We start from the raw sequence: 54192 nt of genomic DNA, 5'->3' as shown, positions 1-54192 counted from the left end.
CACGGTGTCGACGATGTCGCGGCCCAGCTCGCCCTTGTAGACGGCGCCGACGCCCTTCTTGGCCAGCAGCTCGTAGGTACGGGCGAGGTCGGGGTTGCGGAACGTCGAGCCGACCGCCGGGGGCTCGCCACCGGGGAGGAAGAGCTTGGCGGTGGCCGGGAAGTCCTTGAAGCGGGCCTGGTTGTCGGCGGTCTGCTGGCGGAAGGTGGAGTCGACGGTGAACCCGTCGCGGGCCAGCCGCTCGGCGGGCCTCAGCACCTGCCCCAGCGATCGGGTGCCCCAGTCCTCGAGGGCGTCGTTCCAGGTGGCGGGGGTGCCGGGGGTGCCGACGCTCAGCCCGCTGGTGACGGCGTCGGCGAACGGCAGCGGTTTGCCGTTTTTGTCGAGGAAGAGCTTCTGGTCGGCGCTGCGGGGCGCGGTCTCGCGGCCGTCGAGCGTGGAGACCTGGTGCCGCTTGGCGTTGTAGTAGACGAAGTATCCGCCGCCGCCGACACCCGCCGAGTACGGCTCGGTGACCCCGAGCGCGGCGGCGGTCGCCACCGCCGCGTCCACCGCGTTGCCCCCGTGCCGCAGTACGTCGATCCCGGCCGCCGAGGCGTCGGGGTCCACGCTGGAGACCGCGCCGCCGTAGCCGACGGCCACGGGCGTCTTGGCCGGAGCGCCCTTGTCGGCGCTCTCGTGGCCGGCGGCACCGGCCGGGACGACGCCCAGTACGGCGACCATTCCGGCGGCGGCCGCGAGCGCGGGCAGCCGCCGCCGGACGGCCGCCGTGGCGGACCCGGCCGCCGTGACGGACCCGGCGGATGTGGTGGACCTGGTTGACGTTGCGGCTGGTCGTGCGGCGTGCCCCATCCGTGACCTCCAAACGAAACGACAGGGGCCGGAGCCTACCCGCGCGCCACGCACCCCCAACAGGGGTGCATCGGTCCCCCATCCGTTCATGTGTCCGTTCCGGCGTTCGTTCATCCGTACGCTCGAACGTGTACCCGGTCGGGGGCTACGATGCGCGGCCATGACAGACACCCTGCAAGACCTGATCGCCTCCGCGGCCGCCCTGATCGTGGGCCTGGCCGCCGGCTGGGCCGTGCACTCCGCGTTCGCGCGCCGCAAGCGCGCCCGCGAGCAGCGCTTCTTCGGTCTGCCGGACGGTTCGGAGTGTGTGATGGTCACCCACCGGGACAGCACCTCGGCCCACTGGAGCATCCCCCGCCATGACGCGCTGGCGCTGCTGGGGCTCGCGTCGGTCGTGGAGAACTGCGGGGCGCACGCCGAGGTGGCCCCGCATGACACGGGGTTGCAGGGCTTCGGGGCGCGCACCGAGTTCTGCGTCGGCGATCCGACCGCGCACCGCAGGCTCGCCGCCCATATGGCCAATCTGCTGCCGGGCGTCACCGTGCACGCGGGGGACGACTCCGGCACGGACCGGGGGATGTTCACCATCGCCGGTACCCACTACCGCCCGGATCCGGGCGCGGTCGAGCATGTGCTGCTGGCCCGGCTGACGGCGGGTGACGACAGCCGCCCGGTCTTCCTGGCCGCGGGTCAGCGGCCGGTCACCCATCGCGCCGCCGTCCGCCACCTCGTCCGCAACCGCGCCCGGCTGGCCCGGAAGTACGGCGCGCAGGGCTCCTTCTGCCTGCTGCTGAAGGTGGTCAACTCGCAGGCGTACGGCCCGGACCTGGTGGAGGTGGTCGCGGATGTGACCAAGCCCGCGACCACCGCGGTGGGACCGCGCACCGCCGCGAAGGCGGCCACGAAGGACGACTGAGGCGGCCACGGAGGAAGACTGAGGCGGCCAGGACCACTCCGGTCAGCCGCGGACCCGGCCGAACAGCCGCGCCCCGCCCATCAGGCACAGCGCCGCCAGGGCCAGGGTGACGGCCGCTCCGACGGCGACCGTGGCGTTGGCGTAGTGCCCCAGGAACACCTGGCGCACCGCGTCGACGGTGTAGCGGAACGGCACGGCGCGCGAGGCGCCCGCGAGCCATCCGGGGGCCAGGGTCATCGGCAGCAGCAGCCCGGAGAGCAGCATCAGCGGCATGCCCGCCGTATTGGCGATGGCGGCGAACTCCGGGGGCGTACGGACGTTCATGGCCAGCCCGTAGGAGAGCGCGGACAGGGCCGCCGCGAGCACGGCCACGAACAGCAGCCCGAACAGCACGCCGAGGAGCGGCGCACGCAGCCCGAAGGCCAGCCCGAGCAGCACCAGCAGCACCGACTGTGCCACCAGCTGGACGACATCGCGCAGGGTGCGTCCGAGCAGCAGCGCCAACGGGCTGACCGGGGTGACCCGCATCCGGTCCAGCACCCCGAGGTTGCGGTCCATCAACAGACCGAGCCCAACATACGACCCGCCGAGCAACGCGAGCTGAACGAGCACCCCGGGGACCAGCGTCTGCCAGGACGACCCGCTGACGCCCATGTCGAGTTCGGTCAGCAGCGGGCCGAAGAGGGCGAGGAAGAGCAGCGGCTGAAGCATTCCGAAGAAGAGATTGGTCTTCGAGCGAAGCGTTGACCGCAGACAGCGGCCGAAGACGATGCCGGTGTGGGCGAGAAGAGTCATAGGAGGCCCTTGGGTGGGTCGGGTGTGGTGGCTGGGACTAGGGGTGTCCGGCGCAGAGCCCCGCCCGGGGGCCGGGCCCATGGGCCCGGTACGGGGCCTGGGGCGGAGCCCCGGTTTCGGGAAGGGGCGGGGAGGGGGCAGCCCGCCGCAGGCGCCACGGCCCGCCGGACACGCCTAGATGGCGAGGGGTTGCTCAGCCGCACCCCTCCCCGTAATGGCCAGGAACGCGTCCTGGAGGCTAGCCCCCGCACCCCCCGCATACCGCCCCTTGAGCTCAGCGGAAGTACCCTCGGCCACGACCCGCCCGGCATCCACGACCACGATCCGGTCGGCAAGCGCGTCGGCCTCATCCAGGTAATGCGTGGTGAGGAAAACCGTGGTGCCGTGCTCGGCACGGACGCGCCGCACCAAATCCCACAACTCGGCCCGGCTCCCCGGATCGAGACCGGTCGTGGGCTCGTCGAGGAAGAGCACCTCGGGCCGGTTGACCAGACCCAGCGCGATCTCCACCCGGCGGCGCTGACCGCCCGACAGCGCGGCGGTCGGCCGGTCCATGAGCCCCGACAGCCCGAGCTCACCGGCGAGTTCCCCGGCACGCCCGGCCGCCGCGCCCTTGGTCATCAGATGCAGCCGCCCCTGGGTGACCAGCTCCTCGCGTACGGAGCACCCGGGGTCCAGGCCGCCCGACTGGGCCACATAGCCGATCCGCCGGCGCACGCCCGCCGGATCGCGGAGCAGATCGCGCCCGGCGATCTCGGCCTCGCCCCCGCTGGGCGGCAACAGGGTGGTGAGCATGCGCAGGGTCGTGGTCTTACCGGCCCCGTTAGGGCCCAGGAAGCCGAGGATCTCGCCGCGGCCGACGGTCAGATCGATCCCGCGGACGGCGTGCACAGGGCCGCTGCCCAGCGAGAACGTCCGGGTGAGGCCGCGAACGCGGATGACGGATGAGGACATGCCCCGATCAGAGCACAACGCCCACCAAACTTGCAATCGACTTAAAGCTTTAAGGCGAGTGCAAGTTTGCAACGGGCTACACTGACGGCCATGAGCGAAGGACTGCGGGAGAAGCACAAGCGCCGCACGCGCCGGCGGATCGCGGACGTGGCCACCGGGCTGTTCCTGGAGCGCGGCTTCGACCACGTCACGGTCGCCGAGGTCGCCGAGGCCGCGGAGGTGTCCGTCAACACGGTCTACAACTACTTCCCGGCCAAGGAGGACCTGGTCCTGCCGCCCGACCAGGCGTCCCCGCGACGGCTCGCCGACATCGTGCGCGAGCGCCCGCCCGGCCGGTCCGCCGCCCAGGCGGTGCTGGACCGGCTGCGCGAGGAAGTGGAGCGGCGCGACCGCTCGCTGGGGCTGACCGAGGGCTTCGGCCCGTTCTTCGCGATGATGCGGGCCGCCCCCACCCTGCTGGCCCGGCTGGAGGAGCTGGGCCACCGGATGAACGACGAACTGGCCGCCGTACTCGCCGAGGAGACCGGCGCGGCGCCGGAGGATCCGCTGCCGCGCGTGGTGGCCGCCCAGATCAGCGGCTATCACTCACTGATCTTCGGCGAGATCGGACGGCGCGTCACGGCGGGCGAGCGCCCCGACGCCATCGCCAAGGCCGTGACCGAACTCCTCGACGCGACCGAGGAGATGCTGGGCGCTCCGATGCTCGGCTACGCCGTACGAGAGGGACGGGAGGAGCGAGCGTGTTCCGAGTGACGATCCGGGGCGCCTTCGAGGAGTTGGGCGAGGACGATCGCGAGGCGCTGCGCGGTGTGGTCGACTCTCTCCAGGTCGCCTTCACCGAGGCGGGGACCTTCACCTGCGACCGGAGCCTTTCGGCGTTCACCTTCCGCTGCGAGGTTCCGGCGGAGCCGGATGACGGCGAGCAGGAGGCGGCCGAGCGGGCCATCGCGGCGCTGACCGCGCATGGTTACCCGCACCGGATCCTGCGGATCGGCGTGACGGACATGCGGAACATCAAGATCCGCCGTAAGGGCCCACGACGCTGAACGCCCGCAAAGCGGGCGGCACCAAGCGCCGAGGGGGCTCGACCCCGGGTCAGGCTCGTCCCGGGCTCGGCCCGGACGTAAGGCTCAGCGGTCGGCGGACCTTCCGCACCAGCGGAATCGAGCGGGGCCGGACCCTGGCGAGCCCGGCCCCCGGATAGCGCCCCGGGCCGGGCCGGCCCCGGCAGCCGACCTCAGCCCTTTATCGTTACCCATGCGTAACTTACCGCGCTATTACCGCCGGTAAACACCCGAGTTACCGTCAGGTCACAAGCACCGGTGCTCCCCTGCCCCCACGGCATCCCCCACCAGGAGCCATCCCAGGAGCCATCGTGACCCCTGTCCGAAAAGCCCTTCGCCCGACGACCGCCGCCACCCTCTCCGTCACCTTCATGGCCGGTACGGCCTTCGGCCTCGCGCCCGCCAACGCCGCCGCGGCACCGGCACCGGTACCGACGGCCACCACAGCCGCCACCACTACAGCCGCCACCGCCACCTCCTCCGGCGTCTCCATCCGCTTCGTCGACATCCCCGGCGACGGCGGCGTCAACCTGGCCGCCAACGTCGTGGCCCCCGCGAACGCCGACGCCTCCCGCCGCCTCCCCCTCGTCGTCCTGCCCACCAGCTGGTCCCTGCCCCAGGTCGAATATCTCGCCCAGGCCAAGAAGCTCGCCGAAACCGGCTATGTGGTGCTGACCTACAACACCCGCGGCTTCTGGCAGTCCGGCGGGCGGATCGAGACGGCCGGGCCGCCCGATATCGCCGACGCGTCCAAGGCCATCGACTGGGCGCTCGCCCACACCCCCGCCGACCCCGACCACATCGGCATGGCCGGGCTCTCCTACGGCGCCGGGATCAGCCTGCTCGCGGCCGGTGCCGACCCGCGGATCAAGGCCGTGGTGGCCATGAGCGGCTGGGCGGACCTGGTCGGCTCGATCTACAGCGGCCGCACCCAGCACTCCCAGGCCGCCGGGCTGCTCGCTGGGGCCGGGACGCTGACCGGGCGGCCCAGCGAGGAGTTCCAGCAGATCCTCGACGACTTCTTCTCCTCCAACCTCGCCAAGGAGAAGGATCTGATCGCCTGGGGCAAGAAGCGCTCCGCCGCCGCCTACCTCGACCGGATCAACGCCAATGGCGCGGCCATCATGCTGGGCAACTCCTGGGGCGACTCGATCTTCCCGCCCAACAGCTACGCCGACTTCTTCGAGAAGCTGACCGGCCCCAAGCGGCTGGAGCTGCGGCCCGGCGACCACGCCACCGCCGAGCTCACCGGGCTGCTCGGACTGCCCAACGCCACCTGGACCCACGCCCGGCAGTGGCTCGACCGCTACCTCAAGGGCGAGCGGAACGGCATCGACAGCGAGCAGCCGGTGCAGCTGACGTCCCGTACGGCGGACGGTGACGGTGACGGCTACGAGGGCTACCCCAGCTGGTCGGCCGTCCCCTCCGAGCAGCGCCGCGTCCCGCTCGCCGCCACCGAGAAGGTCACCGCCAACCACGACTCCGGCGCAAACGCCGGAACGGTGCTGCTCGGCGGCGCCCTCGACCAGTTCCTGAAGCTCCCGCCGCTCGCCTCGATCCCGCTGCTGCCCCGGTCCTACGCGGCCGTCTGGCAGACCGGGGCCTACGCCAGCGAGCAGCGCGTCCGCGGCACGGTGAAGCTCCACACCACCGTGGCCAGCGACCGCTCGGACGGTACGGCGGTGGCGTATCTGTACGACGTGGGCCCGCTGGGCGTCGGCAAGCTCATCACGCATGCCCCGTTCACCTTCCACGACCGCACCCCGGGCACGCCGTTCGGGGTGGACCTGGAGCTGTTCTCCACCGCGTACGACGTCCCGGCAGGTCACCGGCTGGCGCTGGTCGTGGACACCGTCGATCCGCTCTACATCGAGCACAACCCCGACGGCGCCCACCTCACGTTCTCGTCGCCGGACGGCGACCCGTCCCACCTCACGATCCCGGTCCGCGACTGAATCAGCCGAGACACCCTCCGGCCGCCCCGGCTCAGTCGCGGGTGTCCCCCGGCATCGGGGCGGCCGGTTCGGCGGCGGCGACCTCGACCTGACGGGTCTTCACACTGCGCCGCTCCCGCTTGGCCACCCAGTTGGCGAACCACGACAGCAGCATGCACATCCCGATGTAGATCGGTGAGATCACCATGACCACCGGGATGAACGGCAGGTCGTAGTCGAGATTGGACGCGATCAGCTTTCCGGCGTGCAGAAACTCCTCATAGGTGATGAGGAAGCCAAGCGAGGTGTCCTTCAGGGCCACCACCAGCTGGCTGATGATGGCCGGGAGCATCGCCCGCACCCCCTGCGGCACCAGCACGGACATCATGACCTGGGTCTTCCGCAGGCCGAGCGAGTACGCCGCCTCGCGCTGGCCGCGGTCCACCGAGTTCACCCCGGCCCGGAACACCTCGGCCAGCACCGAGCCGTTGTATAGCGTCAGCCCGGCGACCAGGGCGGGCAGCGGCTGGACCCGCAGCGCCACGAAGACGAAGAAGATCATCACCAGTACGGGCATCGCCCGGAAGAACTCGACCACCAGCGTGGCCGTCCAGCGCAGCGGGCGGTGCTCGGAGAGCCGTCCGGCGGCGAGCACCCCGCCGAGGGCGAGCGAGAGGACCGCGGCCATGCCGAACGCCTTGAGGGTGCCCGCGAGCCCGTTCAGCAGCAGCTCCTGGATGCCCTTGTACTCGAACGGCATCCACTTGCGGTAGGCGAACTGGCCGGTGTGGACGAGGAGGTAGACGATCCAGCCGAGCAGGGCCAGCAGCACGGCCGTCCCGGCCAGCGCGTACATCCGGTGCCGGCGCCGGGTGTGGGGGCCGGGGACGTCGTAGAGGGCGCTGGTGGTCGAGGGGGCGGTCATCGCGGCACTCCCCAGCGCCGCTCCAGCACGGCGAAGATCGCGCTGATGGCGAGGGTGATGATCAGATACCCGACGGCGATCCAGACGAAGGACCAGATGATGCTGTAGCCCCGCTCGTTGAGCGGCTTGTAGGTGCCGAGCAGTTCGGTGACGCTGAACGACCCGGCGATGGCCGAGTTCTTGGCGAGCGCGATCAGGGTCGAGCCGATGGGCGGGATGACCGTACGGAACGCCTGCGGCAGCACCACCGCGCTCAGCGTCTGGTCGAACGTCATGCCCAGGCTGCGGGCCGCCTCGCCCTGCCCCACCGGCACCGTGTTGATGCCCGCCCGCACCGCCTCGCAGATGAAGGCCGAGGTGTAGCAGCCGAGCGCGATCACCGCGAAGACGGTGAACGGCAGCACGAGACCGAAGCGCGGCAGCCCCAGCATCACCGCGAAGAACAGCAGCGTCAGCGGAGTGTTGCGGAGCACCGTCACCCAGACGGTGCCGAACGCGCGCAGCGAGGCGACCGGCGCCACCCGGAACGCGGCCATGAGGATGCCGAGCGCGAGGGCGAGCAGCGAGGCGTAGACGGTCAGCTGCACGGTGCCGAGGAAGCCCTTGCCGTAGAGCGAGAAGTTCTGGGTGAGCACGTCCATGGGATGGCCTTCGCCTTCAGCCGGTGCGGTAGCGGTCGATGGGCGGCGGCTTGGGGGCGGGCACACCCGAGAGGCCGAGGGTCGCGTCGTACGCCTTCTTCCAGTCGCCGTTGCGCTCGTGGAAGAGGAGCGCGTCGTCCAGCGCGAAGCGCAGCGCGCTGTCCCGCTTGGGCACGCCGATGCCGTACGGCTCCTTGGAGAAGGGCCGGCCCACGACCTTCAGCTCCTCGGGGGCCTTGGCCGCGTAGCCGAGCAGGATGGTGTTGTCGGTGGTCACCGCGTCCACCTGGAAGCTGAGCAGGTTGTCCACGCACACGGAGTACGTGTCGTACGCGACCGCGTGGGCCTTGGGATAGTCGGCCTGGATGCGCTGGAGCGGGGTGGAGCCGGCCACCGAGCAGACGGTCCTGCCCGCGAGGTCCTGGGGGCCGTGGATGTCGTCCTCGTCGGTGCGCACCAGCAGCGACTGACCGGCCATGAAGTACGGCCCGGCGAAGCCGACCAGCCGCCTGCGCAGCGGATTGATGGTGTAGGTGCCGACGTAGTAGTCGATCTGGCCGCTCTGGAGGGCGGTCTCGCGGTTGGCGGAGGCGATGGTCTGGTAGCGGATGGTGCCCGGCGCGAAGCCGAGGGAGGCGGACATCATGCGGGCGATCTCGATGTCGAAGCCCGAGTAGCGGCCGGTGGCCGGGTCCCGCTCGCCCAGATAGGGCTGGTCCTCCTTGACCCCGACGGTGAGATGGCCGCGGCGCTCGGCCCGGCGCCAGGTGGGCGAGGCGGGCAGCCGGAACTCGGTGTCCGCCTTGTAGGTGGGCAGCTTCTCGGTCCGGGGGCCCTTGGCGGGCGGGCTGCCCTCCTTGCCGCAGCCGGGCATGAGCAGCAGGACCAGGGCCGTGGTGAGGGCGGCGGTCGCGCGGCGCAGACGCCTCATGTCCGTCATCACCCGGCTCAGTGCTTGAGGATCTTGGACAGGAAGTCCCGGGCGCGCGCGCTCTCGGGGGCGCGGAAGAACTCCTCCGGCGTACGGTCCTCGACGATCGCGCCGTCGGCCATGAAGACCAACCGGTTCGCGGCGGAGCGGGCGAAGCCCATCTCATGGGTGACCACGACCATGGTCATCCCTTCCTGGGCGAGCTGACGCATCACCTCGAGGACCTCGTTGATCATCTCGGGGTCGAGGGCGGAGGTCGGCTCGTCGAAGAGCATCACCTGAGGGTCCATCGCCAGTGCGCGGGCGATGGCCACCCGCTGCTGCTGGCCGCCGGAGAGCTGGGCGGGGAACTTCCCGGCCTGGTCGGCGAGTCCGACCCGGTCCAGCAGCTCGTGGGCGCGCCGCTCGGCGTCCTGCTTGGGGCGGCGGCGGACCTTGGTCTGACCGAGCATCACATTGGCCAGTACGGTGCGGTGGGCGAAGAGGTTGAACGACTGGAAGACCATGCCGACCTCGGCGCGCAGCCGCGCCAGCTCCTTGCCCTCCTCGGGCAGCGGACGGCCGTCGACGACGATGGAGCCGGACTGGACGGTCTCCAGCCGGTTGATGGTCCGGATCAGGGTGGACTTGCCGCCGCCGGAGGGGCCGATGACCACGACGACTTCGCCGCGGCCGACGGTGAGCTCGATGTCCCGCAGAACGTGCAGCGCGCCGAAGTGCTTGTTGACGCCGCGCAGCTCGATCAACGGCTCCCCGACGGCCATACCCGGCCCCACCCACCTTCCGCTGTGTCCCGGTCAGCGCAAGCTATCCGGACAACTGCGGAGCGTTGGGTACGGACACGCCCCGATGGGCGGATACCGCCCGACAGGGCCTACGGGGGGGCCTTCCCCACCCCGCCCCTTCCCGTAACCAAGGACTCCGCCCCTGGACCTCGGCACGAGCCAGCTGATCGCGTTCGGCCCGCCGAAGCAGCGGTGAGCGGGCGGCAGAGCCCCGGGACGGGGGCTGGGGCGAAGCCCCGGCACGGGGCTGGGGCGAAGCCCCGGCACGGGGCTGGGGCGAAGCCCCGGCACGGGGCTGGAGCAGAGCCCCCGCACGGGCCTGGGACGAACCCCCGCACGGGGGCTGGGGCGGAGCCCTGGTTTTGGGAAGGGGCGGGGAGGGGAGTGGCTCGCCGCAGGCGTCACCGTCCCCTAGGCCTCCGCGACCTCCGCATAGCGCTGGCAGAGTTCAGGAGCCCCGTCCGCCGCCCACTGCTGCCCCGCCTCCACGACGTCGACCTCGCGGCCGGAGGCCAGTCTGACGACGGGTCGGCCGTCGGGCCACACCTGCCAGACGGCCCCGGGGACGGTGCGGACGATGACCGTGCCCAGGTAGAGACCGGCGTCGTTACCGAGCCAGGGGAGCTCGTCCGGGTCGTCGCGCCAGCGCGGCGCCATCTGGTCCAGCGCCTCCAGCGAGGCCGTGGAGTCATCGAGCCCGATGCCCGCGGCGGAGGCCCGCGCGCGCAGGAGTTCGCATTCGGAGAGGAGTTGGGCGACGCCCTGGGGGTCCTCCTCCTGGGCACCCATCAGGGCCGCGCCCGAGGCGGGGCCACGTCGCTTGCGCCAGTTGCCCAAGAAGGAGATGTTCATACCGCTCAGCGTGGCATCCACGCCACCGGCGCACCACAGGGCGCGCGGTATGAGCTGTGACCCGATGCCAGGTGTGAGCCGATGCCAGGTGTGAGCGGATGCCAGTTGTGAGCCGTGACCCGTTGCTTGTCTTGACGACACCCACCCGCCTCCATACGTTCTCCGGGCACCTGTCGAATCACCGGTCGGGCTGGTTGCGAGAGGGGACACATATGCGCGTCGCGAGACCGTGGACAACCGCCGGGATCGTCGCGGGAGGTGTCACCCTCGCACTCATCGCACCCTCCTCCGCCGCACCGGCCAGTGTGCCGACCCACAAGCCGCTCCCTCTGGAGCGGCTTTTCGACAACCGGGCGGTCAGCGATGACACCCGCCCGGGTGACGCCGACTTCGACGGCGCGGGCGCCTCGCTCTCCGCGCAGGATCTGCGGGCCGCCGGCTGGATCCCGGGGCGCGATATCGCCCTGGACGCGGCGCGGCTGACCTGGCCGAGGAGCGCGGGGGCACAACCGGACAATGTGATCGCCGACGGGCAGGCGGTGCGGCTGCGCGGCCGGGGCGAGGCGCTGACCTTCCTGGTGGCGAGCAGTTCGCCGAACGGGCCCGGCGCCGGGGCGACCGGCGTCGGAACGGTGCGCTACCGCGACGGGTCGAGCCATCCGTACACGCTGAGCGCGCCGGACTGGCGGGCGGGCCCCGCCGCCACCAAGGCCGTGGGCCTCCCCCATCTCAACACCCCCGCCGGGCAGCGGCAGGAGACGGCCCGGCTGTACGCGGTGACGGTGCCGTTGGAGCGCGACCACGAGGTCGCGTCGGTGGTGCTGCCGAGGGACCCGGGCCCGGCGACCGATCTCCATGTCTTCGCCGCCTCGCTGCGGCAGCCCGCGTACGGCTGGACCGGGAGCTGGGCGGCGAGCACCGCCGGATACACCAAGGTCGGGCCGTGGACCGATCAGACGCTGCGGCTGGTGGTGCACACCAGCGCGGGCGGGCCGGCGGCCCGGGTCCGGCTGGAGAACACCTTCGCCGCGGCGCCCGTGGAGATCGGGCACGCGACGGTCGCGCTCCAGGCGAGCGGCGCGGCGGCGCAGGGGTCACCGGTGCCGCTGACCTTCGGCGGGCGGCCGGGGACCTCGATCCCCGCGGGCGCGCAAGTGTTCAGCGATCCGGTGGACTTCCCCGTTCCGGCGGACGCCAATCTGCTGGTGAGCATCCATCTGCCGGATCCGGTCGCGGCGGTGCCGGTGCACAGCCAGGCCAGCCAGCGGTCGTATCTGAGCGCGGCGGGCAGCGGTGACCGGACCGCCGAGCCGGGCGCCGGGTCCTACACCGGCACCCTCACCACCTGGCCGTTCCTGACCGGGGTCGATGTGCGGGGCGGGCCGGGTTCGGTGGTGGCGCTCGGCGACTCGATCACCGACGGCACCAAGTCCACCACTGACGCCAACCGCCGCTGGCCCGATGTGCTCGCGCGGCGGCTGCGCGGCCAGTCCGAGGTCCCGGCGTACGGGGTGCTCAACGCGGGCATCTCCGCCAACCGCGTGGTGGCCGACCGCTATCCGGGCGAGGGTGTCTCCACGGACACCGGCGGGGTCAGCACCCAGCACCGGCTGGAGCGGGATGTGCTCGCCCAGACCGGGGCCCGTACGGTCGTCGTCTTCCAGGGCATCAACGATCTGCGGTGGGGCAGCTCGGCCGAGGAGCTGATCGCGGGGCTGCGGTCGGTCGCGACGCGGATGCGGGAGCGCGGGCTGCGGGTGGTCGGGGCGACCATCGCCCCGTGCGAGGGCGAGTCGCTGTGCACGGCGGACGCGGACGCGCGGCGCTCGGCCGTCAACGCCTTCATCCGGGACAACGGCGGGGTGTTCGACGCCGTGCTGGACTTCGACGCGGTGGTACGGGACCCCGAGCACCCGGCGCGGATCCTGCCCGCCTACGACAGCGGGGACCATCTCCACCCGGGCGACGCGGGGTTGCGGGCGATGGCGGACTCGATCGACCTGCGGAAGCTGACCGGATAGCCGGGCAGCCGGGCTGGGGGAGCCTCAGGGGCTCCCCCGCCTCGCCAGGACATCCCGCCGCGGGGTCACACCTCCAGGTCGACGACGATCGGGGCATGGTCGGAGGCGCCCTTGCCCTTGCGCTCCTCGCGGTCCACATACGCGTCGCCGACCGCCTTGGCGAACGTCTCGTTCCCGTAGACCAGGTCGATGCGCATGCCGCGGTTCTTGGGGAAGCACAGCTCGCGGTAGTCCCAGTAGGTGAAGGGGCGGTCGTACTTCAGCGGCCGGGGCACCACGTCCGAAAGGCCCGACTCGCGCAGCGCCGCCAGGGCCTCGCGCTCCAGGTCCGTCACATGGGTCAGCCCGTCGAAGGCGGAGCGGTCCCAGACGTCCTCGTCGGTCGGCGCCACATTGAAGTCGCCGAGGACCGCGAAGGGGCGCTCACCGGCCGCGTCCCCGGCGACGGCCGTGCGCAGCGCCTCCAGCCAGCGCAGCTTGTAGTCGTAGTGGGGGTGGCCGATCTCCCGGCCGTTGGGCACATAGACCGACCAGAGGCGGACCGGGCCGCAGGTGGCGCCTATCGCCCGCGGCTCCTGGCCGCCGTCGTAGTCCGGGCCGCCGGGGAGGCCCACGGTGACGTCCGCGAGCCCGGCCTTGGAGAGCAGCGCCACTCCGTTCCACCGGCCGGTGGCGTTGACCGCGGCCTCGTAGCCGAGCTCGCGCAGCGGCTCGTACGGAAACGCGGACTCGGCGCACTTGGTCTCCTGGACGCACAGGACGTCCGTGCCGCTGCTCTCCAGCCAGGCCAGCAGCCGGGGCAGCCGGGCGGTGATCGAATTGACGTTCCAGGTCGCGATGCGCATAGGCCACAACCTACATCCCGGGTCCGACAGCGGGCCCGGCCCTCAGAGGGTGAGGGATTCGCCCGGGGTCAGCCGCAGGTGTTCGGCGCCTTCCGTGCCGGGGCCCTCGGGGCCGAGCATCCGCCCGTAGACCGTGTGCGCGACGTCGGACAGCAGGGCGTCGTGGATGTCGATGGCCCGGCGCGGGCCGACCGCGCGGACGTAGTCGAGGATCTCGGCGAACTTGTTCCAGGGGGCGTGCACCGGCAGCATCAGGGTCTCCACCCGGTGCCCGGCGGGCACGGTAAGGGCGTCGCCGGGGTGGAAGAGCGTGCCGTCCAGCAGATAGCCCACATTGGTGATCCGGGGGATATCGGGGTGGATGATGGCGTGCAGCTGGCCGTGGACCTCGATGTCGAAGCCCGCCGCGGTGAAGCTGTCGCCCTCCCCGATGGTGTTCACCCGCCCGGGGAACGCGGCGGAGATGTGGTGGGCGACGCTGTGGAGCGTCCAGATCTGGGCGGCGGGGTTGGCGTCGAGCGCCGTGCGCAGCCGCTCCTCGTCGAAGTGGTCGAGGTGCTCGTGGGTGACCAGGATCGCGTCCGCGCCGACCGCGGCGTCCGCTTCGCTGAAGGCTCCGGGGTCGATGACGAGCGTCTGCCCGTCCTTCTCGATCCGGACGCAGGCATGGCCCTTCTTGGTGAGCTTCATGGAGATCATTGTGCTACCGAGCGCCCCGCTGACCGCACTGCCCTTCCGGGCCTTTGCGCTCGACCTTTGCGCTCAGCCCTCCGGGCTCGTCTCCTCGCGGATGATCCGCTGGGCCACGGCGAAGGCGGAGTTCGCCGTCGGCACCCCGCAGTAGACGCCGGTGTGCAGCAGCACCTCCTTGATCTCGGTGGGGGTGAGCCCGTTGCGCAGCGCGGCCCGGGTGTGGAAGGCGAGTTCGTCGAGGTGGCCGCGGGCGGCGAGGGCGGTGAGGGTGACCACGCTGCGGATCCGCCGGTCGATGCCGGGCCGGGTCCACACCTCGCCCCAGGCATAGCGGGTGATGAAGTCCTGGAAGTCGCCGGTGAACTCGTCGGCCAGGGACTGCGCCCGGTCCACATGGGCGTCGCCGAGCACCTCGCGGCGCACCTTGATGCCCTGGTCGTACGCGTCGGCCCGGGCGTCCAGCAGCGGTTCGGGCACGTTGTGGCCGAAACCGACGACCTCGGCGCCGGGCGGCACCGGCGAGAGCACGGGCTTGGGCGGGGGCGCGGGGATCGCGGTCATCCCGGTCGGGTGGTCCGGGCTCTGCCAGGAGCTGGAGAAGTGGCGCACCAGCAGATCGGTGACGGCCATCGGCTGCTCGACGGGGGTGAGATGGGAGGCGCCGGGGACCAGCGCGAGCCGTGCGTCGGCGATCCCGGCCACCAGGACGCGGGCGTCGGCGGCCGGGGTGACCTGGTCGTCGGCGCCGGCCACCACGAGGGTGGGGACGCCGATCCGGCTGAGCTCGGCGCGGATGTCGAAGGCGGCGAGGGCCTCGCAGGCGGCGATGTAGCAGCCGGGGTCGGTGGTGCGGACCATCTGGACGGCCCACTCGACGATGGCGGGCTGGGCGGCGGCGAAGCCGGGGGTGAACCAGCGCTCGGGGGTGGCGCGGGCGATCGGGTCGAGGCCGTTGGTGCGGACCACGACGCCGCGCTGCCGGAAGGAGTCGGCGGTGCCGAAGCGCGGGGAGGCGGAGACGAGGGCGAGTGAGCCCACTCTATGGGGATGTCGCAGGGCCAGTTCGGCGCCGATGGCCCCGCCGATCGAGCAGCCCGCGTAGCCGAAGCGCTCTACGCCGAGCTGGTCGAGGGTGGCTAGCAGCCGGGCGGCGAGCTCGGCCACGGAGGTGGCCGGATGGGCGGGGGCGCCGCCGTGGCCGGGGAGGTCGAAGCGGAGGACGCGCCAGTGGCGGGAGAGCTCGGGTATCTGGCGGTCCCACATATGCCAGGTGGTGCCCAGCGACGGTCCGAGGACGAGCACGGGCCCGTCCTCGGGGCCGTCGGTCCGGTACTGAAGTGTCTTCGTCTCGCTCACCCGAAAACGGTATCCGACACGGGTGGCGGGGTTTTCGGGCGCGATGTACCCAGAACGTGAAGGCCTTACGGTGTGACCGTGGAGACCACGTAAACCTTCGGATGCACCGGGTTGTCGAACTTGACCGTGATCCTCAGCTTGGGTTGCGGATCCTTCTGCTTGATGACCATCCCCGCCCAGTCGTGACCGGGTGCTCCGACCTGCCAACCGACCTTCCCGGCCTGCTCCTTGGTGATGGTCACCTCGCCCTTGTCCAGGGCGGAGCGGCGGGTGCCGAGCTTGTGCAGGAACGAGTCGAGGCCATCGCGGGACGTGACGAACTGCACGTACAGCGAGCTGACCTTCCAGGAGTTGGTCTCGTAGAAGGCGACCTTCTTGGAGTACGGCGGCACCGGCACGTCGTATATGCGCCGCTGCACCCGGGTCGGATAGCCCGCGCTGAGGCCCTTGGCCGACGCCGCCTCCGCCTTGTCCTCACCGCCGTTGCGGCTCTGGAGGGCGGAGATCACCAGATAGCCCGCCGGGATCGCGATCAGCAGGAAGACGACAATGATCTTGAGCCAGCGGCGGGGCGGACGGCCGCCACCGGGCACGGGCCCGCCGGACGTGGGCCCGCCCGGTGCGGGCCCGCCGGGGCGCATCCCGTCGGCCGGGGGCATCGCGGCGCCGGGCCGCTGGTCGGCGGCGGTCATTCGCGGCCTGCCTGACTGCGCGGCGCCAGCCGCAGCGGGGAGGAGGACCCGGCGCGCTCGTAGCGCTCGACGCGGCGGCGGTTGGCGCGCCGGAAGCGGCGGGCGACCAGCCGGGCGAGGTCGGCGGCGCCGACCATCCCGGCCTCGGGGCCCAGCTGCGCCTTGACGATCCGGGCCTCCGGCCGGTAGCCGCGGCCGGTGAGGGTGCGCCGGAAGGCGTTCCGGGCCGGGTCGATCAGCAGGTCGTCGGCTGCGCTGACGCCGCCGCCGATGACGAAGCAGGAGGGGTCGAGGGCGGCGGCGAGATTGGCGATGCCGACGCCGAGCCACTGGCCGATGTCCTGGAGCAGTTCGACGCACATGGCGTCGCCCTGGCGGGCCAGCTCGGTGATCAGCGGCCCGGTGATCTCCTGGATATTGCCGCCGACCCGGTCGTTGATCCCGTAGGCCACGGGCGATTCGGCGGCGGCCAGTTCACGGGCCTCGCGGACGAGGGCGTTGCCGGAGCTGTACTGCTCCCAGCAGCCGCGGTTGCCGCACGGGCAGCGGTGACCGGCCGGGACGACCTGCATATGGCCGAACTCCCCGGCGACCCCGTACTTGCCGCGCTTGACCTGGCCGTCCTCCAGGATCGCGCCGCCGATCCCGGTGCCGAGGGTGATCATGACGAGATGGTCCTCGTCGCGTCCGGCGCCGAACCGCCACTCCGCCCACGCGGCGGCGTTGGCGTCGTTGTCGACCAGGACCGGGACGGCGAGCCGCTCCGCGAGCCGGTCGCGCAGCGGTTCGTTGCGCCAGGACAGGTGCGGGGCGAACAGCACGCGGTTGCGGTCGGCGTCCACCCAGCCCGCGGCGCCGATGCCCACGGCGTGCACATCGTGCCGGTCGGAGAGGTCCAGCACCAGCTCGGTGATGGTGTCCTCGACGACCTTGGGGCTCTTGGACTTGTCCGGGGTCTCGGTGCGCAGCTTCTCGAGGATGTTGCCGTCGGCGTCGACGACCCCGGCCATCACCTTGGTGCCGCCGATGTCGATGCCGACCGTGGGCACCCGGGGCGCGCTGAGGTGCGAGCGGCGCTCACGGGTGCCGACGGTCCGCAGCACGGTGGCCCGGGCCGAGCCCCGGTGCACTCGTTCGCGGTAGATGCTCATCGGCCGGCCCCCTCGCCGGTGTGGGGGGTGCGGTCGCTGCGGGTACGTGCTCGCAAGAGTTCGTCGTCCCTGCGGGGGTCTCGGGAGGCCGCGCGGCCTCGGGTGCGTCGGTCGTGGCGGGTGTGGCCCGCCGTGCGATTGTGCCTCACCCGCGCCTCACGCCGCATGGCGAGCCTACGGCGCGCGGCCCCCAAGAAGCACCGGAACACGGCCGACAACCCGGCCGCTCAGCCCTTGGCGACCTCTCTCACCCCTTGATGACCCCGCTCAGCCTTAGAGCCTGTGTCATATCCCCGGTCGGATCAGCGTGCGGCGTCAGGGGGCACCTCCCAGCGGTAGCTGGGGGAGCGTGCGATCGCAAGGCGCCGGAGCGCCCTCGTGGCGGAGCCACATGGGCGTTTCGGCAACGCCGCGAGAGGGGGCCCCTCCCAGCGGTAGCTGGGGGAGCGTGCCAAGCGTCGCACGCCCGGCCGGGGATATGACACAGGCTCTTAGCCCTTGGCGACCCCTCCCGACAGATCGGGGGCGGGGGTGCGGGCCAGCTCATGGCTGAGCTGCTCCAGCTCGCTGCCGCCCGCCATCTGCCGGGTGAGCTCCTCCAGGGCGATCTCGTCCTTGGTGTGGCTGCCCGCCATGGCGCCGCGCTTGAGCAGCACGAAGCGGTCGCCGACGAGATAGGCGTGGTGCGGGTTGTGGGTGATGAGGACCACGCCGAGGCCCGCGTCCCGGGCGGCCGCGACGTACTTGAGCACGACGCCGGACTGCTTGACGCCCAGCGCCGCCGTGGGCTCGTCCAGGATGAGCACCTTCGCGCCGAAGTGAACGGCGCGGGCGATGGCCACGCACTGGCGCTGGCCGCCGGAGAGGGTGCCGATGGGCTGGTCGACATCGCGCAGATCGATGCCCATGCGCAGCAGTTCGCGGTGGGTCGTGGTGCGCATCGCCGCCACGTCGAGGCGGCGGAGCGGTCCGCGGCCCTTGTGGATCTCCGAGCCCAGGAAGAAGTTCCGCCACACCGGCATCAGCGGGACCACGGCGAGGTCCTGGTAGACCGTGGCGATCCCGCGGTCGAGGGCCTCGCGCGGGGAGCCGAGCCGGGTCTCCTCCCCCTCGATGGCGAGGGTGCCGCCATCGTGCTGGTGCAGCCCGGCGACGATCTTGATGAGGGTGGACTTGCCCGCGCCGTTGTCGCCGAGGACGCAGGTGATCTCCCCGGCGTGCACCTCGAGGGAGACGCCCTCCAGGGCCTTGACGTTGCCGTAGTACTTGCTGATGTCGCTCAGCTCGACCAGGGCCGCCCGGGGTGCCGGAGATGTCCGAGATGCCTTGGATGCCTGGGACACACTCATTTACTCTCCTCCGCCCGCTTGCGGACCCACCAGTTGAGCAGCGTGGCGAGCAGCAGCATCGCCCCGAGGAAGAACTTGAACCAGTCGGCGCCCCACTGCGCGTAGACGATGCCCTTGTTGGTCATGCCGAAGATGAACGCGCCGACGGCCGCGCCGACCGCCGAACCGTAGCCGCCGGTCAGCAGACAGCCGCCGATGACGGCCGCGATGATGTAGAGCAGCTCATTGCCCACGCCCTCGCCGGACTGGACCACGTCGTAGTTGAACAGCAGATGCTGGCCGGAGATCCAGGCGGCCAGCGCGACGCCCAGATAGAGGCCGATCTTGGTGCGCTCCACGGGGACGCCGACCGCGCGGGCCGCCTCCTTGGCGCCGCCCACCGCGAAGATCCAGTTCCCGGCGCGGGTGCGCAGCAGGATCCAGGTCGCGAGCGCGATCAGGGCGAACCACCACAGGACGGTGATCTGCACCTCGACGTCCCCGATGGTCAGATGCGAGGCGAAGACCTTACGGGCGGACGGGAAGCCCTCCATGTCGGAGATGCTCTTGGTGGAGACGGTGTCGCTGATCAGCTTGGTGAAGCCGAGGTTGCACCCCTGGAGGATCAGGAAGGTGCCGAGGGTGATGATGAAGCTCGGCAGATTGGTGCGGACCAGCAGATAGCCGTTGAAGAAGCCGATCGCGAGGGTGGCCAGCAGGGACACCCCGACCCCGACCCACACGTTCGCCGTCATCTGGTACGAGAACATCGAGGAGATCAGCGCCGAGCTGGTCACCAGGACCCCGGTCGAGAGGTCGAACTCCCCGCCGATCATCAGCAGCGCCACCGGCACCGCCATGATCCCGATGGTCGAGGAGGCGTACAGCACGGTGCTGAAGCTGGACCACTGGAGGAAGGCGTCGGCGACGACCGAGAAGAAGACGAAGACGGCGACGGCGCCGACGACCGCGCCCAGCTCCGGCCGGCCCACCAGCCGGCGCGGCAGCGAGCCGCGCACCGGCCGGCTCTCGAGCGTCTCCTCGGCGGGCGGTGCCTCCGCGCTCATCGGGTCCCCCGCTTCGTGTACGAGGCGAGCTCGGCGGCGTCGTCCTTGGTGATGATCTGCGGACCGGTGAGCACCGGCTTGCCGCCGCCGAGCACATCGGCGTTGTAGCGGTTGAGCCACAGCAGATCCACGGCCTCATAGCCCTGGAGATACGGCTGCTGGTCCACGGCGAAGCCGAGCGTGTCGTCCTGGAGCGCGGCGGCGACCTTGGCGTTGAGGTCGAAGGTGTCGATCTCGGCCTTGCTGCCCGCCTGGTCGGCGGCCTTGGAGGCGGTGTCCGCGAAGGGCGCGCCCAGGGTCAGCACGGTGTCGATGCCCTTGTCCGACTGGAGCTTGGCCTCGATCGAGGACTGCACATCGGGCATGTTGGTGCCCTCGACGTAGATCTTCTCCATCTTGCCGTCGAAGGTCTTGGCCGCGCCGTCGCAGCGCTGCTCGAGGCCGACGTTGCCCTGCTCGTGGAGGACGCACAGGGCCTTCTTCTGGCCCCGCTTGTCGAGCTCGTCGCCGACGGCCTCGCCCGCGATGGTCTCGTCCTGGCCGACGTGGGTGAGCGCGCCGAACGCCTTGGACACCTCGGCGCCGGAGTTGACGGTGATCACCGGTATCCCGGCCTTGTGGGCCTTCTTCACCACGGACTTCATGGCGTCGGGCTTGGCGAGGGTGACGATCAGGCCGTCGACCTTCTGGTCGATGTAGGACTGGACCAGCTGGGCCTGCTCCTTGCCCTCCTCGTTGTGGGCGTAGAGAAACTTGATGTTGTCCTTGACCGCGGCCTGCTTGGCGCCGCTCTGGACGATGTCCCAGAAGGTGTCCCCGTCTCCGGAGTGGGTGACCATCGCGAAGGTCCACTTCGGGGTGTTGACCGCCGCCCGTCCCCCGGCGGCCGCCTCCCGGGCGGCCCGCTCCTCGGCCCGCTTGCCGCCCGTATCGCTGCACCCGGCCAACGCCGTACCCAGCACCGCCGCCAGCACGGCGGCGGTCATAGCGCGTGCCCCTCTCCGCACCGTCGCCACGAAGACCCGCCCTTCTCACTGTGTGTTCGTCCCGCTGTCACCTTCACGGCCGGGCACCGCATGATCGGTCCCGGCCGCCGCCCAAGTATCCGTCACCGGTCATCGACGGGGCTGCCGGGGTGGGCGGGGCCCCGGCAGCCCGTACGGCTTGAGGACTTGTAGCCGGGGACGCGGGACACGTCAAGGACAAAGGGCGCGGCACACGGCGTGCGGCGGCGCTCAGGGGCGTACGAGCAGCTGGAACTCGAAGGCGTAGCGCGAGGCCCGGTAGGTGTGGGAGCCGAACTCGACGGCCCGGCCGGTGTCGTCGAAGGTCGTGCGCTCCATGGTCAGCAGCGGCGCGCCCGCCGGCTCCCCGAGCTGCTCCCCCTCCTCGGCGGTGGCCGCGCGGGCGCCGACCGCCTGGCGGGCGCTGTGCAGGGTGATCCCGGCCGAGCGCATCAGCCGGTAGAGCCCGGTGTCCTCCAGCTCGGCGCTGTCCAGCTTGAGCAGGCCCACCGGGAGGTGGTTGCGCAGATGGGCCATGGGCTCGCCGTGCGCCAGCCGCAGCCGCTCGATCAGCACCACCTCTTCGCCCTCGGCGACGCCGAGGGCGGCGGCGACCTGGGCGGTCGCGGGCTCGGTGGTGTTCCGCAGCACCTGGGTGGCGGGGCGCTGACCGGCCGCCTCCAGGTCGTCGTAGAGGCTGCTCAGCTCCAGCGGGCGCTTGACCTGGCTGTGCACGACCTGGGTGCCCACGCCCCGGCGGCGCACCAGCAGCCCCTTGTCGACCAGCGACGAGATGGCCTGCCGGACGGTGGGGCGGGACAGCCCGAGCCGACCGGCCAGCTCGATCTCATTGCCCAGCAGGCTCCCGGGCGCCAGCCGCCCCTGCTCGATCGCCGCCTCGAGCTGCTGGGACAGCTGGAAGTACAGCGGGACCGGACTGCTGCGGTCGACGCTGAGCTGGAGCGCCTCCGCCCCGCCCGAAGCGTCTTCTTCCTCCATAGCCACGGGCCGAGGGTATCCGGATGAGCACATGACGGGAAGTCGTGAAGTTCTGTTGTCAGGACAAACTACGCACAGGTGATCAGTCGGGAGCCGACAACGCTGTCAGCCGTCCACGGCTTCCCCCTCGATTTCACGCGCCCGCCTGCTCGCGCAGCCGGGCGGCGGACCGGGCCAGCCGTATGGCGCCGACCACGGGCAGGGTGAGCGCTATCAGCAGGGAGGCCACGAACGAGGCGGCGCTGATCCCGTCGAACGCCACGGAGAGCGCCACCGCCAGGACCGGCACCGTCACCAGGGGCGACAGGACGAACAGCGTGGCCTGCCGCTTCTCGCGCCGCACCCAGGGCGCGGACCGCCACAGCCGGACGAGCGCGCCGAGGGCGGCGACCAGCCCCAGGGGTATGCCCACGCCCGGGACCAGGCACAGCGGTACGGGCAGCACGGCGAGGCCGAGCGTCACCCAGGTGGCACCGGCGTCCTCCGGCTCGGGCGGGATGCTGCCGGACTCCTCGGCCAGCGCGTCCGCCGCGATCTCCTCCGGGGTGCCGATCCAGTCGAGCACCTGTCGCACCCGCTCGGCTCCGATCGCGGAATCGCCGTCCCCGGCGGGATCCTCGCCGAGGTCGTCGGCGAGCGCCGCCGCGATCTCCTCGCGCAGGTCCTCGAGCAGCTCCTCCCGCCACGCGGCGGGAAGCGCCGCGGTCCGCCGCTCGACCGAGGACAGAAAGGTCCGCACGAGGGGGTGGCTGAGGGGACTGCTCATGTCGTCTCTCCGGGGGCGAGGAAACGGTCACCGGTCCAGGGCATTACAACCGGCATCCGTCAGCGTGTAGCACCCGCACGAGGGCCGCGCCCGGATTCGCGCAAATGCGCATCCCGCTGTGTTCGGCAGGCTAATAGCCCAGGCTAATGGGCCGCCGCTTCGCCCGCGCCACGGGTCATGACCCGGTCCAGTTCGGTCCCGGTGAGCCCGTCGGGCAGCGGGACGGTGTCGGGGCGGGCGCGCAGACCGTCCAGAACGAGCGCGGCGATACGGCGGGCCGCGCGCCCCCAGGCGTCGGGCGGGAGTTGGGCGTGGCCGAGCATCGCGCCGGTGACCACGAGGTCGGCGACGGTGGCGTCGGGGCGGATCGAGCCGTCGCCGACACCCCGCTTCAGGACCGCGGCCAGCGACCGGGAGATCCGCGAACCGAGCGGGTCGGCCTCGTCCGTTGAGAGCGGGCCCGGGGCACCGAGCAGCGGCAGGGCGAGATGGTGCCGTTCGGCGAGCAGCCCGTGCAGGAATCCGGCCACCGCGTCCAGCGGCGGTGCCGCGCTCTCCTCGGCCTCCTGGGCGAGGGCTGCCATGAGTGCGTAGGAGCGGTGGACGACGGCCGCGTACAGCTCCTCGCGGTCGGCGAAGTTCCGGTACAGCGTGGCGATGCCGACCCCGGCCTCGCGCGCCACCACGTCCAGCGGCACGGCGGGGCCGTCGCGGAGCAGGACCCGCTCGGCCGCGTCGAGCAGGGCGGCGCGGTTGGCGACGGCGTCCGAGCGGCGGCGCGCCGGCTGGGCTGGACTCATGAGGCCATCTTCCCGCTCCGGGCCCGCCGGAAGGGCGACGGACGCGAGAGTCGTACGAGGATGCCCGGATTTTCGGCCGCCCTGTCACTCTCCTGTCCGCCGCCGCGTCATCGCCGCGTCATCGCTTCATCATCGCTTCATCCACTCATCCTCGTACTTCTTGTACGTACCGTCGTGGGTGGCCAGATGGACCCACTGATCGACGTACTCCTTGAACTGGGCGTCGCCGCGCGGCAGTACGTACGCCTTCTCGGAGAAGGAGAACGGCTCGTCGGGGTGGACCGCGCACAGCTCCGGGTGGATCGCGGACTGGTAGCGGGTCTCGCTGGCGTCCGTCATCATCACATCGGCGCGGCCCGCGATGATCTCGTCGAAGATCGTCGTGTTGTCCGGATGGACGGTGAGGGTGGCCTGTTTGATATGGGCCCGGGCGAACTGCTCATTGGTACCACCCGGGTTGACCACGACGCGTACGCCCGGCTGGTCGATCTCCTCCAGCGTCCGGTACTTGTCCTTGTCCGCGCAGCGCACGATGGGCGTCTTGCCGTCGGTGAGGTACGGCTCGCTGAAGGACGCCTTACGGGCGCGGGCCAGGGTCACCGACACTCCGCCCATGCCCACGTCGCAGCGTCCGGCGGCGAGGTCGTCGACGAGGGTGGCCCAGGTGGTGGGCACGTACTTCGGCTTTGCGTCCAGGCTCTTGGCGAGGTCCCCGGCCATCTTGATGTCGATGCCGGTGTAGGCGCCGGACGTGGGGTCGCGATGGCTGAAGGGCCGGTAGTCGCCCGTGGTGCACACCCGCAGCACCCCGCGCTCGGGCACCCGGTCGAGCAGGGTGCCGCGCTGCTGCGGGGTGCGGTCGGCAGGCGCTCGTTCCGGCGCGGAATGCGCCGTGGAGCCCACGGCCAGCGCCGAACCGGCGGCGGTGGCGGCGAGCACGGCGGCGAGGGCGGACAGCGTGACGGTACGTCTCACGGCACCTCCTGGGCGCGGGCGGCCGCTACGAGCCGCATGATCACAGCGCGCTCAGGGTGGCAGAAGTCCCGGCCCACGGGAAGCCGTTGACCGCCGGACGGACGGGCCGCGTGCTGCCCTCGGGACGGGCCCGTGCTGCCCTCGGGACGGGCCGCGTGCTGCCCACGGGACGTCAGTACGGCTCGTGCGCCGAGTCCAGCGGGGGCGCCACATCCGCGAGGCGGGCCAGCAGTTCGGCCGCGCGCTTGCCCACGGTGTCCCGGTCGCCATCGGACAGCGCCGAGCCCATTCCGCACGCGACGGCCCCGGCCGCGACCCAGTCCGGGGCCTCGGCCAGGGTCACCCCGCCCGTGGGGACCACGGCGGCCTGCGGCAGGGCGGCCCGTACATCGCTGACCCATCTGGGCCCGTAGGCGGAGGCGGGGAAGAGCTTCAGGGCGTCCGCTCCCAACTCCATCGCGCGCACCGCCTCGGTGGGTGTGGCCACGCCCGGGAAGACCGGCAGACCGTAGCGGTGGCCGGTGCGGATGACCTCGGGGTCCAGGCTCGGCGAGACGAGGAAGCGGGCGCCCGCGTCCACCGCCATCCGGGCCGAGGCGCCATCGAGCACCGTGCCCGCGCCGATCACCGCGTCATCGCCGACCTCCCGGATCAGGGTGGTGACCGCCTCCAGAGCGAAGGGCGTGGTCAGCGAGATCTCCAGGCTGGTGATACCGGCGGAGAGCAGGCTGTCCGCCGTGGCGTGGGCGTGGTCGTAGCTGTCGCTACGGACGATGGCGAGGACGCGCTGCGCGAGCGCGGCCCGGGTGATCTCCCAGCGGTACACGGCGGTCGCCGCCTTCCTCTCCCAAGTGCTGCTGGCGATGCCGCCCCGGATTGCCTCCGGGATATGCGGCGGTTTCGGTGTGCGATGGACGATACGCGGTGCTGTGCTGCGCTTGCTGGATCGGTATCGGGGTTGTCCGTCTTACCGGTGCTGCTCTGTGCTGTTGTGGGGTGCGGGGTGTTGTGGGGTGGGCGGTTGTTGTGATGTGCGCGGCATCCGGGCTCCGCGGGCGGCCCGTGGATGCCGCGGCCGGTTCAGCGGTACACCGCGTCCCCACCCTTGGACAGCTCGGCGAGCGCCCGGTCCCGCGCGGCGGCGGTGGGCAGCCCGTCCGTATCGGTGGCGGCCTGGACGACCAGGGCGGCCACGCACGCCGCCTCGGCGAGCGCCTGGTCCTCGTGCAACCCGCGCAGCCGCGCCGACAGATAGCCGGCCGCGAAGCCGTCACCCGCGCCGATCGGGTCGACGACCGGCACCGCGTAGGGCGACTGGTCCCAGCCGCCGTCCGCGGTGAGGACGGTCGAGGAGTGGTCGGCGCGCTTGATCACGACCTCGTCGGCACCGCCGCGCAGCAGCTCCCGCGCGGCCTCGTCGGCGGGTTGGGCGGTGAGCAGCTCCAACTCCTCCTCTCCCGCGAGGACGATGTCGGCGTCGCGCAGCAACGGGCCCGCCGTCTGGGCCCACTGCGCCGCGCCGCCCAGCTTGTGCCGTACGTTCGGATCGAAGGACACCTTGGCCCCGGCCGCACGGGCCAGCTCCACCAGGCGGCGGCTGGCGGCCGCCGCGGTCGGCGAGAGCATGGGCGTGATGCCGGACAGATGCAGCAGTTGGGTGCCTTCGAGGGCCTCGGGGCGTATCTGCTCGGGCGTCAGCCGGGAGGCGGCCGAGCCCATGCGGTAGTACTGCACATCGATGGCGCGGTACGCGTGGCTGTCGCGCATCATCAGCCCGGTGGGGGCGTGGTCGTCCACGATCGCGTGGGCGACGTCCACGCAGTCGGCGCGCAGCTCGCGCAGCACCGCCTCCCCGGCGGGGTCGGCGCCGACCCGGCCGAGCCAGCGCACCCCGTGGCCGAGCCGGGCGAGGCCCACGGCCACATTGGATTCGGCTCCCGCCACCGACCTGCGGAAATGTACAGCCCGGTCCAGCGGGACCCCGGGCTCGGCCAGCAGGAGGAGCATCGCCTCCCCACACGTGACCACTTCCGGCCCCTTCGCCACCATGCCTCCCCGCACGTCCGCTGCTACCGAGACGGTATCGGGAAGCAACGACAATGGCCCGCTCGGGGTTCCCGGGGCCCGCGGCCGATACGGGTCCGAGGCCGACGGCCGGTACGGGTCCGGGCCCTGCGGCTGATGCGGGGCGGCGTCGGGCGCGGAGGGCGGGGCAGGGGCGGGGGCGGGCGGGCACAGCACCGCGGCCGCTGCCCAACGGTGGGGGCAGCGGCCGCGGTTGCGGGGGGTGGCGGTCTTCGGCGGACGGCGTCAGCAGCCGCGGTCCACCAGGTCGAACGAGGCGTAGTGGTCCGCGGTGTAGTAGTCCTCGTCCGTCTGCTCACCGGTGACGATGCGTCGGGCGCCACGGTCGTCGGAGCCCGGGGTGATCACGGTGTACTCGTGGTAGTAGCCGGAGGACTGGGACGGAAGGACGCCTTCACGGTTCTGGAAGACGGTGCCGTCCTGCGGGAAGGGGTAGGGGCCGCCCTTCTCGATCAGGTCCAGGGTGTCATGGGCCTGGGAGGGCAGATCCGAGTAGCAGATGTCGCCAACGGCCGCGATGACCTGCGACGACGCAACGGTGTGCGATGCCACCGGGGTGACGGCGGTGGCCGCGGTGGCCGCGCCGCCGATGAGCAGCGTCGAGACGAGGGCGCCGAGGGCACCGATGCGGGCGATCCGTGGGGGGATTGTCATAGACATAGCATGACGCGCGTAGACGCTGTCGTGTCAATGCCAAGTGGTGGCCGTTCTCCGGGAGTTCACAAGAACTGCGCGAAGCGTCAGGAGAGGTAACGAAAGCGTAACCACCTCGCCTGTTCTTCGCCTTCTTGCCTTTGAGGCAAAGTTTTTGCCTCAAAGGTCAGGGGCTGGCTATACCGGAGATATGAACCCGCTCCCCCACGGGCCCGCCGAGTGGCCCACGGGCGGACCGGCCGACGGTGCCCCCGGCGGACCGGCCGCCGAGCTGCCCACTGTCGCTCCCCGCCTTCGTGACCTGCGACGACGCAGCGGTCTGACACTCGAGGCCGCCGCCCATCGGGTGGGGCTCTCGCCCGCGCATCTGTCCCGGCTGGAGACCGGCCGTCGCCAGCCCTCGCTCCCGATGCTGCTGGCCCTGGCCCGTACGTACGGAACCACGGTATCCGACCTGCTGGGCGAGGTGCCCGCGGAGCGGGACCCGGTCGTACGCGCCGACCGCATGGAGGCGCAGGAGGCGGGCGGCTGGACCTACTGGCAGGCCGGCGGCTCCGGCCGGGCCATGCAGGCGCTGCGGCTGCACGTACCGGAGCGCTCCGCCGCCCAGGAGGACCTGGTGCGGGTCCACCCCGGCGAGGAGTGGCTCTACGTCCTGGGGGGCCGGCTGCGGCTCACGCTCGGCGAGACCGTGCACGCCCTCTCCGCGGGCGACGCGGCCCATTTCGACTCGCTCACCCCGCACCGCATCGCCGCCGCCTCGCCCGGCGGCGTGGATCTGCTCTTCGTCCACACGCTGCTCCAGAGCGGCGCGGCCGAGCTGTGCCTCGGCGACGCCGCTCGCCGAGGAAGGCCCGGTACGCCATGAAGGACGGGAACGACATGAGTGCGACTGATGCGGCCGATACGACCGATGCGACCCATGCCCCGATGGCCCCCGCGACGCCGGCCCGGACCGGGCCGAACGAGGAGGACCGGGCGCCGATGAGCTTCACGGTGCGGGTCTTCATCTATCTCGTGGGCGTCCACTTCATCGCCGCTTTTCTCTTCTTCCTCTTCTACGTGGCGGGCGCGAAGTAGCCGCTGCCGCGGCCGCCGAACTGGAGCGCGTGATCACCCCGCGTGGGTGGAGAACATCCCGCCCGTCGGCCCCTGCTTGTCGCCGCCCTGCGCCTTCTTCAGGGCGTTTGCCAGGCCCTCGATGGTGAGCGACTGGAGGATCACCCGGCCATTGCCCTCCAGCGTGGCAAGCGACAGCCCCTCACCGCCGAAGACCGCGTTCATCAGCCCCTGGCGGTTGAGCCCGCCGATGCGCTGCACGCCGTACTGGATGCCCTCCTCGAAGGCCACGATGCAGCCCGTGTCGACCTCGATCCGGCCGCCGAAATCGGCCGGGTTGAGGTCGATGAAGTTGCCCGCACCGCAGATGATCACGGTGCCGTGCCCGGTGAACTTCTCCAGGATGAACCCCTCGCCGCCGCTGCGCCCGGCCTTCCCGCCCTGGAAGGCGATGCCGAACTCCACGGTGGACTCGGCCGCCACGAAGGCGTCCTTCTCCGCGAACCACGCCCGCGTCCCGTCCAGCTCCAACGCCCGCATCTCACCGGGCAGCACCCCCGCGAAGCCGACGGTGCCCTCGCCACCGGTGGAGGTGAAGTACTGGAACGCCAGCGACTCCCCCGCCAGCGCCCGCTGCCCCACCTGCATGGCGGTGCCCATGGCCTGGCGCAGCATCCCGCCCATGCCACCACCGCCCGCGCCGCCCGCGCCGTTGCCCCCGGCGGCCTGGCCGCCGCCCCCGCCGGGCCCGGACAGCCGGGTCTCCATCGCCACGTTCGACGTCTTGAACAGGAACTTTCCGGCCTCGCAGTAGACGGTCTGCCCGGGGTGGAGGGTGCAGACCGCCATCTGCATGGCGTTGCCGACGATCTCTTGCCGCAGGGTCACAGCAGCTCTCCTCGAGGGTCGCGTCAGGTGGTGTCAGGCGGTAGCAGGTGGTAGCAGGTGATGCCAGACGGCGCATAACCAGACATCCGGGTCAACGTACGACCCGGACCACCGGGTTCCGTGAGCTTGGCACAATGCCGGTCGTGGTCCGGCCCCAGGTCGGCCCTGAAGGGAGCAGGGAGCATGGCGATGAACACCAGCGCCGCGACGACCGCCCGCACGATGTGGGCCCTCTACGAGCCGATACACGCGGTCGCGTACTTCGCCCCGGAGGCCCGGGCCGCGTACGAGGACGCCGGGCTCCGCGGCTTCTGGCGCGGCTACTTCGCGGGCCGTGCCGCGCCTCTCGGGCCGGTCGGGCCGGAGCCCGTCGTGGCGTCCTTCTTCACCTTCGCCCCCGCGATGGTGGCCCGCGCCCTGCCCGACGTCTGGTCCCTGACCGCGCCCGAGCGCGCCCTGGAGCTCCGCCGCGCGGGCGCCGCGGCCGCCCTCACCCGGCTGCTCGCCGGGCACGAGCGCGAGGTGGAGCGCGCCGTCGAGGCCCTGGTCCCCCGCGCGGCGGGCCTGGACGGCTCCGGCCGGGTACTGGCCGCCGCGAACGGCGCACTGGACTTTCCCGACAAACCGGTCGAGCGGCTGTGGCACGCGACGACCCTGCTGCGGGAGCACCGCGGCGACGGCCATGTCGCGGCCCTCGTCGCCGCCGGTCTCGACGGCTGCGAAGCCCTCGTCCTCCGTTCCGCCGTGGACCTCCCCCGCACCGAGCTCCAGCCCCACCGCGGCTGGACCGACCAGGAGTGGGACGCCGCCGCCCAGCGCCTGACCGACCGCGGCCTCCTCACCCCGGACGGAGCGGCGACGGAGGCCGGACGCGAACTGCTCCGCACGGCCGAGGCCGCGACGGACCAGGCGGCGGAACGCCCCTGGCGCCCCCTGCCTCCCGAGCAGGTGGCAACCCTGACCCACCTCCTCACCCCCCTGACCACCGCCTGCGCCACCGCCCTCCGCTTCCCCAACCCGATCGGACTCCCGAAGCCGACGGGGTAAGCGGTCGTAGGGAGGCGGCCGGCGGATGGGCAGCGTCCTCGCAGCCGGCCGGCCCCGGCGCCGCGCGCGGGGTGACCGGAACGCCCGTGGTCAGTCCGCGACGCCCTGCATCGGGGCCCAGAACTCCTCGAACGACATCGTGCCGTCGCCGTCCGTGTCGAGTACGTCGATGAATCGCTGCGCCTGTTCGTCGGTGAGGTGCTCGCCACGCAGCTCGGCGACGACCTGCTGGTATTCCTTGGCGGTTATCTGCCCGTCGGCATCGAGGTCGTACGCGTCAAAGACCTTGCGCGCGGCCGCTTTCATGTCCACCACGTTGGTTCGCCCTTCCTCGTTGGATGTCGCGCGATGCTACTGCGCATTGATCGCCTGGAGCACGCCACAGCGGAACGGTTCAGAAGGGCACGCCCGCCCGCTTGGCCAGCTTGGTAAGGCGCGGGTTGCTGCGGCGGTGCAGCGACGTGAGCAGCGGCCAGTCGGTGGGCCCGACCAACTGCTGTGGACGGGCATCAGCTCATGGGACGGTCCCGAGCAGGAGTCGTCGGCGAGCGTACGGGTCGAGGCGGCACTGAAGGAGTCGGCTCGCATTCTGCTGCGCGGGGAGGCGGGTTCCGGCAAGACGACGCTGCTCAACTGGCTGGCCGTCACCGCCGCGCGCGGCGCCTTCGGCGGAGATCTGGCCGATTGGAACGGTCTGGTCCCCGTCCTGGTCAAACCGCGCCGTTACGCCTCCCGCGAGCTGCCACGCCCGGAGGAACTGCTGGACGCCACGGCCGGACCGCTGACCGGCCATATGCCCCGGGCGTGGATGGACCGGGAGTTCCAGGCGGGGCGGGTGCTGCTGCTCGTCGACGGGGTGGACGAACTCGTCGCGGCCGGTCCTGGACGTGGGCCGCGTGATATTCGCGGGATGCCGCGGCGGCTCGACGGGGAGGAAACCAGTGCCCCGCTGACCCCGCAACAAAGGTACGACGCGATGGGCAGCTCACCGGCACGCCATAGCGCGTGCCGCGAGGTGGACCTGGCGTACGCTGGGCAGATACAGGGAGTTCTGAAGTGCACAGGTGAAGGGACACCCGTATGAGAATTCCTTCTACGGTCGGTAAGGGCCTTCAAAGCACAGGATTCTCAACGATCCGCTATGGACTGGCACTCAATCTCCTGTCGATTGGGCGGCTCAAGTTCGAAAATTATGAGGTCGAGAACATTCGGCCCTTGGTCACCGCGAGCCCTGTATTCTCGCGGCTCCTCACCGAACTCGGCGAACAAAAACTGGCCAGGGTCATCGGTGTAACAGAGATGGTTACGGGATCGCTGATTGCGGCGAGACCGTTCGCGCCGAGAGCCTCGGCGCTGGGAAGCCTGGGGGCTGCCGGGATTTTCGCCACGACTCTCAGTTTCCTGGCCACAACGCCCGAGGCATGGCAGGAGCGGCGCGGAGAACCAAAGCTCTCTCTCGCCGGCCAGTTCCTGGTGAAAGACATCGTCTTGCTGGGGGCATCCCTGCTCACGGCCGCCGAAGCTCTGCGCGGACAGCCGTAAGCGCTATCCTGGAGTGCGTTGAGATTGTTGACCGAACTCCTCGAGAGGGCCACGCCGTCGGCTCTCTTGACCCTGAACGGCGTCATCCACCGCCTCAACGCCGCGATGGCCACGGCGCTGGGCAGGCCGTGGGAACAGTGCGTAGGTCACGCATTCAGTGATCTCTTGCCCGTCAATCAGCGCCTCGCGGCGCAAAACCTGCTGACGCACGGGGCCACGACGAAGAGGCTCGCGATGCGTGTGCTGGAGTTCCCCGGGACGGGCACAGCATCCGTGGTCTGCCTTGTCGAGGCGCGGCCGGTGCGGGATCCCGCGGGCGGTGAGTTCGTGTGGGTGCATTCGTTGGACGCGAAGCACGACCTGGGCGGGTTGCTGATCCCGTTCCAGCTCGCGGCCAGGTCCGCCGGCCTCGGCCTGTGCATGTGTTCGCCCCATGAGCACCAGGTCGAGTGGATGGGCGGCGCACCTGCTCTGGCCGCGCTTTTCCCGCAGGCGTCCGTGCCCCTGTCCACGGTGGTCCGGCAAGCCCACCCCGATGACCGCAAGGGCTTGCGGCGGCTGGTGCGCCCGAACGCCGCCCAGTCCCCCTGGATCAGGTCGCGGTTCCTCACCGAGCACGATGGCTGGCGCGTACTGACCAGCCAGACTCGCCGGGTCACGTTGGGGTACGGCGGTCCCGAAAGGGTCTTCGGGGTGATCCGCGACGACACCCAGCTGGAGGCGCGCCGAGCGGAAATGCTGGCCGCCGTGAGCGCCGAGCGGCAGCGCACCGAGGAGATCGCCGCGTTCTCCTCCGCCCTGTTCACCGCCGCCACCGAGCAGGAGCTGCAACAGGCCATCCTGACCCGGCTGGCCGCGGCCTTCGGCGGTACCGGCGCCCTCTTCGCGCTCGTCGACGACGGGCGCCTGCGGGTTTCCTCGGATGCCCAGATCCCCACGTGGCAGGCCGACGCCCTGCACGGCCTGTCGCTGGATGATGACCGCCCACTGCCCCATGCCATCCGCACCGGCCGGCCGCAGTTCATCCCCGGCCAGGAGGAGCTCGCCCGACGTTGGCCGCACGAAGACAGCCTGCCCCTCCGGCGCCCCGGCCCCGACCTCGCCATGTCGATCACCCCCCTCAGCCCGGTGGGCGACCAGCCGCTGGGGGCCTGGGCGGTGACGTACGACAGCGAGCGCCCCCCGCCCCCGGAGCAGCTCGCCTTCATGACCACTCTGGCCGAGCTGGCGGGCCAGGCGCTCAGGCGCATCAGGTTGCAACAGGCCCACGTCGAACTGTCGACGGCGCTCCAGCAGAGCATGCTCCCCACACTGCCCGAGCGCCTCCCGGGCCTGAAGATCGCCGCCCGCTACCAGCCCAGCCGGCGCGGGCTCGATATCGGCGGGGACTGGTACGACGCGTTCCTCCTGCCCGACGGTGCGGTCGCACTGGAGATCGGCGACGCCCAAGGGCACGACGTGGACGCCGCGGCCTTCATGGGACAGGTGCGCTCGTCCCTGCGCGCGATCACCGCCCAGGAACCGGAGCCGGGAACCGTGCTGACACGCACCAACGATCTGCTCGTCACCATGGACGCACCACGCTTCGCCAGCTGCACCATGCTGCGCATCGACCCGCGCGACGGACAGGTCACCGGCGCCAGCGCGGGCCATGTGCCGCTGCTCTTGGCACGCGACGACGGCGGCCACGACATCCACACACTGTGCGGCGGTCCGGTACTGGGCGTCGTGCCCGAGACCGACTACCCCGAGGAGACCTTCACGCTGGCAGAGAACACCGCGCTGGTCCTGGTCACCGACGGCGTCGTCGAAGGGCCGGGGCTGCCCCTGGAAGCCGGGCTGGAACGCGCGGGAACGCTGGCCGGCCAGGCCCTCCACGACCGCCTCGACGTCGAGGCGACGGCAGACCGAATCCTCGACGCCGCGGTCGCGGTGGACCACCTCGACGACGTGGCCGTCCTGGTGGTCCGACGCGCTGAGGAAGCGGCCGACCGCGTGACGACGGGCTAGGACCTCGGGTCGTCGACCTTGAGCTTGTCTCCGGTGTTGGAGACGTAGACCACCAGGAGCTTGGCCCGTTCGGTCCGGCTGGTGTTCTCGGTCAGGACGTGGTGAGCACCCGGCCGCTCGACCCAGTTCTCACCCTGGCGGTAGGTCCTCACCGGCTTGCCGGCGAGTTTGCTGCGCACGGTGCCCTCGAGGACGTAGGCGTAGACGAACGCCTTGCCGTGCCGGTGCGGCTTCGCGCGTGCGGTGGGCGGGAAGTCGACGACCATCGAGGTGAACGACTTGCCCTTCACATTCGGGAGGGGCTGCTGGAGCAGGGGCTTGACGGTTTCGGTGGGGTGCTTCGACGTCACGGCCGCGGCGGGTGTCTTGGCGCGGGCGGACTGGTCCGAGGCGGTGCAGGCCGTGGCCGCGGTCAGCGTGGCGACGGCCAGCAGGCCACCGGCGAACCGCATTCCGGTCACGATGGGGCTCCTGTTCGGTCTTCCGCGACGCGGATGATCGCCTTGCCCGGGGTGCGGGTGGTGGGGGCGAACGCGGCGGGTGCTTCGGTGAGTGGCCGTACGGCGCCGACGACGGGCTTGAGCCGGCCGTCCCTCACTCGCGTGACGAGGTCGGTGAGCCGGGCGCGGTCGGGTTCGACGACGAAGAAGACGGCCCGCCCGTCCTTGGGCCGGACCTTGGGCGGCGTGGCGATGGTGACCAGCGTGCCACCAGCCCGGACCAGGGCGGCCGAGCGGTCGAGGATGTCGCCGCCGATCACGTCCAGTACGACGTCGGCCTCGCCGACGTCCTCCAGCTTCTCGGTCTGCGGGTCCAGGAAGGTGTCGACGCCCAGCGCCAGCGCCCTGTCCCGGTCGGCGGACCGGCCGGTGCCGATGACGCGGGCGCCGACCTCGCGGGCGAGCTGTGCCGCGATCGAGCCGACGCCGCCCGCGACACCATGGATCAGGACGGTCTGGCCCGTGGCCAGGCGGCCGTGGTCGAACAGGGCCTGCCATGCGGTCAGCCCGGAGATCGGCAGCGCGGCGGCCACGGTGTGGTCGACGTCCGCCGGCAGCGGGGCGAGGTTGCGGGCCTCCACCGCGACGTACTCGGCGAGAGTGCCGTTGCGGGCCCAGTCAGTCAGGCCGAACACGCGCTGGCCGACGCTCAAGCCGGTGGTGCCGAACCCCAGCTCTTCGACGACACCCGACAGGTCGTGCCCGGGCACGCTCGGCGTCCGGTCACGGCCCGCGCGATCGGTCCACGTGCCCGGCCAGTCCAGCTCTCCAGGGGTGAAGCCCGCGGCGTGCACCCGCACGATGACGTCGTTCTCGGCCGCGTGGGGGTAGGGCATGTCCGTCAGGGACAGCCCGGCGAGACCGGCGTCACGGTCTCGCACGGTGATGGCTTGCATAAAGGTCCTTACCGGGGAAGGGTGCCGAGCGCGCGGCCCCTTCACACCGGGCTCATCGCGGCTCGTCTGGTTCTCATCAGGGAGACGAGGCAGCCCCTCGGGGTGTGACAGCTCAGAGGTGTGAAAGCTTGTCCGGGTTGATGACCCTGCGGTACGCGGCTATCAGACCGTCCGTGATCTGTAGCGTATCCACGGAGTAGACACGGCCCTCCCGGTGGAACACCAGGGCGAGCTCGCCGCCGACCTCGACGAGGTCGATGCGGTCCGGACGCCACTGGCGGCCCACCCGCACCATCACCTCGGCGACGCGCTCACCTCCGTGGATGAGCTTGCGCGCCGCGGCGGCCTTGCCGCCGCCGTCGGTGACGTAGACAGCGTCCGGGTGCAGCAGCTTCACCAGGCCGGCCAGGTCCCCGGCCTCGTACGCGGCGCGGAAGACCGCGAGTACGCGTTCACGCTCCGCTTTCGACGCCTGCGGCGTGGACTGCTTCGCCTTGGCCACCCGCCGCCGTGCCCGCGAGGCGAGCTGCCGGGCACCCGGCACGGAGACATCCAGCACCTCGGCGATCCGGCCGAACTCAAGGCCGAAGACATCGTGCAGGACGAAGGCCACCCGCTCCGGTGGGCTCAGCTCCTCCATGATCAGGAGCATCGCCGAACTGACGGACTCGTCGACAAGGACCGGCTCGGATGCGTCCGGTCCCGTCAGCAGCGGTTCCGGCAGCCACGGCCCGACGTAGGTCTCCCGGCGGAAACGGGCACTCTTGAGAATGTCGTACGACCGCCGCGCGGCCATCGTGACCAACCAGGCCCTCGGATCACCGACGTCCCGCAGATCCGCTCCGGCCGCCCGCAACCACACATCGTGGGTCACGTCCTCGGCATCGGCCACGCTCCCCAGCAGGCGGTAGGCCACACCGAAGACCGCGGGCCGGTGGCTCTCCCAGTCGGCCCCGAGCACGTCCTCCCGCCCAGACGGCCCCGGCGCGTGCCCGTCACCCATGCAGACGCAACCTCCTCCGGTTCGCGGATCCAGAGTAGCCATCCGAACTCGTGATCCGCGGTGCGCCGCACCCGGAGGACGGGCGGACGCCAGGCGCCGCGTTCCAAGGGCCTCCTGCGGCCTTGACCAGCCCCGGTTCCCTTCCCGGAGCTGTCGCTGAGACCCCCGGCCTCCTCACCTCGGCGCGCACATCTTGCCGTGAGTCACGAGGATGGGTGAGAGGAACCGAATGCCGGAGCCTTGTGAAGCCGGCCGCAATGAGTCGGCATCCCGCAAGCGCAGCTCCCGAGAAGGGAGGGACACCGTGGCGCGACCCAGGATTCTCGTGGTGGGCGCAGGCTTCGCGGGCGTCGCCTGCGTAGGCCGTCTGGAGCGCCGGCTGGCTCCCGGCGAGGCGGACATCGCGCTCATCACGCCGGTCTCCTACCAGCTGTATCTGCCGCTGCTGCCGCAGGTCGCGGCGGGCGTACTCACTCCGCAGTCGGTGGCGCTCTCGCTGCGCCGCGGAAGGTACCGCACCAGGATCATCCCGGGCCTCGCCATCGGCGTGGACGCCCGAGCCAAGGTCTGCGTCGTCCGCCGGATCACCGGGGAACTGACGAACGAGCGCTACGACTACATCGTGCTCGCGCCCGGCAGCGTGACCCGCACCTTCGACATCCCCGGCCTGAAGGAACACGGGCGCGGCATGAAGACGCTCGCCGAGGCCGCGTACCTGAGGGACCACGTCATCGCCCAGCTCGACCTGGCCGACGCCGCTGTCGACGAGCAGGAGAAGATCTCCCGACTACAGTTCGTCGTCGTCGGAGGCGGCTACGCGGGCACTGAGACGGCGGCCTGTCTACAGCGGCTCACCACCCACGCGGCGCGGCGCTACCCACGGCTCGATCCGGGCCTGATCAGGTGGCACCTGATTGACATCGCGCCGAAACTCATGCCCGAGCTGGGCGACAAGCTCGGCCGCAGCGCGATGGAGGTGCTCCAGCGGCGCGGGGTGGAGATCTCGCTCGGCGTGTCCGTCGCCGAGGCGAGGCCGGACCAGGTCACCTTCACCGACGGCCGGGTCGTCCCCACCCGGACCTTGATCTGGACCGCGGGAGTGGTCGCCAGCCCGCTGGTGGGAACGCTGGGGGCCGAGACGGTCCATGGACGGCTCACCGCCACCGCGCAGATGACGCTGCCCGGCTTCGACGGCGTCTTCGCGCTGGGCGACGGCGCCGCCGTACCCGACCTGAAGGGGGGCGACGGCGCGGTCTGCCCGCCCACCGCGCAGCACGCCCACCGGCAGGCCAGGACAGTGGCGGACAACGTCATCGCCACGCTCCGCGGCGAGCCGCTTCGGTCCTACCGGCACAGGGACCTCGGTCTGGTGGTCGACCTGGGCGGGAGGGACGCGGTCGCCAAGCCGGTGGGCGTCGAGCTGCGCGGGATGCCCGCGCAGGCGGTGACCCGGGGCTACCACGTGGGGGCGATGCGCACCAATGTCGCCAAGGCGCGGGCGTTGACGAACTGGATACTGAACGCCGCCGCGGGCGACGACTTCGTACGGATCGGGTTCCTCTCCGAGGAACACCCGTCGCTGCGGCACTTCGAACAGACCGACGCCTACCTGACACCGCGGCAGGTGCGGGAGCACACCGCGTCACTCGACGCCGACCGGCGCTAGAGCTCGACGAAGTGCCACTAGCCGCCCAGCTCCGCATGGCGCGCCGCCAGCCGCCTCGCGCCCTCCTCCGTCAGCGAGCCGTGCAGCCGTAGGCGGGCCACGCCGCCGTCCGGGTAGATGTCGATCCGGACGTGGGTCACCGGTGGGGACGCGTTCAGGAGGAAGCGGTGGACCGTGTCGGGCTGGAGGGGGGTGCGGGGCAGGAGTTCGGTCCAGGCCGGGGCCGTGGGGTTGGCCGGGTCCGCGCCGGTGGTCGCGTCGAGGCCGTACAGCGCCGCCCAGCCCGGTGCGTTGCCCTTGTAGCAGCCGGTGTCGATCTCCACGGCGCGGATGGTCCCCTGGGCGGCGAGGCGGTAGCGGACCCAGTCGTGGCCGGTGTCGCGGCGCCGGCGGGTCTCCCAGCCCTCGTCCATCCGGCGGGGGCGGCCCGGCCCGATGGAGTTGGCGGGCGGGGAGTAGAAGCGGTCGGAGGCGTCCTCGGCCGCGCCGCCGTACTCCAGCGCCACCAGGTCGAAGGTGCCGAGGGCGGTGAGCCACGCCGGGTCTGGGGCGGCCTCGCCGTGGACGCGGAGGCGGGCGATGCCGCCGTCGGGGTGCTGCTTGAGGCGGAGGTGGGTGAAGCGGCGGCGTACGGAGACGGGGAAGCCGTTGGCCGCGTGGCCGCCGATCTGCGTACGGGGGACGAGCTCGGTCCATACGACGTCGTCGGCGAGGAGCTCCTCGGGGGACGGCGTGCCGTCCACCGCCGTGGCCTCGACGCTCACCGCGCGCGGGTAGTTGCCGCGGAAGTGGGCGGTGTCGACGACGATGCCGTGGACGACCCCGGGCGCGCCGAGGCGGATCAGGGCCCAGTCGTGGTCGTCCTCGGCCGGGTGCGGGGTGCCGGCCGAGGCCCCGCGCCGCCGCCGGGTCTCCCAGCCGTCCATGACCTTGCCCTTGTGGCCGAAGGACTCGGGGTCGAAGCGCGGGTCCTCGGGCTTCAGCAGGTTCTCGCGCTCGGCGAAGAACTCGTCGTTGGCCGCGATCACGCTTCCGCCGAGCCGCCGGTCGGCCAGGTCCACGAGATGGGTGAAGGGGAGGTCGGCGGTCCGGTAGTCGGCGTACGGATCGCCACCGCCGTACGGGGCGGCGTCGCCGGTGAAGCGGGGGATCGGCGCGGTCATGTGCGGGGCTGCCTTTCCATCGGCGCGGTCATGTGCGGGCTTGCCTTTCCAGGAGTCGGCCGGTGGGATCCGTCGGCGTGCCGTGGTCGGCGATCTTCCGGCCGCGCAGCCATGTGGACCGTACGACGCCGTACAGCGTTCTGCCCGCATAGGCGGTGACCTGGTTGCGGTGGTGGAGGGCGGCGGGGTCGACGGTGAAGGTCTCGTCGGGGGCGAGGACCGCGAAGTCGGCGTCGCGCCCGGGCTCGATGGCGCCCTTACGGTCGAGACCGACGAGCGCGGCGGGGCCGGTGGACATCCAGCGGGCCACGTCGTGGAGGGTGTGGCCGCGCCGCCGGGCCGCCGTCCAGACGGCGGGGAGCCCGAGCTGGAGCGAGGAGATGCCGCCCCAGGCCCGCCCGAAGTCGTCGACCTTGAGTTCGGCCGTGCAGGGCGAGTGGTCGGATACCACGCAGTCGATGTCCCCGGCCGCCAGGCCCGCCCACAGCGCGTCCTGGTTGGCGGCCTCCCGGATGGGCGGACAGCATTTGAACTCCGTGGCACCGTCGGGGACTTCCTCGGCGGTGAGGGTCAGGAAGTGCGGGCAGGTCTCCACGGTGATCCGGACGCCCTCGCGCCGTGCGCCGGCGATCAGCGGCAGCGCCTCGGCGGACGAGAGGTGCAGGACGTGGACGCGGGCGTCCAGCTCGCGGGCGAGGGCGATGAGACCCGCGATGGCCTCGTTCTCGGCGGTGCGCGGGCGGGAGGCGAGGAAGTCGGCGTAGCGCGGGCCGGTGGGCGGCGGGGCGCCGTCGATGAGGCGGGCGTCCTCGGCGTGGACGATCAGCAGTCCGCCGAAGCTCGCGATCTCGCGGAGGGCGGTCCGGAGCCGGTCGGGGTCGAGTGGCGGGAATTCGTCCACGCCGGAGGGGAGCAGGAACGCCTTGAAGCCGAGGACGCCCGCGTCGTGCAGCGGCCGTAGCTCGGGGACGTTCCCGGGCACGGCCCCGCCCCAGAACCCGATGTCGACATGGGCCGACCGCCGGGCGACGGCCCGTTTGACCTCCAGGGCCGGGACGGTGGTGGTCGGCGGGACGCTGTTGAGCGGCATGTCGACGAGGGTGGTGACGCCGCCGGCCGCGGCGGCGCGGGTGGCCGAGCCGAAACCCTCCCATGCGGTGCGGCCGGGGTCGTTGACATGGACGTGGGTGTCGACGAGGCCGGGGAGCAGGACGTCGTCGCCGAGGTCCTCGACCCGCGCGCCCTCCGGATCCGGGGCGTCATACGGCCCGACGGCCACGATGCGGCCGTCGGCGACGGACACGGAGGCCGCGCGCGGGCCGTCCGGCGTGACCACGTTGGCCGAGCGCAGCACCAGCTCGACGTCGGACACCGACATCCTCCTCACCCGCCAACTCCGGATTTTCCGCTAACCGGAATTCATTTTTCGTTGCATTTTTCACTCCGCCGTCGGTCCGGTCAAGGCCCTGCCCGCCGTGACCTGCGAGGGAATCGGTACATCGGCCAGTTCGCCACCGACGCGGACCTTCGCGGACCTCACGGCATAGATGACCCCGGCGATGGCCATTCCGAAGACCCAGGAGAACGGGGCCACATCCTCGAACCCCTTGACCAGGGCCAACACCGCCGAGACCGTGGCGGAGGGCACGAAGGCGATGATCGCCTCCGGGTTGAAACCCTTGCGGTAGTAGTACGCCCCCGCCTTGTCGGCACTGAAGAGCGCGTCGACATCGATGTTTCCGCGCCGCACCAGGTAGTAGTCCACGAGCAGCACGGCGACCAGCGGGCCGAGGAAGGCGCCGAGAGCGCCCAGGAAGTACTGGATGACGACCGGGCTCGAGTAGAGCTTCCATGGCATGACCACGATCGCGAGCACCGCCGTGATCATGCCCCCGCGCCGGAAGTCGAGGTACTTCGGCGCGAGGTTGGCGAAGTCGTACGCGGGCGAGACGAAGTTCGCCACGACGTTGATGCCGATGGTGGCGACCATGAAGGACAGCGCGCCGACCACCGTGACCACCGGGTTGTCGATCCGCGCGATGACCTGGACCGGATCGGAGATCGCCTCGCCGAAGACCGAGATGGTGCCGGCCGTCATCAGCACCGAGACGACGGCGAAGGCGGTGAAGTTCACCGGCAGTCCCAGCAGATTGCCGCGCCGGTAGGCCCGGTGGTCCGGGGTGAAGCGCGCGAAGTCGGCGTAGTTGAGCACGAGGGTGAGGAAGGTGGCGACGGTCAGGCTGACCGCGATCAGGCTCTGGTGGAGCTGCTCGCGCCCGCTCAGCCCGGTCAGGCTGTCGGTGAGCGAGATGTCGCCACCCGCCTTGGCGATCAGCCACACGGCGAGCGCGAGCATGACCAGCCAGACCACCGGGCCGGTGGCGAGGTCCTGCACCTTGCGGATGAACTCCATGCCCCGGGTGAGCAGCACCGCCTGGAGCAGCCACATCACCAGGAAGGCGATCCAGCCGAGGGTGGACAGCCCGAAGACGGAGTTGTGGTCGTATTCGGCGAGCGAGGGCGCCAGTTGGACGCCGAGGAGGATCAACGCCTCCGACGCCAGCCAGGTCTGGATGCCGTACCAGGCGACCGCCATCACCGCCCGCAGAAGGGCGGGGATATTGGCCCCGTACACACCCCAGCTGGCCCGTGCCAGCACGGGGAAGGGCACTCCGGTGCGATGGCCGGCATGGCCCATGCGGTTCATGAACCAGTAGAGAATGGTGACACCGGCCAGCAGGGACAGGAAGACCTCCCAGGTGGGCAGCCCCAGCACAAACAGGCTCGCCGCGAAGGTGTAGTTGCTGATCGCATGGGTGTCGGACATCCACATGGCGAAGATGCTGTACGTTCCCCACTTGCGCTCCACGGCGGGCGCGAGGTCTTCGTTGTGGAGACGGGGGTCCGGTTCGACGGGTGATGCCATGGCGCCCTCCATAAGAGTCGTCCGGAATAACTTTTCCGCATGACGGTGCCTTGAAGGTGTTGCCGTTCGATTACGCCGACGTTGCCCGCGGACTCACCCGTGGGATCAGGACGGCCGGGCGCTGACAGGCCAGCCGCCGATGGCCTTGGGACGGGGCGGGGCGAAGGTGCGCACCTTGCTGGTGGAGAGACCGAGCCCGACCACCGACTCGGCGAACCGCACCGCGGCGGCGACGCCGTCCACGACCGGGACCCCGCCCAGCGCCGCCGAGACCTGGTCCTGGAGCCCGGCCATGCCACCGCACCCCAGGCAGATCACCTCGGCGCCGTCCCGCTCCACCACCTCGCGCGCGGTCCGCACGATGGCCTCGACGGTCCGCTCCGGGTCTTCCTCCAGCTCCAGCACGCCCAGGCCGGTGCCGCGCACCGCCGCGCAGCGCTGCGCCAGCCCGGCGATGAGCAGCCGGTCCCTGATCTGCGGTACGGCCCGGTCGAGAGTGGTGACGACCCCGTAGGCGTGGCCGAGCATCATGGCCATCTGGGCAGCGGACTCGGTGATGTCGAGGACCGGTACGTCGAGGAGTTCCTGCGCCCCCTCGCGGCCCGGCTCGCCGAAGCCGGCCATCACGAGGGCGTCGAAGGGCTCGTCGTACGTGGCCAGTCGGTCCAGTACGGCGGCGGCGCTGAGATAGCCCTCGAAGTGGCCCTCGATCGACTCGGGCCCCCACAGCGGCTCGGTGGCCACGATCTCGGTGCCGGGGCTCGCGCTCGCCTCCGCGATGGCCCGGATCGAGGCCGTCATGGAGGCGGTGGTGTTGGGGTTCAGCACGAGGATGCGCATGGGACTCCCGCAGCGGTTCCGGTCCAGTGATTCAGGACATCGATTCCGTATGATGAAAGTTGACTTTCGATACAGAGAACCTAGCCAGCGCCGCCACCGGCGTCGAGGGAACCCGGTATTCCGGCATCGGCCGATCATGGCCAGTCCCCTATACCGGCCGTGACCGGCACCGACAGCATTTCCAAGCCCGCTGTGGGCGTCGCCGGGGACCGGTAGGCTGCCCGTGGCCGGTCGGCAGCGGATCGTCACCGTGTGCGGGCCGGTGCCGACCGCTGTGAAAGGAACACCGACGTGCCGTCCGCCGAGTCCAAGACCGCCGCCACCACCGCCGGATCCGGTGGCGTCCAGTCCCTGGAGCGCGCCTTCGATCTGCTGGAGCGGATGGCCGACGCCGGGGGCGAGGTCGGACTGAGCGAGCTCTCCGCCAGCAGTGGACTTCCCCTGCCCACCATCCACCGACTCATGCGCACCTTGGTGGCCTGCGGATATGTGCGCCAGCAGCCGAACCGCCGGTACGCCCTGGGGCCCCGGCTGATCCGGCTCGGCGAGAGCTCGTCCCGGCTGCTGGGCAGCTGGGCGCGGCCGTATCTGGCGCGGCTGGTGGAGGAGACGGGCGAGACCGCGAACATGGCGCTGCTGGACGGCGATGAGGTGGTGTACGTCGCGCAGGTGCCCTCGCGCCACTCGATGCGGATGTTCACCGAGGTCGGGCGGCGGGTGCTGCCCCACACCACGGGAGTCGGCAAGGCGCTGCTGGCGGACACGCCCCCCGAGGAGGTGCGCGCCCTGCTGGCCCGCACCGGTATGCCCGCGGCGACGGAGAAGACGATCACCTCGCCGGACGGGTTCCTCGAGGCGCTGCGGCAGGTCCACGAGCACGGCTACGCGGTGGACGACAACGAGCAGGAGATGGGCGTGCGCTGCCTCGCCGTCCCGGTGCCCGACTCCCCCGCCCCGGCGGCCATCTCCATCTCGGGCCCGGCGGGCCGGGTGACCGACGAGGCCACGGAACGGATCGTGCCGATCCTCAAGGAGGTCGCGGCGGAGCTGTCGGACGCGCTGGCCAGCACGGGGTCCGCCTGACGGCGGAGGAAGCGACGGCGGGCCGTCCGGGCAAGCGGGGGTGGCCCGCTGAGCCGCCACCGGCCGGGCCCGCCCGAACCGCCACCCGGCGCGAGCGGGCCCCGGACCACCGAGCCACCCGGCGCGCGCGGCCCCCGGACAACCGCCCGGCGCGCGCCGGGGGTGCCGAGCCGGCCCGGAAAGCGGCCTTGACCGTTGCCCGTTGGACGGTCGCTCAGTCTCTCCCTATGCCCGTCCGGGGCACGCTGCCGAATTGGTCGATCGCCGCGCGGACGCCCGTCAGGGCGGGGCCCAGGGCGCTGACCGAGCCCAGGGCGCCCGCGATGAGGAGCAGCGAGCGGCGCAGCCGGTGCAGCTCCGGGGCGCCGGTGCGGGCCATGGCGTCGAGCGCGGCCAGCTCGTCGTCCGCGATCGCCCGGTCGGGTAATTCCGCCGGGTGGGCGGCCAGATCGCGCCTGAGCCGGGCCACGGCACGGCGCAGTTCGGCCGCCCTCGGATCGTCCTCGGTGCCCGCCACTCGCCTGACTTCCACGACTGCGGCGCCCTCCACTGACAAGGCGCCGGGTTCACCCCAGAGCCTCGCGCCTTCGTTGGCCAACACTGCCCTTCTCCCCCTCGCGCCCTCTCGCACGAGCCTGCCCCCTCTCCGCATGACCGCCCCAACCCTCCACCTCGCGTGGATTCGGACACAAGGGGCCGCGGATCAGTTAACGCCACTCAGTGCACGACGCGCTATACGGAGAGCGAAAATCAGACCGGCTGGGATGAAGCCCCCGCCCGGCCCCGATGTGCGGTAAGCAGGGCCCATGGAACGTACGACGGAGGACTCCGCGCAGGTCGCCGGGATCGTGCTGGCGGCCGGGGGCGGCCGGCGGCTGGGCGGGCGGCCCAAGGCCCTTTTGGCGCATCGGGGGCGTCCCCTGGTGGAGCACGCCGCGCACGCGCTGCGGGAGGGCGGCTGCGCCCCGGTGCACATCGTGCTGGGCGCCGCGGCCGGGACCGTACGGGCGCGGGCCCGGCTGGACGGGTACCTCCTGGTGGACAACCCCGACTGGGAGGAGGGCATGGGCTCCTCGCTGCGGGCCGGGCTCGCCTCACTGGCCGGTACGGGCGCGAAGGCGGCGCTGGTCGCGCTGGTGGACCAGCCGGGGATCGGCGCCGAGGCGGTGGCGCGGGTGGTGGCCGCGTACCGCTCGCCGACCACCCTGGCGGCCGCCGCGTACGGCGGGGAGCGGGGGCATCCGGCGCTGTTCGGCGCGGACCGGTGGGCGGACATCGCGGCGAGTGCGGTGGGCGACCGGGGGGCACGCGCCTATCTGCGGGCGCATCAGTCCGCGATCACGCTCGTCGACTGCTCGGATATCGCCCGTGCGGACGACATCGACACCCCCGAGGACTTGACGCTGCTGGAGTGAGGGGCGCCGACGGGGCAAGGCGCGCAGGCGCGGTTCAACAGAAGATTGAACTTCCATCATGAGGAAATTAATATCCGCAAAGCAGAGGTCTTGCGAGCGTTCAACCGAGACTCGCCCAAGGAGTGACAGCCCATGCCCGCATCAGCGCCGTCCCCGCTGGCCATCGTCGACGCCGAACCGCTGGAGCGTCAGGGAGAGGTGCTGACCGACGCGGCCCTGGCCTTCCTGGCCGAGCTCCACCACCGCTTCACCCCACGCCGGGACGAGCTCCTCGCGCGCCGTGCGGAGCGCCGCGCCGAGATCGCCCGCACCAGCACCCTCGACTTCCTCCCCGAGACCGCCCACATCCGGGACGACCCCGACTGGCGCGTCGCCCCGGCCCCGCCCGCGCTCGAGGACCGCCGGGTGGAGATCACCGGTCCCACCGACCGCAAGATGACCATCAACGCCCTCAACTCCGGCGCCAAGGTCTGGCTCGCCGACTTCGAGGACGCCTCCGCCCCGACCTGGGCGAATGTGATCGGCGGTCAGCTGAATCTGATCGACGCCTATGAGCGCCGGATCGACTTCACCACCCCCGAGGGCAAGAGCTACGCCCTGCGGCCCGACGACACGCTGGCCACCGTCGTCACCCGGCCGCGCGGCTGGCACCTCGACGAGCGCCATCTGCGCGACGCCGGCGGCCGCGCGATCCCCGGCGCGCTCGTGGACTTCGGGCTGTACTTCTTCCACAACGCCCGGCGGCTGCTCACCCGGGGCCAGGGGCCGTACTTCTACCTCCCCAAGACCGAGTCCCACCTCGAGGCCCGCCTGTGGAACGACGTATTCGTCTTCGCGCAGGACCACCTCGGGATTCCGCAAGGGACGATCCGCGCCACCGTTCTGATCGAGACGATCACGGCCGCGTACGAGATGGACGAGATCCTCTACGAGCTCCGCGACCACGCCTCCGGGCTCAACGCGGGCCGCTGGGACTACCTCTTCTCGATCGTCAAGAACTTCCGCGACGGCGGCCCCGGTTTCGTCCTCCCGGACCGCAACGCGGTCACGATGACCGCCCCGTTCATGCGCGCCTACACCGAACTGCTCGTCCGCACCTGCCACAAGCGCGGCGCCCACGCGATCGGCGGCATGGCGGCCTTCATCCCCTCGCGGCGCGACCCCGAGGTCAACGCCGTCGCGTTCGACAAGGTCAAGGCCGACAAGGACCGTGAGGCCGGCGACGGCTTCGACGGCTCCTGGGTCGCCCACCCCGATCTGGTCCCGGTGGCCCGCGCCTCCTTCGACGCGGTCCTCGGCGACCGTCCGCACCAGAAGGAGCGGCTGCGCGAGGACGTCCACGTCACCGCCGCCGAGCTGATCGACATCGCCTCGCTCGACGCCAAGCCCACCCAGCAGGGGCTGCGGAACGCCGTACAGGTCGGCATCCGCTATATCGAGGCGTGGCTGCGCGGCCTCGGCGCCGTCGCGATCTTCAATCTGATGGAGGACGCGGCCACCGCCGAGATCTCCCGCTCCCAGATCTGGCAGTGGGTCAACGCGGGGATCGTCTTCGAGAACGGCGAGAAGGCCACCGCCGATCGGGTCCGTAAGGTCGCCGCCGAGGAGCTGGCGGCGATCCGCGAGGAGGTCGGCGAGGACGCCTTCGCCGCGGGCAGGTGGGACCAGGCGCACGATCTGCTGCTGAGGGTCGCGCTGGACGAGGACTACGCGGAGTTCCTGACGCTGCCCGCGTACGAACTGCTGGACTGACGCGGCCCGTTCACACGGCAGGGCCCCGGACCGCCACCGATGCGGTCCGGGGCCCTGCCCGTCGCTACGGCGTGTACAGCTGCGCGCGCTCCACGATCTGCTGGGGCACGCTGGGGCTGGACCACAGCAGCTTCATATGCGCCTCACCGGTCTGCTCGGTGTACTCGATCCGGATGGCGTGCTTGGTTCCGGCGCGCAGCGCGACGGTCGCCTTGTCGACCTGTGGACCGTGCGGGGTGGTGCTGTCGATGACCAGACGGCCGTCGATCCACACCCGCGCGGTGTCGTCGGAGACGGTCGAGAGGGTGTAGGTCTCGCTGTGCCGGGGCTGGAGGTAACCGGTCCAGCGGACGCCGAAGTGGTCGGCGGGGACGTCGGCGGCCGGGGAGCCGGAGAACCGCCAGGTGTGGTTGACGGTCGGGTCGGTCCGGGTGACGGCCGGCGGCCCGGTGAAGGCCTCATTGGCGAAGACCTCCTCCCGGAGCCCCTGGCCCCGCCCCTGGGGCGCGGCCGGGGCCGGTTTCACCGTCAGCTCGATCACCGAGGCGATGTCATTGACCGCCCCGCCGGAGGGGGTGAGGTCGAAGCCGTCGCCCGCCTTCGCCACCTCGACCCGCTGTCCGCTGCCCAGCACCCGGGCGCCGACCACCGTGAACGGTGCCTTCGCGGTGAGGTGGAGCGGCTGACCGGCAGCGGGCCAGGAGGTGACGGACGCGTACAGCCGGTCGCCGGACCGGCTGACCGCGCCCCAGGACGGCTCGTCCACCAGCCCGGTGGCCCCGGCCCCGTACACCGCGCGGCCCTGGTCCGAGGCCCGCAGCCAGGAGCCGATCTCGCGCAGCCGGTCGACGGAGGGCTGGGGCACCCGGCCCCGTTTGTCGGGGCCGACATTCAGCAGGTAGTTGCCGCCGCGGCTCGCGATGTCGAGGAGATTGCGGGTGAGGGTGGTGGGCGACTTCCAGTCCTGGTCGTACTTGGCGAAGCCCCAGTGGCCGTTGAGGGTCATACAGCTCTCCCACAGCTGCCCGTCCACCGGCGCGTCCGGGATCTCCTGCTCGGGCGTTCCGTAGTCGCCGTCGGCCACGCGCCGCTTGCCGACCCGGTTATTGGTGATCAGATCGGGGTCGAGCCCGTGGAGATAGGACTGGAGCCGCTCACCGTCCTGCGCGGACCAGCGGTTGGTGGGGTTGTCCGCGTCCCACTCCCCGTCGAACCAGAGCAGCGCCGGATGGTAGCTGTCGACCAGCTCCTTGAGCTGGGCGTACATCCGCTTCTCATAGCGCGGGAAGGTGGCGGGATCGGCGAAGTCGGGGTCGTGCCAGTCCCAGATCGAGTAGTAGAAGCCGAGTTTGATGCCGGCGGCGTCGGCGGCGGACTTCAACTCGGCCAGGATGTCGCGCCGTTGGTCGAAGGAGGAGTGGTCGCGCAGATTCCAGCTGTTCTGCTTGGTGGGCCACATCGCATAGCCGTCGTGGTGCTTGGAGGTGATGACGATATAGCGCTGCCCGGCGTCCTTGGCCGCCTTGACGACGGCCTTGGCGTCGAAGGACGAGGGGTTGAAGTCCTGGGCGGCGTCCTCGTACTCGTCCATCGGGATCTGGCAGTTCCGCTTGATCCACTCCGCGTCACGGCAGACGGTCCCGTCCGCCCGCCGGTATTCGCCCTCCAGCTGGGAATAGGCGCCGAAGTGGATGAACATCCCGAAGCGGTCCTGCCGCCACCAGGCGGTGCGGGCGGAGGTGAACGGATCGTCGGTCGCGTAGTCGGTTCCGGGTCCGGGCTCCCGCGCGGTGGTGGGCGCCGCGGTGGCGGCGGGAGGGCCGCTGAGGATCGTCGCCAGCACCATGCCGAGCAGAAGGCTGAGCGCTCGGAGGGGGATGACGGCCCGTCGTCTGGACGTACGCATGGCGGCTCCTGTGCTCGTGGATGGTCGGACAGGAGGGCTGGCCAGCCGCGTACGGGAACCTAGAACCGGAAAGGTTGGATGTCAACGGGGCCCGAACGCCCTGACGGGCCGCTGATGACCGCTGTAAGGCGGCCACCCCAGCGACCCATCCGATGTATTGGCGCGAACGTTCAGTCTGCTTCCGCGATCCGGGCCAGGCGCCGCGCCTCGGTGCGCGCCTCCCGCGCGATCTGGTCCTCGTCCACCGTGAGCAGTCGGCCCGACTCCACCACCGGGGCGCCGTTCACCAGGGACAGGGTCACCGGGGCTGGGGCGCCGAGGACGAGGGCCGCGACCGGGTCGGCGATGGACGAGTGGCCGAGGCCGTCCAGCTTCCACAGCACCAGGTCGGCCAGTTTGCCCGGCTCCAGCGAGCCGATCTCCTCCTGGCGGCCGAGCACCCGCGCACCGCCGTGGGTGCCCAGGCGCAGCGCCTGACGGACGTTCAGCGCCTTCTCACGGTGGCCGCCGAGCCGGTTGATCAGCAGCGCGTTGCGCAGTTCGGTGTGGAGCTCACCGGATTCGTTGGAGGCGGTGCCGTCCACGCCGAGGCCGACCGGTACGCCCGCGGCGAGCAGATCGGGGACGCGGGCGATCCCGGCGGCGAGCCGGGCGTTGGACGAGGGGCAGTGGGCCACCCCGGTGCCGGTGCGGGCGAACGCCTGGATGTCGGTGTCGTTCATATGGACGCAGTGGGCCATCCACACGTCCTCGCCCAGCCAGCCGGTGGACTCGAAGTAGTCGGTCGGCCCCATCCCGAACCGCTCATGGCAGAACTTCTCCTCCTCCACCGTCTCCGAGCCGTGGGTGTGCAGCCGTACGCCCTTGCGGCGGGCCAGCGCCGCGGACTCGCGGAGCAGTTCGGTGGTGACGGAGAAGGGTGAGCAGGGCGCGACCGCGATCCGCAGCATGGCGTCGGACGCCGGGTCGTGGTGGGTGTCGACGGCCGCCTCGGTGGCGGCCAGCGCGTCCTCCATGGACTCCACGGCGAAGTCCGGCGGCAGCCCGCCGTCGGAGGTGCCGAGGTCCATGGAGCCGCGGGCGGCGGTGAACCGCACCCCCAGCTCGCGCGCCGCGCGGATCTCGGCGCCCAGCAGATCGCCGGCGCCGCGCGGAAAGACGTAGTGGTGGTCCATGGCGGTGGTGACCCCGCCGCGCACCATCATCGCGAGCGAGCCGCGGGCCGCCGCGTGGACCATCGGCTCGTCGATCCGCGCCCAGACGGGGTAGAGCGCGACCAGCCAGTCGAAGAGGTTGCTGTCCTGGGCGAGGCCGCGGGTGAGCCACTGGTAGAAGTGGTGATGGGTGTTGACCAGGCCCGGGGTCACCAGATGCCCCGTGCCGTCGACCCGGCGGACGACGCCCTCAAGACCCTCGGGCGCGCGCCCCTCGCCCACCGACTCGATGCGGTTGCCCGCCACGACGACGTGGCCGGAGGCGTACTCGGTGTCGTGGGCGTCCACGGTGGCGACGGCGCAGTTCTCGATGACGATGCGGTTCACGGAGCGTGGCCCTCCCGTCGTATCGGTCGGTGGGGATCTGTCGGGCGAGCTGTCAGTCGGTGGGGATCCGGGGCTCGGCGCCGTCCCGCAGCACGGTGGCCTCGATGAGCCCGTACGGCCGGTCGGCGGCGAAGTAGACCTCGTTGTCGTTGGTGAGGCCGAAGGGTTCCAGATCGACCAGGAAGTGATGCTTGTTGGGCAGTGAGAGGCGTATCTCGTCGATCTCGGGGCGGTGCTCGATCACCCGCGCGCCCATCTGGTAGAGCGTCTGCTGGAGCGAGAGCGAGTAGGTCTCGGCGAACGCGCTCAGCAGATGGCCGCGCGCCTCGGCGTGGCCGTGGTCCCAGTCCGGCGTCGGCCGGGTGTCCTCGCTCCAGCCGTAGCGCCAGCGGGCGTGCACATCGGTGGCGAGGATCCGGTCGCGCGCCTCCGGGAGCGTGGTGTACCGGTCCTTCACATAGCCCCAGAACTCGGAGTCCGTGGTGTTCAGGACGGTGAGGCCGGTGAGCCCGGAGACCACCTCCCAGCGCTCGCCGTCGAAGGTGATCTGGGCGGTGCGCACCTCCTGGCCGCGGCGGACGAAGGAGTGCTCGGCGCTCCCGGCCGTCCCGATCCGCTCCCAGGCGTACTCCTCGATACGGACGCGGGCGCGGTGGATGGGCTCCTGGCTGGTGACGAAGTGGCGGGCCAGCCGGATGCCGAACTCCTCGGCCGTGTCGATGCCGTGCTCCTTGGCGAAGGCGTACACGGTGTTCTTGGTGGTGTCGGTCGGCAGGACATTGGCGTTGCTGCCGGAGAGGTGGACCTCGTCCATCTCCCCGGAGAGCGCCACCGAGACATTGAGGTCCTTGAGGTGGTGCACGGCGCCGTCGCGCACCACCCGGACGACGCGGGTTTCGGCTTTGCCGTAACTGTTCGGGCCGAGCGTGGGCATCGGTGCTAGCTCCCTCGGTAGACGGAGTAGCCGAACGGGGTGAGCAGCAGCGGTACGTGGTAGTGCTCACCCGGCTCGACGGCGAAGGCGACCGCGACCTCCGGGAAGAAGGCGTGGGTCAGATACGGCCCGGTCTCGAAGCGCAGCCGTGCGTGGGTGGTGCCTTCGGGGAGGGCGGGCAGGTCCGCGCAGCGCCCGTCGGCGTCGGTGAGGGAGTCGGCGTGCGGCGTCCACTCCGCGCCGGGCCCCGAGCGTACGGACAGCTCGACGACCACGCCCACGGCGGGGCGGCCGATGCTGGTGTCCAGGATGTGGGTGGACACCGAGGTGGCACCGCTCGCCATCACCGCTCTCCTTCCGCCGGGGCCCGCGAGGCCTCCAGGGTTTCCGCCCGGGATCCCGGGTGGGTCTCCGCCCGGGTTTCAGTCCGGGTTCCCGCCAGCGCTTCCGTCAGCCGGGTCAGCCGGATGCGGTTGATCTTTCCCAGTTCGGCACGGACGATGTCGCGCTCGGTGTCGGCGTCGTGCCGGATCCGCTCGCGCAGCGCGGCCAGCATCTCCTCGCCGGTGCGGCCGGTGGCGCAGATCAGGAAGACATGGCCGTGGCGCTCCTGGTACGCGAGGTTCAGCTCCAGCAGCTCCGCGCGCTCCGCGTCCCGTACCCCGCTCTGCTCCCGCGCCGAGGCGGCGTCGCCCGGTGCCGGCCGTCCGATGGGCGGATGGGCGGCCATCGCCTCGGCCAGGTCGGCGGCGGTCAGCCCGGCCATGGCCGCGTCGGCGGCGTCGAGCAGCTCACCGACCGTGGCGTACGGCCGCCCGGCGGCCACCGCCGCGCCCCAGGCCCGGCTGGCGCACACCTCGCGCAGCAGCGCGGCGGCGTCCCGGTCGTCCACCGCGTTGAACCGGGCCAGCCCCGGCGGTGCACTGGAAGTCACTCTCGCAAGCTAGGAGGTTCCCGCGCCGACCGTCAACAGTTTGTTGAAAAACCCCGCGCAACGACGAGGAATGATCAGTCCCCGCCCTTCTCCCGGTTGAGGTAGTTGTAGACGGTGAAGCGGCTGACCCCGAGGGCCTCCGCGACCGTCTCGACCCCGTGGCGCACCGAGAACGCGCCGCGCTGCTCGAGCTGGCGGACCACGGACTGCTTGGTCTTGCGGTCGAGGGCCGAGAGCGGTACGCCGTGGCGGCGCTGGAGGTCGGCGAGGATGCGGTCGAGCGAGTCCGACAGATGCGGCAGCCTTACGGCGACCACCGGACGGCCCTCCCAGGAGAGCACCACATCGTCGCCCCGGGCCCGGTCGGGGGCGATCATCTCGCCGCCCATGGCGTCGACGAGCGGCTTCACCGCGGCGGCGAAGGGGTGGTCGGCCGGTACGCTCACGCCTCGGCCTCCCCGAGGACGCTGACCTGGAGCGAGATCCGGGTGGCACCGGCTTCGAGGGAGCTGCGCAGCAGCCGGTCGACGGCTTCCAGCACGGCCTCCCTCCCGCCCTCCGCGGTGTTGCCGAAGGGGCCGACGTCCACGGCGTCCAGCGGGGCGGCCTGGACGGTCTCGCGGGCGGCCACGGCGTGCGGCGGCACCTCGTCGAGGTCGAACGGTTCGGTGGTGAACTCAACCCTCAATCTCACGCCGCCAACCTACTGCGTCCCGCCTAGGAGCTGTCCGGGCGATCACGCGTCCCGCTAGGGTGACCCGGTGGAGGGACTTGATGAGTGCTGTGGAGATGAGTCGCGTGGAGGCGGTCGCGCTCGTGCAGCGGATCATGCAAGCGGACTACGCCTCGGACGACGAGGTGGACGGCTGGCTGGATCGGCTCGACAGAGCGCTGGCATGCCCGTCCGGTCATGTCAGCGGCTTGATCTTCTGGCCACGGGAGCCGGAGCTTTCTGCTGATGAAGTAGTCGATCAGGCCCTGGCGTATCGGCCGATCGCTTTGTGAGGTCGCTGGTCAACTCCGAAGCCAGATAAGCAGAGCCGCGCTGGTTGTAGTGCCGAGGAAGACGTAGCCGCGCTTGTCATAGCGGGTGGCCACGGCTCGGTACTGCTTCAGTCTGTTGATCGCTCGTTCGACGGTGTTGCGCTTCTTGTAGCGCTCTTCGTCGAAACCGGGTGGCCGTCCGCCATGTGAGCCTTTGCCCAGGCGGGCGGACCGGCTGTCGGTCTTCTCCGGGATCGTGTGCCGGATGCCTCGGCGCCGCAGGTATGCGCGGCACGGGCCGTTGCTGTATCCCTTGTCGGCCGCAATGCTGTCGGGCTTCGTGCGGGGCCGGCCCGGACCGACCCGCGGAACGCGGATCTTTGCCAGCACCGTCTGGAACTGGGTGCAGTCCGCCCGTTGCCCCGGCGTGATGAACAGGGACAATGGACGGCACCGGCCGTCGGCGCTCAGGTGGAGTTTGCTGGTGAACCCGCCCCGCGAGCGGCCCAGTCCCTCACCTCCTGCACCACCTCCGCCAGCCGGGCGAGCAGGCTCTGCCACGGCGTTTCGCCCTGGTGTTCTGCCGTCTCGGCCCCCTTTGATGCAAGTGTCGGCGGCGGTTCGGTCCGGGCACCGGCCGCGTGCTGGTGGGCCCGCACGATGGTGGAGTCCACCGAAATGTCCCAGTCGATCTCGCCCGCGGCATCGGCAGCGGCCTGGACCTGTTGCAGCAGGCGCTCCCACGTGCCGTCGGCCGACCACAGCCGGTGGCGTTCATAGACGGTCTTCCACGGCCCGAAACGCTCGGGAAGATCCCGCCAGTGCACCCCGGTCCGCACCCGGTGCAGAATCCCGTCGATCACCTGCCGGTGATCCCGCCACCGGCCACAACGCCTATTGCTCACCGGCAGGAACGGCCGCAACCGTTCCCACTCCGCATCCGTCAGATCACCCCGCCCCATGCACACAACAACGACTCAGGCACAGGGCAGTCACATGATCGCCCGGACAGCTCCTA

General features: G+C 71.4%; 57 protein-coding genes (1 of these 57 only partly in view). 16 read left to right on the top strand and 41 right to left on the bottom strand.

Going from position 1 to position 54192, the window contains the following annotated elements; all coding sequences use genetic code 11:
- A protein-coding gene (ggt, locus tag ACT2CW_RS49045) for a gamma-glutamyltransferase (RefSeq protein ID WP_445521293.1) crosses the window boundary here: on the bottom strand, positions 1-723 show its beginning. The gene continues 1056 nt to the left of window position 1, outside the view; only the first 723 of its 1779 coding nucleotides appear in the window; it begins with the start codon at positions 721-723; the stop codon falls past the left edge of the window.
- A gap of 289 nt (positions 724-1012) precedes the next feature.
- Between ggt and ACT2CW_RS49040 the strand changes: the two genes are divergently transcribed.
- Positions 1013-1768 (top strand): hypothetical protein, encoded by a 756-nt coding sequence (locus ACT2CW_RS49040; protein ID WP_182471604.1) that lies wholly within the window; start codon positions 1013-1015, stop codon positions 1766-1768.
- 42 nt (positions 1769-1810) lie between these two features.
- On the opposite strand, the gene ACT2CW_RS49035 is transcribed toward ACT2CW_RS49040, so the two are convergent.
- Entirely contained in the window at positions 1811-2563 is a 753-nt protein-coding gene (locus tag ACT2CW_RS49035) for an ABC transporter permease (RefSeq protein WP_086885756.1), read from the bottom strand.
- 174 nt (positions 2564-2737) lie between these two features.
- Positions 2738-3517, bottom strand: coding sequence for an ABC transporter ATP-binding protein (locus ACT2CW_RS49030; RefSeq protein WP_445521285.1), 780 nt, complete (start codon positions 3515-3517; stop codon positions 2738-2740).
- A gap of 90 nt (positions 3518-3607) precedes the next feature.
- Between ACT2CW_RS49030 and ACT2CW_RS49025 the strand changes: the two genes are divergently transcribed.
- The 3 genes from ACT2CW_RS49025 to ACT2CW_RS49015 all read left to right on the top strand — a co-directional run bounded on the left by ACT2CW_RS49025 (position 3608) and on the right by ACT2CW_RS49015 (position 6536).
- Complete coding sequence (locus tag ACT2CW_RS49025; protein WP_414083593.1) at positions 3608-4270, top strand: TetR/AcrR family transcriptional regulator; 663 nt, start codon at positions 3608-3610, stop codon at positions 4268-4270.
- Complete coding sequence (locus ACT2CW_RS49020; protein ID WP_445521284.1) at positions 4258-4563, top strand: DUF6204 family protein; 306 nt, start codon at positions 4258-4260, stop codon at positions 4561-4563. Before ACT2CW_RS49025 ends, ACT2CW_RS49020 begins: the two co-directional genes overlap by 13 nt.
- Before the next feature lie 389 nt (positions 4564-4952).
- A complete protein-coding gene (locus ACT2CW_RS49015; protein WP_445521292.1) occupies positions 4953-6536 on the top strand; it encodes a CocE/NonD family hydrolase in 1584 nt (527 codons plus the stop codon).
- A gap of 31 nt (positions 6537-6567) precedes the next feature.
- On the opposite strand, the gene ACT2CW_RS49010 is transcribed toward ACT2CW_RS49015, so the two are convergent.
- The 5 genes from ACT2CW_RS49010 to ACT2CW_RS48990 all read right to left on the bottom strand — a co-directional run bounded on the left by ACT2CW_RS49010 (position 6568) and on the right by ACT2CW_RS48990 (position 10649).
- Positions 6568-7440 carry an amino acid ABC transporter permease gene (locus ACT2CW_RS49010; protein WP_445521283.1) on the bottom strand — a complete coding sequence of 291 codons (873 nt, stop codon included), beginning with the start codon at positions 7438-7440 and terminating at the stop codon, positions 6568-6570.
- A complete protein-coding gene (locus ACT2CW_RS49005) occupies positions 7437-8081 on the bottom strand; it encodes an amino acid ABC transporter permease (RefSeq protein ID WP_182471598.1) in 645 nt (214 codons plus the stop codon). Before ACT2CW_RS49005 ends, ACT2CW_RS49010 begins: the two co-directional genes overlap by 4 nt.
- 16 nt (positions 8082-8097) lie before the next feature.
- The gene (locus ACT2CW_RS49000; RefSeq protein ID WP_445521291.1) at positions 8098-9012 is read right to left on the bottom strand and encodes a glutamate ABC transporter substrate-binding protein; all 915 of its coding nucleotides are present in this window, start codon (positions 9010-9012) and stop codon (positions 8098-8100) included.
- Positions 9013-9029: 17 nt separating this feature from the next.
- Entirely contained in the window at positions 9030-9776 is a 747-nt protein-coding gene (locus ACT2CW_RS48995) for an amino acid ABC transporter ATP-binding protein (protein ID WP_182471596.1), read from the bottom strand.
- Between the two features lie 432 nt (positions 9777-10208).
- The gene (locus ACT2CW_RS48990) at positions 10209-10649 is read right to left on the bottom strand and encodes a DUF6278 family protein (protein WP_138916941.1); all 441 of its coding nucleotides are present in this window, start codon (positions 10647-10649) and stop codon (positions 10209-10211) included.
- A 212-nt stretch (positions 10650-10861) separates the two neighbouring features.
- Here ACT2CW_RS48990 and ACT2CW_RS48985 point away from each other — a divergent pair, with 212 nt between their 5' ends.
- Positions 10862-12670, top strand: coding sequence for an SGNH/GDSL hydrolase family protein (locus tag ACT2CW_RS48985; RefSeq protein ID WP_445521282.1), 1809 nt, complete (start codon positions 10862-10864; stop codon positions 12668-12670).
- Between the two features lie 65 nt (positions 12671-12735).
- Here ACT2CW_RS48985 and ACT2CW_RS48980 read toward each other — a convergent pair whose 3' ends face one another.
- From ACT2CW_RS48980 to ACT2CW_RS48910, 15 genes are all read right to left on the bottom strand, one after another.
- Positions 12736-13515 (bottom strand): exodeoxyribonuclease III, encoded by a 780-nt coding sequence (locus ACT2CW_RS48980; protein WP_445521281.1) that lies wholly within the window; start codon positions 13513-13515, stop codon positions 12736-12738.
- A 42-nt stretch (positions 13516-13557) separates the two neighbouring features.
- The gene (locus ACT2CW_RS48975) at positions 13558-14205 is read right to left on the bottom strand and encodes an MBL fold metallo-hydrolase (RefSeq protein ID WP_138916943.1); all 648 of its coding nucleotides are present in this window, start codon (positions 14203-14205) and stop codon (positions 13558-13560) included.
- 72 nt (positions 14206-14277) lie between these two features.
- Positions 14278-15564, bottom strand: a complete 1287-nt coding sequence (gene pcaDC, locus ACT2CW_RS48970) for a bifunctional 3-oxoadipate enol-lactonase/4-carboxymuconolactone decarboxylase PcaDC (protein ID WP_414083589.1) — start codon at positions 15562-15564, stop codon at positions 14278-14280.
- 65 nt (positions 15565-15629) lie between these two features.
- Positions 15630-16256: a hypothetical protein gene (locus ACT2CW_RS48965; protein WP_445521280.1), complete on the bottom strand. Its 627-nt coding sequence runs from the start codon at positions 16254-16256 to the stop codon at positions 15630-15632.
- On the bottom strand, positions 16253-17407 hold the full coding sequence (locus ACT2CW_RS48960; protein WP_020867702.1) for an ROK family glucokinase: 1155 nt from the start codon (positions 17405-17407) through the stop codon (positions 16253-16255). Before ACT2CW_RS48960 ends, ACT2CW_RS48965 begins: the two co-directional genes overlap by 4 nt.
- Positions 17408-17898: 491 nt before the next feature.
- Entirely contained in the window at positions 17899-18756 is an 858-nt protein-coding gene (locus tag ACT2CW_RS48955) for an ATP-binding cassette domain-containing protein (protein WP_445521279.1), read from the bottom strand.
- The gene (locus ACT2CW_RS48950; protein WP_037949271.1) at positions 18753-19802 is read right to left on the bottom strand and encodes an ABC transporter permease; all 1050 of its coding nucleotides are present in this window, start codon (positions 19800-19802) and stop codon (positions 18753-18755) included. The genes ACT2CW_RS48955 and ACT2CW_RS48950 overlap by 4 nt, the downstream gene beginning before the upstream one ends.
- Positions 19799-20788 (bottom strand): sugar ABC transporter substrate-binding protein, encoded by a 990-nt coding sequence (locus tag ACT2CW_RS48945; protein ID WP_164436011.1) that lies wholly within the window; start codon positions 20786-20788, stop codon positions 19799-19801. The genes ACT2CW_RS48950 and ACT2CW_RS48945 overlap by 4 nt, the downstream gene beginning before the upstream one ends.
- 249 nt (positions 20789-21037) lie before the next feature.
- The gene (locus ACT2CW_RS48940) at positions 21038-21805 is read right to left on the bottom strand and encodes a GntR family transcriptional regulator (protein WP_164436044.1); all 768 of its coding nucleotides are present in this window, start codon (positions 21803-21805) and stop codon (positions 21038-21040) included.
- Between the two features lie 133 nt (positions 21806-21938).
- Positions 21939-22571: an HAAS signaling domain-containing protein gene (locus ACT2CW_RS48935; protein ID WP_445521278.1), complete on the bottom strand. Its 633-nt coding sequence runs from the start codon at positions 22569-22571 to the stop codon at positions 21939-21941.
- A gap of 143 nt (positions 22572-22714) precedes the next feature.
- Positions 22715-23371: a TetR/AcrR family transcriptional regulator gene (locus tag ACT2CW_RS48930; protein WP_445521277.1), complete on the bottom strand. Its 657-nt coding sequence runs from the start codon at positions 23369-23371 to the stop codon at positions 22715-22717.
- A 129-nt stretch (positions 23372-23500) separates the two neighbouring features.
- Positions 23501-24346, bottom strand: a complete 846-nt coding sequence (locus tag ACT2CW_RS48925; protein WP_445521276.1) for a transporter substrate-binding domain-containing protein — start codon at positions 24344-24346, stop codon at positions 23501-23503.
- 172 nt (positions 24347-24518) lie between these two features.
- The gene (locus ACT2CW_RS48920; RefSeq protein ID WP_164436008.1) at positions 24519-25172 is read right to left on the bottom strand and encodes a bifunctional 4-hydroxy-2-oxoglutarate aldolase/2-dehydro-3-deoxy-phosphogluconate aldolase; all 654 of its coding nucleotides are present in this window, start codon (positions 25170-25172) and stop codon (positions 24519-24521) included.
- 254 nt (positions 25173-25426) lie between these two features.
- Positions 25427-26395, bottom strand: coding sequence for a sugar kinase (locus ACT2CW_RS48915; RefSeq protein WP_445521275.1), 969 nt, complete (start codon positions 26393-26395; stop codon positions 25427-25429).
- 261 nt (positions 26396-26656) lie between these two features.
- Entirely contained in the window at positions 26657-27085 is a 429-nt protein-coding gene (locus tag ACT2CW_RS48910) for a ribonuclease (protein WP_445521274.1), read from the bottom strand.
- A 190-nt stretch (positions 27086-27275) separates the two neighbouring features.
- On the opposite strand from ACT2CW_RS48910, the gene ACT2CW_RS48905 reads away from it, so the two are divergent.
- Both ACT2CW_RS48905 and ACT2CW_RS48900 read left to right on the top strand, forming a co-directional pair.
- On the top strand, positions 27276-27953 hold the full coding sequence (locus tag ACT2CW_RS48905; RefSeq protein ID WP_250853583.1) for a helix-turn-helix domain-containing protein: 678 nt from the start codon (positions 27276-27278) through the stop codon (positions 27951-27953).
- A gap of 14 nt (positions 27954-27967) precedes the next feature.
- On the top strand, positions 27968-28165 hold the full coding sequence (locus ACT2CW_RS48900; RefSeq protein ID WP_414083582.1) for a DUF6126 family protein: 198 nt from the start codon (positions 27968-27970) through the stop codon (positions 28163-28165).
- 33 nt (positions 28166-28198) lie between these two features.
- Here ACT2CW_RS48900 and ACT2CW_RS48895 read toward each other — a convergent pair whose 3' ends face one another.
- Positions 28199-29032 (bottom strand): AIM24 family protein, encoded by an 834-nt coding sequence (locus ACT2CW_RS48895; protein WP_445521273.1) that lies wholly within the window; start codon positions 29030-29032, stop codon positions 28199-28201.
- A 189-nt stretch (positions 29033-29221) separates the two neighbouring features.
- Between ACT2CW_RS48895 and ACT2CW_RS48890 the strand changes: the two genes are divergently transcribed.
- Positions 29222-30079: an SCO6745 family protein gene (locus ACT2CW_RS48890; protein WP_445521290.1), complete on the top strand. Its 858-nt coding sequence runs from the start codon at positions 29222-29224 to the stop codon at positions 30077-30079.
- Between the two features lie 90 nt (positions 30080-30169).
- On the opposite strand, the gene ACT2CW_RS48885 is transcribed toward ACT2CW_RS48890, so the two are convergent.
- Positions 30170-30385, bottom strand: coding sequence for an EF-hand domain-containing protein (locus ACT2CW_RS48885; protein ID WP_166484350.1), 216 nt, complete (start codon positions 30383-30385; stop codon positions 30170-30172).
- A 145-nt stretch (positions 30386-30530) separates the two neighbouring features.
- Between ACT2CW_RS48885 and ACT2CW_RS48880 the strand changes: the two genes are divergently transcribed.
- Genes ACT2CW_RS48880 through ACT2CW_RS48870 form a run of 3 tightly spaced genes read left to right on the top strand, consistent with a single transcriptional unit; the run spans position 30531 to position 33631 of the window.
- Positions 30531-31163, top strand: coding sequence for an NACHT domain-containing protein (locus tag ACT2CW_RS48880; RefSeq protein ID WP_445521272.1), 633 nt, complete (start codon positions 30531-30533; stop codon positions 31161-31163).
- Positions 31160-31621 carry a YkgB family protein gene (locus ACT2CW_RS48875; protein ID WP_445521271.1) on the top strand — a complete coding sequence of 154 codons (462 nt, stop codon included), beginning with the start codon at positions 31160-31162 and terminating at the stop codon, positions 31619-31621. The genes ACT2CW_RS48880 and ACT2CW_RS48875 overlap by 4 nt, the downstream gene beginning before the upstream one ends.
- Before the next feature lie 18 nt (positions 31622-31639).
- Entirely contained in the window at positions 31640-33631 is a 1992-nt protein-coding gene (locus ACT2CW_RS48870; protein ID WP_445521270.1) for a SpoIIE family protein phosphatase, read from the top strand.
- Here ACT2CW_RS48870 and ACT2CW_RS48865 read toward each other — a convergent pair.
- The 3 genes from ACT2CW_RS48865 to sigJ form a co-directional block, all read right to left on the bottom strand.
- Positions 33628-34083: a cupin domain-containing protein gene (locus ACT2CW_RS48865; protein WP_445521289.1), complete on the bottom strand. Its 456-nt coding sequence runs from the start codon at positions 34081-34083 to the stop codon at positions 33628-33630. The two genes, ACT2CW_RS48870 and ACT2CW_RS48865, sit on opposite strands and share 4 nt — an antisense overlap.
- Positions 34084-34088: 5 nt before the next feature.
- On the bottom strand, positions 34089-35027 hold the full coding sequence (locus tag ACT2CW_RS48860; protein WP_445521269.1) for an NADP-dependent oxidoreductase: 939 nt from the start codon (positions 35025-35027) through the stop codon (positions 34089-34091).
- Between the two features lie 112 nt (positions 35028-35139).
- Positions 35140-36030, bottom strand: a complete 891-nt coding sequence (sigJ, locus tag ACT2CW_RS48855; RefSeq protein ID WP_445521268.1) for an RNA polymerase sigma factor SigJ — start codon at positions 36028-36030, stop codon at positions 35140-35142.
- Between the two features lie 304 nt (positions 36031-36334).
- Here sigJ and ACT2CW_RS48850 point away from each other — a divergent pair, with 304 nt between their 5' ends.
- On the top strand, positions 36335-37696 hold the full coding sequence (locus ACT2CW_RS48850; protein ID WP_445521267.1) for an NAD(P)/FAD-dependent oxidoreductase: 1362 nt from the start codon (positions 36335-36337) through the stop codon (positions 37694-37696).
- A gap of 17 nt (positions 37697-37713) precedes the next feature.
- Here the strand turns inward: ACT2CW_RS48850 and alc are convergent, their stop codons facing one another.
- From alc to ACT2CW_RS48830, 4 genes are all read right to left on the bottom strand, one after another.
- A complete protein-coding gene (alc, locus tag ACT2CW_RS48845) occupies positions 37714-38859 on the bottom strand; it encodes an allantoicase (protein ID WP_445521266.1) in 1146 nt (381 codons plus the stop codon).
- A gap of 28 nt (positions 38860-38887) precedes the next feature.
- Entirely contained in the window at positions 38888-40237 is a 1350-nt protein-coding gene (allB, locus tag ACT2CW_RS48840) for an allantoinase AllB (RefSeq protein WP_445521265.1), read from the bottom strand.
- 60 nt (positions 40238-40297) lie between these two features.
- On the bottom strand, positions 40298-41785 hold the full coding sequence (locus ACT2CW_RS48835) for an NCS1 family nucleobase:cation symporter-1 (RefSeq protein ID WP_445521264.1): 1488 nt from the start codon (positions 41783-41785) through the stop codon (positions 40298-40300).
- A gap of 105 nt (positions 41786-41890) precedes the next feature.
- A complete protein-coding gene (locus ACT2CW_RS48830; protein ID WP_445521263.1) occupies positions 41891-42625 on the bottom strand; it encodes an aspartate/glutamate racemase family protein in 735 nt (244 codons plus the stop codon).
- 291 nt (positions 42626-42916) lie between these two features.
- Between ACT2CW_RS48830 and ACT2CW_RS48825 the strand changes: the two genes are divergently transcribed.
- Positions 42917-43708: an IclR family transcriptional regulator gene (locus ACT2CW_RS48825; RefSeq protein WP_138916985.1), complete on the top strand. Its 792-nt coding sequence runs from the start codon at positions 42917-42919 to the stop codon at positions 43706-43708.
- Positions 43709-43922: 214 nt separating this feature from the next.
- Here the strand turns inward: ACT2CW_RS48825 and ACT2CW_RS48820 are convergent, their stop codons facing one another.
- Positions 43923-44309 carry a DUF5955 family protein gene (locus ACT2CW_RS48820; RefSeq protein ID WP_372455196.1) on the bottom strand — a complete coding sequence of 129 codons (387 nt, stop codon included), beginning with the start codon at positions 44307-44309 and terminating at the stop codon, positions 43923-43925.
- Positions 44310-44514: 205 nt separating this feature from the next.
- On the opposite strand from ACT2CW_RS48820, the gene ACT2CW_RS48815 reads away from it, so the two are divergent.
- Positions 44515-45123, top strand: coding sequence for a nucleotidyltransferase family protein (locus ACT2CW_RS48815; protein WP_445521262.1), 609 nt, complete (start codon positions 44515-44517; stop codon positions 45121-45123).
- Positions 45124-45255: 132 nt separating this feature from the next.
- Entirely contained in the window at positions 45256-46875 is a 1620-nt protein-coding gene (aceB, locus tag ACT2CW_RS48810; protein ID WP_445521261.1) for a malate synthase A, read from the top strand.
- A gap of 64 nt (positions 46876-46939) precedes the next feature.
- On the opposite strand, the gene ACT2CW_RS48805 is transcribed toward aceB, so the two are convergent.
- The 7 genes from ACT2CW_RS48805 to ACT2CW_RS48775 all read right to left on the bottom strand — a co-directional run bounded on the left by ACT2CW_RS48805 (position 46940) and on the right by ACT2CW_RS48775 (position 52884).
- Positions 46940-48781 carry an alpha-L-fucosidase gene (locus tag ACT2CW_RS48805; protein WP_445521260.1) on the bottom strand — a complete coding sequence of 614 codons (1842 nt, stop codon included), beginning with the start codon at positions 48779-48781 and terminating at the stop codon, positions 46940-46942.
- Between the two features lie 170 nt (positions 48782-48951).
- Positions 48952-50322, bottom strand: a complete 1371-nt coding sequence (locus tag ACT2CW_RS48800; RefSeq protein WP_445521259.1) for an 8-oxoguanine deaminase — start codon at positions 50320-50322, stop codon at positions 48952-48954.
- 52 nt (positions 50323-50374) lie between these two features.
- Positions 50375-51256 (bottom strand): factor-independent urate hydroxylase, encoded by an 882-nt coding sequence (gene pucL, locus ACT2CW_RS48795; protein ID WP_445521258.1) that lies wholly within the window; start codon positions 51254-51256, stop codon positions 50375-50377.
- A 5-nt stretch (positions 51257-51261) separates the two neighbouring features.
- Positions 51262-51600 (bottom strand): hydroxyisourate hydrolase, encoded by a 339-nt coding sequence (gene uraH, locus ACT2CW_RS48790; protein WP_164427820.1) that lies wholly within the window; start codon positions 51598-51600, stop codon positions 51262-51264.
- The gene (gene uraD, locus ACT2CW_RS48785; protein ID WP_445521257.1) at positions 51600-52190 is read right to left on the bottom strand and encodes a 2-oxo-4-hydroxy-4-carboxy-5-ureidoimidazoline decarboxylase; all 591 of its coding nucleotides are present in this window, start codon (positions 52188-52190) and stop codon (positions 51600-51602) included. The genes uraH and uraD overlap by 1 nt, the downstream gene beginning before the upstream one ends.
- A gap of 74 nt (positions 52191-52264) precedes the next feature.
- Positions 52265-52636 (bottom strand): helix-turn-helix domain-containing protein, encoded by a 372-nt coding sequence (locus tag ACT2CW_RS48780; RefSeq protein WP_164427817.1) that lies wholly within the window; start codon positions 52634-52636, stop codon positions 52265-52267.
- Entirely contained in the window at positions 52633-52884 is a 252-nt protein-coding gene (locus ACT2CW_RS48775) for a hypothetical protein (RefSeq protein WP_164427815.1), read from the bottom strand. Before ACT2CW_RS48775 ends, ACT2CW_RS48780 begins: the two co-directional genes overlap by 4 nt.
- A gap of 80 nt (positions 52885-52964) precedes the next feature.
- Here ACT2CW_RS48775 and ACT2CW_RS48770 point away from each other — a divergent pair, with 80 nt between their 5' ends.
- Positions 52965-53195 (top strand): e9imm peptide, encoded by a 231-nt coding sequence (locus tag ACT2CW_RS48770; protein ID WP_445516656.1) that lies wholly within the window; start codon positions 52965-52967, stop codon positions 53193-53195.
- Between the two features lie 9 nt (positions 53196-53204).
- Here the strand turns inward: ACT2CW_RS48770 and ACT2CW_RS48765 are convergent.
- A protein-coding gene (locus ACT2CW_RS48765; RefSeq protein WP_445516655.1) for an IS5 family transposase occupies positions 53205-54136 on the bottom strand; the annotation gives its coding sequence in 2 pieces (ribosomal slippage) (positions 53205-53756 and positions 53759-54136; 930 coding nt in all).
- Positions 54137-54192: the final 56 nt, after the last annotated feature.

The organism is Streptomyces sp. NEAU-174 (genome assembly GCF_052665095.1).
The sequence above is the reverse complement of the archived record's forward strand: the minus strand, read 5'-3'. Positions and strand labels throughout refer to the sequence as shown.

What these genes read in the sequence shown, in the direction of transcription:
- ACT2CW_RS49040 (WP_182471604.1), top strand. Translation starts at nt 1,013, where the DNA reads ATGACAGACACCCTGCAAGACCTGATCGCCTCCGCGGCCGCCCTGATC.
- ACT2CW_RS49035 (WP_086885756.1), bottom strand. Translation starts at nt 2,563, where the DNA reads ATGACTCTTCTCGCCCACACCGGCATCGTCTTCGGCCGCTGTCTGCGG.
- ACT2CW_RS49030 (WP_445521285.1), bottom strand. Translation starts at nt 3,517, where the DNA reads ATGTCCTCATCCGTCATCCGCGTTCGCGGCCTCACCCGGACGTTCTCG.
- ACT2CW_RS49025 (WP_414083593.1), top strand. Translation starts at nt 3,608, where the DNA reads ATGAGCGAAGGACTGCGGGAGAAGCACAAGCGCCGCACGCGCCGGCGG.
- ACT2CW_RS49015 (WP_445521292.1), top strand. Translation starts at nt 4,953, where the DNA reads ATGGCCGGTACGGCCTTCGGCCTCGCGCCCGCCAACGCCGCCGCGGCA.
- ACT2CW_RS49010 (WP_445521283.1), bottom strand. Translation starts at nt 7,440, where the DNA reads ATGACCGCCCCCTCGACCACCAGCGCCCTCTACGACGTCCCCGGCCCC.
- ACT2CW_RS49005 (WP_182471598.1), bottom strand. Translation starts at nt 8,081, where the DNA reads ATGGACGTGCTCACCCAGAACTTCTCGCTCTACGGCAAGGGCTTCCTC.
- ACT2CW_RS49000 (WP_445521291.1), bottom strand. Translation starts at nt 9,012, where the DNA reads ATGAGGCGTCTGCGCCGCGCGACCGCCGCCCTCACCACGGCCCTGGTC.
- ACT2CW_RS48995 (WP_182471596.1), bottom strand. Translation starts at nt 9,776, where the DNA reads ATGGCCGTCGGGGAGCCGTTGATCGAGCTGCGCGGCGTCAACAAGCAC.
- ACT2CW_RS48990 (WP_138916941.1), bottom strand. Translation starts at nt 10,649, where the DNA reads ATGAACATCTCCTTCTTGGGCAACTGGCGCAAGCGACGTGGCCCCGCC.
- ACT2CW_RS48985 (WP_445521282.1), top strand. Translation starts at nt 10,862, where the DNA reads ATGCGCGTCGCGAGACCGTGGACAACCGCCGGGATCGTCGCGGGAGGT.
- ACT2CW_RS48980 (WP_445521281.1), bottom strand. Translation starts at nt 13,515, where the DNA reads ATGCGCATCGCGACCTGGAACGTCAATTCGATCACCGCCCGGCTGCCC.
- ACT2CW_RS48975 (WP_138916943.1), bottom strand. Translation starts at nt 14,205, where the DNA reads ATGAAGCTCACCAAGAAGGGCCATGCCTGCGTCCGGATCGAGAAGGAC.
- ACT2CW_RS48965 (WP_445521280.1), bottom strand. Translation starts at nt 16,256, where the DNA reads ATGACCGCCGCCGACCAGCGGCCCGGCGCCGCGATGCCCCCGGCCGAC.
- ACT2CW_RS48960 (WP_020867702.1), bottom strand. Translation starts at nt 17,407, where the DNA reads ATGAGCATCTACCGCGAACGAGTGCACCGGGGCTCGGCCCGGGCCACC.
- ACT2CW_RS48955 (WP_445521279.1), bottom strand. Translation starts at nt 18,756, where the DNA reads ATGAGTGTGTCCCAGGCATCCAAGGCATCTCGGACATCTCCGGCACCC.
- ACT2CW_RS48950 (WP_037949271.1), bottom strand. Translation starts at nt 19,802, where the DNA reads ATGAGCGCGGAGGCACCGCCCGCCGAGGAGACGCTCGAGAGCCGGCCG.
- ACT2CW_RS48945 (WP_164436011.1), bottom strand. Translation starts at nt 20,788, where the DNA reads ATGACCGCCGCCGTGCTGGCGGCGGTGCTGGGTACGGCGTTGGCCGGG.
- ACT2CW_RS48940 (WP_164436044.1), bottom strand. Translation starts at nt 21,805, where the DNA reads ATGGAGGAAGAAGACGCTTCGGGCGGGGCGGAGGCGCTCCAGCTCAGC.
- ACT2CW_RS48935 (WP_445521278.1), bottom strand. Translation starts at nt 22,571, where the DNA reads ATGAGCAGTCCCCTCAGCCACCCCCTCGTGCGGACCTTTCTGTCCTCG.
- ACT2CW_RS48930 (WP_445521277.1), bottom strand. Translation starts at nt 23,371, where the DNA reads ATGAGTCCAGCCCAGCCGGCGCGCCGCCGCTCGGACGCCGTCGCCAAC.
- ACT2CW_RS48915 (WP_445521275.1), bottom strand. Translation starts at nt 26,395, where the DNA reads ATGGTGGCGAAGGGGCCGGAAGTGGTCACGTGTGGGGAGGCGATGCTC.
- ACT2CW_RS48910 (WP_445521274.1), bottom strand. Translation starts at nt 27,085, where the DNA reads ATGACAATCCCCCCACGGATCGCCCGCATCGGTGCCCTCGGCGCCCTC.
- ACT2CW_RS48905 (WP_250853583.1), top strand. Translation starts at nt 27,276, where the DNA reads ATGAACCCGCTCCCCCACGGGCCCGCCGAGTGGCCCACGGGCGGACCG.
- ACT2CW_RS48900 (WP_414083582.1), top strand. Translation starts at nt 27,968, where the DNA reads ATGAGTGCGACTGATGCGGCCGATACGACCGATGCGACCCATGCCCCG.
- ACT2CW_RS48890 (WP_445521290.1), top strand. Translation starts at nt 29,222, where the DNA reads ATGAACACCAGCGCCGCGACGACCGCCCGCACGATGTGGGCCCTCTAC.
- ACT2CW_RS48885 (WP_166484350.1), bottom strand. Translation starts at nt 30,385, where the DNA reads ATGAAAGCGGCCGCGCGCAAGGTCTTTGACGCGTACGACCTCGATGCC.
- ACT2CW_RS48875 (WP_445521271.1), top strand. Translation starts at nt 31,160, where the DNA reads ATGAGAATTCCTTCTACGGTCGGTAAGGGCCTTCAAAGCACAGGATTC.
- ACT2CW_RS48865 (WP_445521289.1), bottom strand. Translation starts at nt 34,083, where the DNA reads ATGCGGTTCGCCGGTGGCCTGCTGGCCGTCGCCACGCTGACCGCGGCC.
- ACT2CW_RS48860 (WP_445521269.1), bottom strand. Translation starts at nt 35,027, where the DNA reads ATGCAAGCCATCACCGTGCGAGACCGTGACGCCGGTCTCGCCGGGCTG.
- sigJ (WP_445521268.1), bottom strand. Translation starts at nt 36,030, where the DNA reads ATGGGTGACGGGCACGCGCCGGGGCCGTCTGGGCGGGAGGACGTGCTC.
- alc (WP_445521266.1), bottom strand. Translation starts at nt 38,859, where the DNA reads ATGACCGCGCCGATCCCCCGCTTCACCGGCGACGCCGCCCCGTACGGC.
- allB (WP_445521265.1), bottom strand. Translation starts at nt 40,237, where the DNA reads ATGTCGGTGTCCGACGTCGAGCTGGTGCTGCGCTCGGCCAACGTGGTC.
- ACT2CW_RS48835 (WP_445521264.1), bottom strand. Translation starts at nt 41,785, where the DNA reads ATGGCATCACCCGTCGAACCGGACCCCCGTCTCCACAACGAAGACCTC.
- ACT2CW_RS48830 (WP_445521263.1), bottom strand. Translation starts at nt 42,625, where the DNA reads ATGCGCATCCTCGTGCTGAACCCCAACACCACCGCCTCCATGACGGCC.
- ACT2CW_RS48815 (WP_445521262.1), top strand. Translation starts at nt 44,515, where the DNA reads ATGGAACGTACGACGGAGGACTCCGCGCAGGTCGCCGGGATCGTGCTG.
- aceB (WP_445521261.1), top strand. Translation starts at nt 45,256, where the DNA reads ATGCCCGCATCAGCGCCGTCCCCGCTGGCCATCGTCGACGCCGAACCG.
- ACT2CW_RS48805 (WP_445521260.1), bottom strand. Translation starts at nt 48,781, where the DNA reads ATGCGTACGTCCAGACGACGGGCCGTCATCCCCCTCCGAGCGCTCAGC.
- pucL (WP_445521258.1), bottom strand. Translation starts at nt 51,256, where the DNA reads ATGCCCACGCTCGGCCCGAACAGTTACGGCAAAGCCGAAACCCGCGTC.
- uraH (WP_164427820.1), bottom strand. Translation starts at nt 51,600, where the DNA reads ATGGCGAGCGGTGCCACCTCGGTGTCCACCCACATCCTGGACACCAGC.
- ACT2CW_RS48770 (WP_445516656.1), top strand. Translation starts at nt 52,965, where the DNA reads ATGAGTGCTGTGGAGATGAGTCGCGTGGAGGCGGTCGCGCTCGTGCAG.